Origin of the sequence: Kitasatospora sp. NPDC058190, from assembly GCF_042883685.1 — a bacterium.
GTDB lineage: Bacteria > Actinomycetota > Actinomycetes > Streptomycetales > Streptomycetaceae > Kitasatospora.
Genome location: NZ_JBHVVI010000029.1, coordinates 26,852 through 78,353 on the forward strand (window position 1 = coordinate 26,852; position 51,502 = coordinate 78,353).

Below are 51,502 nucleotides of genomic sequence, written 5' to 3' on the forward strand. Positions count from 1 at the left end.
CCCCGGGTGGGTTTGGGGGGTTCGGGGCGGCCCCGCCCCCCGGGCGGGGCCCCCCCCCCCCCCCCGCACCTGGCGACCGCGGCCGCGCCCCCCCCCGACCGGGAGGCGCTGAACCGCCGGTACTACCGGCGCTACGCGGGCGTGCCGCTGGCCGAGCTGGAGGCGGCCGGGCGGAGCTGGTACGAGGAGTACCGCCGCGGCGGTACGGCCTTCGTGCTGCCCGCGCTCGCCGCCGTCGCCGAACACCGGGCCGCGGGCCGCGCGGTGGTGCTGGTCTCGGGCTCGATGCGCCCTCTCCTCGCCGCGCTGGCCGAGGAGTTGGGCGCGGCCCTGGTCTGCACCGAGCTGCTGGTGGACGCCGACGGGGTGTTGACCGGCGAGGTGCTGCGTCCGATGATCGGGCAGGCCAAGGCCGAGGCCGCGGTCCGGCTGATGCGCGAGCACGGCGCGGACCCGGCCGACTGCTTCGCGTACGGGGACCACGAGAGCGATCTCGCCCTGCTGCGCGCGGTGGGGCGGCCGGTGGTGGTGGGGGACTCCCCGCTGCTGAACGAGGAAGCGGAACGCTCCGGCTGGCCGGTGACCCCGGCCCGCCGGGGTCCGTTGGAGGCGGGACGCGCATGATCAGCTCGGCGGACCGGAAGGTTGAGACAACATTCCGTCCCGATGGTATGTATGTGCTCTCGCTCATCATGGAGGGTACGAACGTGGCGAAACAGGAACGGGCGCGACGCACACGGGAGAAGGTTCTGACGGCTGCGGCCGAGGTCTTCGCCGGGCAGGGCTACAGCAGCACCACGCTGAACGCGGTGGCCGAGCGCATCGGGATGACCAAGGGCGCGCTGTACGGGCACTTCCCCTCGAAGAGGTCGCTGGCCGGGGCCCTGATCAACGAGTCCCGGCACACCTGGGCGAGTCTGCGGGCCGAGCACGACGCCCCGGGCGCCGAGCCCGGGGCCGTCCTCGAACGCGTCGTGGTGGGTTTCGCCGGCCGGCTGCAGTCGGACGTGCGACTGCGGGCCGCGCTCCGGCTCGCCGCCGAATGCCCGCACCTGGCGCAGTCGCTCTCCGGCGTCCTCACCGAGATGCACAACGCCCTGACGGAACTGGTCCGCCGAGCCCAGCGCGGCAGCGGCTTCCCCGGCTACTCGCCGCAGCTGGTCGCCGCCCTGCTGATGATCGTGATGTACGGGCTGCTGAACGCTCCCGCCGGGTGCGCCGAGATCGCGGGCGCACCCGGCGGGCAGCCGCTGTGGCGTCTGCTGTTCACGGCGCTGACGGGGAACGGAGGGCCGGACTCCGCCTGCCCGGAGGACGGTTCCGCGACAGGCCCCGCCTCGGGCCCTGTTTCAGGCCCGTAAAAAATACCTTCTGGAACGAATTCTTGTGTCATGCTGCACCGTGGGCCCCGACTCGCACGGGGCCCACCGGGCGCACAACCCCTGCGCGGGGCAGGGGCGACACCGCTTGGTACGACGCTTTGGAGGAGCGGATGAGCGTGCTGGACGAGTGGACGGACCGACGCACCTCGGCACACGTGGGCCCCGACGCGCCCGGACCCGATCCGGCCGACGACGTCCTGCTCCGCGCGATGGCCGACGCCCGGGACGTCGACGATTTCGACATGCGACACCTCCGGTATTTCCTGACCGTGGTCCGCGCCGGCACCGTCTCGGCCGCCGCCCAGGAACTCCGGATTTCCCAGCCGAGCCTCAGCCAGCAAATTCGGCGGCTGGAACAGAGAATCGGTGCGGCGCTGTTCATCCGAAGTTCCCGCGGTGTTGAACTGACCGCTGGCGGCCGGGCATTCCTCCGGGAAATCCAGGGAATTCCCGGCCAGCTCCGCTCGGCCATCGCCGCCGTCGCCCCGGCGCCGCAGGTATGGCCCGTCGGGGTGTGCGGCGGAGTGCCGGCCGAGGTCCTGATCGAGGTCCAGAACGGACTTTCCGGGCGCCGCGTCCACAACGGCCACCAGGCCGCCCACCAGCCCGGCGCGAAACTGCGGATGCGCTCGGTGGACGCGGCCGACCAGGGCGAGCTGCTGCGGCACGGCGAGATCTCCTTCGGCATCGTGCGCCTGCCCATCCCGGTGCCGCACGTGGTCTGCGCCGTGGTCCGGGACGAGCCGCTCGGCGTCGTCATGGCCCGCGAGCACCCACTCGCGACCCGGCCCGAGCTGACCCTGCGGGACCTCTCCCGGCAGCGCCTGCTCTGGTACGACGAGGGCTGCGCGCCCGGGTTCGCCGAGTCCGTACCCGCACACCTGGCCCGGCTCGGCTGGAACACCGTGCTGCACCCGGCCGACCAGGACCAGCCCGCGCTGTTCCTGCACGCCCTGCGCACCACCACGGACCTGGTCGCCCTGCGCCCGCGGCGCGCCGTGGAGCGCGAGCCGCACCTGGTGTGGCGGCCGCTGCCGACCCCCAGACCGCCGCGCGAGCGCCTCGCCGTCACCGCGGTGCGCGGCAGCCACACCGCCCGCGTCCTGCAGGAGGTGTCCGCCGAGCGCGGCTGGCTGTTCCTCGCCGAGTAATCCCCCCCCCGCTGGTCCGGCGCGCGCACCGCGCCGGACCGGCCCCTGGCCGGCGTGTGATCCGGGTCTCCCCCTACCCGGATCACACGCCTTTTCGCGTTTCCGTCAACCCCCCGGTGTCCAGCCGGTATAGCACCGCCTTATGGCGGTCACACGGTTTACGTCTTGGACGCCGTTCGAATCCCCTGGCTAATGTCTTCACCAGAGCGCAGCACCGAGCAGCACCGGGCAATGAAGCTCAGTACGAAGCAGCTCAGTACAGCTCAGTACAACGCGGGCCCCCTTCCGAAACGGTTCGATCCGTGGAATACCCCGCCCCCACCGCGCGAAATTCAGCGTCGAATTCGCCGCGCCACCCGTCCTCCTCGGCCCGTCGGGCCGGGCCAGACGAACGAACCGGACCAAGGGAGCATCGTGATCTCGACCAAGCTGACGGAACTGCTCGGCATCGACCACCCGGTCGTCTGCGCCCCGATGGGCGGAGTGACCGGCGGCCGACTCGCCGGCGCCGTGACGGCGGCGGGCGGCCTCGGCCTCGTCGGCGTCAGCTACGGCGACCCGGCGTTCATCGACGAGCACCTGCCGCAGGCCGCCGAGACCGGCGGCGTCTGGGGCGTCGGGTGCGTCATGTTCACCTTCGACGAGCGGCCCGGCCTGTGGGACAAGGTGCTCGGCTACGCCCCGCCGGTCGTCGAGCTCTCCTTCGGCAGCGCCACCCAGGTGCAGAAGTACGTGGCCTCCGCGACCGAGGCCGGCTCCAAGGTCGTCGTCCAGGTGCACGACCCCGCCCAGGCCGCCATCGCCCTGCGGGCCGGGGCCCATGTGATCGTCGCCCAGGGCGCCGAGGCCGGCGGCCACCACGCCTCCCGCGCCACCCTGCCCCTGATCCCGGCCGTCCTGGACGTCACCCGGGGCCGGGTGCCGGTGGTCGCGGCGGGCGGCTTCGCGGACGGCCGCGGCCTCGCGGCGGCCCTCGCTCTCGGCGCCGACGGCGTGATGATGGGCACCCGCTTCGCCGCGACCGAGGAGTCGATGGCCTCCCCCGGCTTCAGGTCCCACCTGGTCTCCGCGAGCACCGCGGACACCGTCAACACCCGTTCCTTCGACGTCGTGCGCGGCATCCCGTGGGACCAGGTCTACACCGCCCGCGCCGTCGTCAACGACTTCACCCGCACCTGGACCGGCCGGGACACCGAACTGGCCTCCCGCCGAGGCGAGATCGAGCCCGCGTGGAACGCCGCCGTCGCCCGCGACGACACCACCCAGCGCGCCATGCTCGTCGGCGAGAACCTCGACCAGATCCAGGACATCCAGCCCGCCGCCCAGGTCGTCCACAGCGTCGTGGCCGACGCGGAGCGGATCCTCTCCGGGCTCTCCCGGCACCTCGGCGCCCCCACCGCCTGAGCCCGCCACCCCTCCCCGTACCCCCGCCGGGCCCGCACCCGGCACCTCCCCCACACCCCCCGACCACCGGATCCATCCACACAACCCGGAGAACCCGTTGATCCACGTACTGACCCTCACGTACCTGACCCCGCGTGAGACCGTCCTCGCCCACATGGCCGAGCACAAGGCCTGGCTGCGCGAGCACGGCGACCAGGGCCGCATCCTGCTCAGCGGCCCCCGCCCCGACGGCGGCGCCGTCATCATCACCGCCGACCTCGACGACATCCAGGTGCGCGAGCTCATCGAGAGCGACCCCTGGCACAAGCTGGGCATCGCCTCCTACGCCCAGCTCTCCTTCGAGGGCCGCAACGCGAGCCCCGGCGTGATCACCTCCCCGGTCCAGGACGACGGCGTCCTGCTGATCAACGTGGCCACCACCGACGACGCGGCCGCCAGCGTGGACGCCCTCGCCTCGGCCGTCGACCACGTCGCCGCCACCGCCGACGGCTTCCGCGGCTCCCGCCTGCTGACCAGCGTCGACGGCGACGCCATGGTCAACTTCGCGGCCTGGTCGAGCCAGGCGGAGTTCGACGCGATCTTCCAGGACCCGGAGTTCATGCGCCGCTACCAGGCCTTCGCCGAGACCACCACCGGCGCCAAGTTCCGGCTCTACCGCACCAGTCGGGTCATCACGCCCAACCGCTGACCCGCGAGAACCCCCTCAGCGAATCACGAACCTTCCACCCCACTTGGAGGAGAAGCACATGTCCGAAGCGAACACCCAGGCCCAGTACGACCTCATCGTCATCGGCTTCGGCGCCGCCGGCCTGTCCGCCGCGCTGTCCTACGCCGAGGCCACCGAGGGCCGCGAGACCCCGGCGAAGATCGCGATCCTGGAGCGCTCCAGCGAGGAGGAGCGCGGCGGCGCCACCCGCTGGACCGGCGCGTTCCTGCGGATCAACGAGGACAAGCAGCTGGACACCGACTGGGCCGAGCACGTCAGCCGGGTCTCCGGCGGCCTCGCCGACATCGAGTACTGCCGCACCGTCGAGCGCGAGACCAAGCAGACCCTGGAGTTCGTCGAGAAGCACGGCGTCGAGATCGCCTTCGAGCACTTCCCGCTGCCGCACACCTTCGCCGCCGGCCAGCCGTCCATGGCCAAGCCGGCCAGCCCCCGCGGCGGTGGCGCCTCGATCGTCGAACACCTGGGCTCCGCCCTGGAGAACGACCCGCGCGTCCACATCCGTTACCGGACCGAGGCGCTGCGCCTGACCACCACCGAGGACGGCACCGTCGACGGCGTCCTGGTCCGCGGCGCCGACGGCCGCACCCAGCGGCTCACCGGCCGCGCCGTCGTGCTGGCCTGCGGCGGCTTCCAGGGCAACCCGGAGATGCTCACCCGCTACGTCGGCGAGAAGGCCTGCGACCTGCCGCTGATCGCCCCCGGCATCACCAACAACCGCGGCGACGCGCTGCGGATGGCCCTGGAGCTGGGCGCCGACACCGCCGGCCAGTTCGACGGCATCCACGCCGAGCCCGTCGACACCCGTACCAACAAGGCCGACTCGGTCCTGTACGGCTTCGCCACCGGCATCTTCGTCAACCGCAAGATGGAGCGCTTCTTCGACGAGGGCCGCGACACCTGGGACAACACCTTCGAGCACGTCGGCTACGAGATCTGGAAGAACCAGGACCAGGAGGCGTACTGGATCGCCGACGCCAAGACGCTGGCCATCCCCGGCATCATGACCTCGCTGCTCAGCGACGTGCCGCCGGAGCAGGCCGACAGCCTGGAGGAGCTGGCCGGCAAGCTCGGCATCGACGCCGAGGCGCTGGAGAAGACCGTCGCCGAGTTCAACGCGGCCGTCGGCCCCGGCGAGTTCGACCCGACCCGGATGGACGGCAAGGCCACCGTCGGCATCGAGCCGAAGAAGTCCAACTGGGCCACCCCGCTGGACACCGCGCCGTTCATCGGCGTCCCGGTGACCTCCGCCATCTGCTTCACCTACGGCGGCATCCGCACCGACATGGACGGCCGGGTCGTCACCCCCTCCGGCACCGCCATCCCCGGCCTGTACGCGGCGGGCGAGGCCACCGGCCTCTTCTACCACGCCTACCCGCCGGCGACCTCGGTCCTGCGCTCGCTGATCTTCGGCCGGCTCGCCGCGCACCACGCCGCCGCCCAGCAGGCCTGATCCACCCCCAATCCACTGCACCTGGAGGAACCGTGAGCATCGTCAACATCGACGTCACCCTCCGTGACGGCGGCTACCGCAACGGCTTCAACTTCCCCCTGGAATACGCGCTGAGGCACGCCAAGCTCAGCGTCGAGGCGGGCTTCGACTGGGTCGAGATCGCCTACCGCAAGGGCTCGCTGGTGCCGATCCCGAACCTCGGGCTCACCGGCCGCGGCGACGACGAGTTCATCGCCGCCGTCGCCCAGGAGGTCGGCCCGGACCGGGTCGCGATGATCCTGCACCCGAAGAACATCACCGAGCAGGACCTGCCCGCGATGTACGCCGCCGGCGCCCGCCTGGTCCGCATCATCCTGCCCTCCAAGGGCTACGGGAAGGGCCTGGAGTACATACGCCAGGCCAAGGAGATCGGGTACACCGTCGGCGTCAACTTCGCCCGAATAAGCCAGTGGTCGGGCCGCGGCATCGTCGAGGTGGCCACCGCCGCCACCGACGCCGGCGCGGAGTTCGTCTACCTGGCCGACTCCAACGGCAGCCTCTCCCCGGTGGACACCACCGACCTCACCACCCTGACCAAGTCGGTCACCGGCGGCCCGGTCGGCCTGCACGCCCACAACAACCTGGGCCTCGCCCTGTCCAACGCGATCAGCGCGGTCGCCGCCGGTGCCACCTGGATGGACTCCTCGATCCAGGGCATGGGCAAGGGCCCGGGCAACCTGATCGCCGAGCAGTGGCTGGCGCACCTCGACCGCACCGACGCCGAGGCCTCCGCCCGCCTGCACCTGGGCCACGCCCTGGAGTTGGCGGAGCTGCTGCTCGCCACCGTCCCGGAGGGCACCCCCTCCCTCCCGCTGCCGGACCTGGTCCTGGGCCGCTACGACCTCCCGGTCGAGCACCGCAAGGACGTGGTGGGCGGCAGCCACCACGAGGGCATCGCCACCGCGCGCACCCTCGCCACCGTCCGGTGACCACCACCGGACGCACTGTGCCGGCGGCGGTCTTCGGACCGGAGACCGCCGCCGGCGCGGCACACGCCCTCGTCCTCGCCCCCGTCACCCCCCGCTGGGACGGCGGAGCCTTCTTCACCCCCGTCACCCGGGCGCTGGCCGAGGCCGGCCTGCGGGTGACGGTGGTGGACACCCTCTCCGCCTGGGACGAGGAGATCGACTCGCTGGCCGCGCTCGCCGCCCGCTGGCGTCAGCTCCTCACCCAGTACGGCCCGGTGGACCTGCTCTGCGGGAACGCCCTCGGCGGAGCGGTGGCCCAGGCCCTGCTCCCCCACCTCGCCCCGCACACCGCGGCGCTGCTCGTCTCGGGCCCGGCCCGCAGCGACACCGTCCTGGAGGCCAGGCTCACCGAGATCGCCGACCTGGCCGCCACCGGCCGCTCCGGCGAGGCCCTGGCCCTGCTCAACCGGCGCGTCCAGCCGCACGACCGCCGTTACGAACCGGGGGCCGACACCCCCGAACCGCACGACCCGGAGGCCGGGCGCCGCCTCGCCGCCGGGATGCGGATGCTGTGCGGCATCGACCTGACCGACGCGGTGCGCGCCCACCCCGGCCCGCTGCTGCAGATCGTCGGCGGTCACTCCCAGCTGGTCGGCCACCGCCACACCGCGGCGGCCGACCACCACCGGGTGCACGTCATCCCGGGGGCCGGCATGCGCCCCCACTTCGAACGCACCGCAGAGGTGTCCGCCCTGGTCGGCACCTTCCTGCGGGAGAAGGGACTCAGCACTTGACGTCCCCCTCCGGTTGGCACCGGAGGATTCCAACCCTCGCGGGTCGGGCTTTCTGCTTCACAGCCGGTTGCCGACCTGGGGCTACCAGCGGAGGGACGGTGTGCCGCCCATCGGTCGTACATCAGCTCCACAGACCTGACTTCCCGCCAGCCCGGCGGTAGGCCCGGCCGGAACTTGGATATCGCCCGACCAGGCGACAGACACACTACCACCCGTACTGAAACATGTGCGGGCCGTCACTGGGTGACGGCCCGCCTGGACGGCGAATCGTCGTCACTTGTCCTGCTCCGCAGGAGATCCGTTTCTCCCCCGCAAGCGGGGACCCCCACCCCCGGCTGAAGCCGGGGATATCCACGGAGGTATCAGATGAAGAGCGTCGCGGTACTCCCCGGCGACGGCATCGGCCCCGAAGTCACCTCTGCGGCCCTCGACGTCGTGGACAAGCTCGGCCTCCCACTCGACCTGCGCTTCGGCGAGATCGGCTGGGAGTGCTGGCGCCAGGAGGGCAACCCGGTCCCCCAGCGGACCTGGAAGCTGCTGGAGGAGACCGACACCTGCCTGCTCGGCGCCATCACCAGCAAACCGCTGCGCGAGGCCGAGGCCGAACTGCCCGCCGAACTGCGCGGCACCGGGCTCACCTTCGTCTCCCCGGTCATCCAGCTGCGCCAGCGACTGAGCCTGTACGCCAACATCCGCCCGGTCATCGACCTGGTCGACGGCCGCTTCGACTTCACGGTGATCCGCGAGAACACCGAGGGCCTGTACGCCGGCTACGACTTCCACGGCCTGGACGACGCGCTCTGGAACGTGGTCCGCGACCACCCCAACGCCCAGGCCTCCGGCCCGGATTCGAGCAGCGTCACACTGCGGCTGCAGACCCGGTTCGGTATGGACCGGCTGCTGCGCTACGGCTTCGAGTACGCCCGCTCGCACGGCTACGACCGGCTCACCCTGGTCGACAAGCCCAACGTGCTGCGCCACAGCAGCAACCACCTGCGCGAGCGCCTGGAACTGATCGCCGACGAGTACCCGGAGATCGAGACCGAGATCCTCAACGTCGACGCGATCGCCCTGTGGCTGGTCCGCCGGCCCGAGCGCTTCGGCGTGCTGGTCGCCGAGAACATGTTCGGCGACATCCTCTCCGACCTCGGTGCCGGCGTCATGGGCGGCCTCGGCCTCGCCCCCAGCGGCAACATCGGCGACCACGGCAGCTACTTCGAGCCGGTGCACGGCAGCGCCCCCGGCATGGCCGGGCAGAACCGCGCCAACCCGATGGCGATGGTGCTCACCGTGGCCCAGATGCTCGACCACCTGGGCCTGCCCGTCCCCGGCGGCGAACTCCGGGCCGCCGTCCGGGAGGTCGCCAAGCGGCGCACCACCGTCACGTACGACATGGGCGGCACCAGCGGCACCCGCGAGGTCGCCCTGGCGGTCGCCGAGGAGCTCACCGCGGACGAGTCCCCCGAGTCCCCCGAGGGCGTGGTGGACCGGCTCGCCCGCCTCGACACCGCCTCCGTCTCCGACGCGCTGGACAGCCTCGGCGTCGGCGGCGTGCTGGCCGGCATCGCCCCCCGGGTGCCCGGCGCCCGCGCCGCCGGCCGCGCCTTCACCGTCACCTATCAGCCCGTCGACAGCACCGCGGAGGGCTTCCGCAACGCCGCCAACTACCTGGACGACGTGCCCGAGGGCTCCTTCGTGGTGGTCGACAACGCCGGCGACACCAGCTGCACCAACTGGGGCTCGCTGCTGACCAAGCTGGCCCAGCGCCGCGGCGTGCGCGGCACCGCCCTGCACGGCTCGGCCCGCGACATCGCCGAGATCCGCGCCGCCGGGTACCCGCTGTTCAGCACCGGCGCCACCATGGTCAGCGGCAAGAACCGGGTGGAACTCGCCGCCACCGGCCGGGACGTCGTCATCGGCGCGGTCACCGTACGGCCCGGCGACATCGTCGTCGCCGACGACAACGGCGCCCTGGTGGTCCCCGCCGAACACGCCGCCGAGGTCGCCGAGCGGGCCGAGCGCGTCGAGCGGACCGAGAGCGCCATCGCCGAGGCCGTCGACGCCGGCCTGCGGCTCGACGAGGCCCGCCGCCGGTACGGCTACGCCAAGCCCTGGGACGACGGCGGCGCCCAGCAGTCCCATGCGTGACCCGGCGGGGAGCGTGGTGGTCGACCTCCACTACCACGCCGGCCCCGACCTCTACCGCCGCCGCCTCACCTCCCTCGGCGCGGGCCGGGCCTACCAGGACGTCGGCGGGTGGGTGGTGCTCAAGAGCCACCTCAGCTCCACCGCCGCCCGCGCCTGGGAGGCCCGCCAGGAGGGGCTGCCGGTCTCCGGCACCCTCGTCCTCAACGAGCTGGCCGGCGGCGTCCGGCCCCGGGCCGTGGAGCAGGCGGTCTACGCCCACGGCCCGGACAGCCCGGCCCGCCTGGTCGTCCACCTGCCCACCCTGGTCGGCCACACCCACTGCTCACCGCTGCGCCGCACCCCGTTCCACCCCCTGCTCGACCCCGAACGGTGGCGGACCCGCCCGGTCCTCGACGACGACGGCCGGCTGCGCCGGGACGTGCGCGAGGTGCTCCGGGCGGCCCGCGACCTGCCGGTCGCGGTGGCCACCGGGCACAGCGACCGGGAGGCGGCGCTGCGCATCGTGGACGAGGCGGTCCGGCTCGACCTGCCGCGACTGCTCCTCACCCACGCGACCCACCCCATGTCGGGCTTCACCCCCGACAACCTGACCGACCTGTCGCAGGTGCCCGGCCTGTACGTCGAGATCACCGCGCTGACCCTGTTGCTGGGCCACCGCGACGCCGGGCACCTGAGCGAGCTGGTGCACGCCCACCCCCGGGTGCTGTTCAGCTCCGACCTCGGACAGCCCGACCAGCCGGACGTGAAGGAATGGCTGGACCTGAGCGCGCAGTGGTTCCGGGACGCCGGCCTGACGAACCGGGAGATCCGGGCCATCACCTGGGCCAACCCGGTGAACCTGCTGACGCCGTGAACGGACCTTCAACACTCCCCGATCAGGAGCAGCCATGAACGCCCGTACCGACCATGCCGCGCTGCACGCGGACCTCCGACACCTCGCGGACCTGCTCGACGAGACCCTGGCCCGTCAGGAGGGCCCCGAGCTGCTCGGCCTGGTCGAGCAGGTCCGCCTGCTCAGCCGCACCGACGGAGAGGCCACCGCCGAACTGCTGCGCGGCATCGGGCCGGCGACCGCGGCCAACCTGGTCCGCGCCCTCGCCACCTATTTCCACCTGGCCAACGTCGCCGAACAGGTGCACCGCGGCCGCGAACTGCGCGCCGTCCGGGAACGGGCCGGCGCCGCCCTCGCCCGCGTCGTCCAGCAGGCGGCGAGGGAGGCGCCGGACGCCCTGACCCGGGCGGTCGAGCACCTGAACGTCCGCCCGGTCTTCACCGCCCACCCCACGGAGGCGGCCCGCCGCTCGGTCCTCACCAAGCTGCGCCGGATCGCCGAACTGCTGGAGACCCCGGTCCCCGAGGCGGACCGCCGCCGTCACGACGCGCGGCTCGCCGAGACCATCGACCTGATGTGGCAGACCGACGAGCTGCGGGTGGTCCGCCCCGAGCCCACCGACGAGGCCCGCAACGCCGTCTACTACCTGGACGAGCTGCACGGCAACGCGGTCGGCGACGTCCTGGAGGACCTCGCCGCCGAGCTGGAGCGGGTCGGCGTCCGGCTGCCCGACGGCACCCGGCCGTTGACCTTCGGCACCTGGATCGGCGGCGACCGCGACGGCAACCCCAACGTCACCCCGGAGGTCACCTGGGACGTCCTGATCCTCCAGCACGAGCACGGCATCAACGACGCCCTGGCGATGGTCGACGAGCTGCGCGGCCTCCTCTCCAACTCCATCCGCTACACCGGCGCCACCGACGAGCTGCTCGGCTCGCTGGAGCACGACCTGGCCCGCCTGCCCGAGATCAGCCCCCGCTACAAGCGGCTCAACTCCGAGGAGCCGTACCGCCTCAAGGTCACCGCGATCCGCCAGAAGCTGGTGAACACCAAGCACCGGCTCGCCGAGGGCGGCCGGCACGAGGAGGGCCGCGACTACCTCGGCACCGCCGAACTGCTGCGCGACCTCACCCTGGTGCAGACCTCACTGCGCGAACACCGCGGCGGCCTGTTCGCCGAGGGCCGGCTGGACCGTACGATCCGCACGCTCGCCGCCTTCGGCCTGCAACTGGCCACCATGGACGTGCGCGAGCACGCCGACGCCCACCACCACGCCCTCGGCCAGCTCTTCGACCGGCTCGACGAGGAGTCCTGGCGCTACTCCGACATGCCCCGCGACTACCGGCAGCGGCTGCTCGCCAAGGAGCTCACCTCCCGCCGGCTGCTCGGCCCGGCGCAGCTGGACCGGGCCGGGGAGAAGACCCTCGGGGTCTTCCACACCGTCCGCCGGGCCCTGGACTCCTTCGGGCCCGAGGTCATCGAGTCGTACATCATCTCGATGTGCCAGGGTGCCGACGACGTCTTCGCCGCGACCGTGCTGGCCCGCGAGGCCGGCCTGGTCGACCTGCACGCCGGTATCGCCAAGATCGGCATCGTGCCGCTGCTGGAGACCACCGACGAGCTGAAGGCCGCCGACACGATCCTGGAGGACATGCTCTCCGATCCGTCCTACCGGGCCCTGGTCGCCCTGCGCGGGGACGTCCAGGAGGTCATGCTCGGCTACTCCGACTCCTCCAAGTTCGGCGGCATCACCACCTCCCAGTGGGAGATCCACCGCGCCCAGCGCCGGCTGCGCGACGTCGCCCACCGCTACGGGGTGCGGCTGCGCCTCTTCCACGGCCGCGGCGGCACCGTCGGCCGCGGCGGCGGTCCCTCGCACGACGCGATCCTCGCCCAGCCCTGGGGCACCCTGGAGGGCGAGATCAAGGTCACCGAGCAGGGCGAGGTGATCAGCGACAAGTACCTGGTGCCGTCGCTGGCCCGGGAGAACCTGGAGCTGACGGTCGCCGCCACGCTGCAGGCCTCCGCGCTGCACACCGCCCCGCGCCAGGCCCCCGAGGAACTGGCCCGCTGGGACGCCGCGATGGACGTGGTCTCCGACGCCGCGCACGCGGCCTACCGCGTGCTGGTGGACGACCCGGACCTGCCCGCCTACTTCCTGGCCTCCACCCCGGTCGACCAGCTCGCCGACCTGCACCTGGGTTCGCGGCCCTCACGCCGCCCGGACTCCGGCGCCGGCCTGGACGGCCTGCGGGCCATCCCCTGGGTGTTCGGCTGGACGCAGTCCCGCCAGATCGTGCCGGGCTGGTACGGCGTCGGCTCCGGTCTGAAGGCGCTGCGCGAGGCGGGTCTCGGCGGCGTCCTGGAGGAGATGCACGAACAGTGGCACTTCTTCCGCAACTTCGTCTCCAACGTGGAGATGACGCTGGCCAAGACGGACCTGCGGATCGCCCGGCACTACGTGGAGACGCTGGTGCCCGCCGAGCTCCAGCACGTCTTCGCGGCGATCGAGGCCGAGCACGACCTGACCGTCAGCGAGCTGCTGCGGATCACCGGCGAGCGCGAACTCCTGGACGCCCAACCGGTGTTGAAGCAGACCTTCGAGATCCGCGACGCCTACCTCGACCCGATCTCCTACCTCCAGGTCGCCCTGCTCAAGCGCCAACGGGACGCGGCCGCCGCGGGCGAGGAGCCGGACCGCACGCTCTGCCGGGCCCTGCTGCTGACCGTCAACGGGGTCGCCGCCGGCCTGCGCAACACCGGCTGATCCCCACCCCCACGAACCCGCCCCCCACACGAGAAGGCCCAGCCATGACAGAACCACGCGAGCACCAGGGCGTCCCCTCCCGGCGCGGCGTGCTGCGCACCGCCGTCGTCGCCGGCGCGGCCCTGGCCGTCCCGCTCGCCGGCGGACTCCCCCAAGCCGAAGCCCGGGAGCGGACACCGGCCCGAAACGCGTCACAGCCCGCGGACCACCGGATCGGCTCGCTCGGCGACCAGTCCGCCGTCCGCACCTTCACCCTGGGCGACGTCCGGCTCACCTATGTCGTCGACGCCGCCATGGAGTTGGACCGCACCGGCTTCCTGCCCGCCGTCCCCTCCTCCTACTGGGCGGAGCACCCCGAGGAGGTGGCGCCCTCCGGCCGGATCGCCACCTCGGCGGGCGGCGTCCTGGTCGAGCGGGGCCACCGCCGGCTGCTGATCGACGTGGGCCTCGGCGCCAACACGCTCCCGCCGTCGCTCGGTGTCTCCCGCGGCGGAGCGCTGCTGCGCACCCTCCGGGCGCTGCGGGTGCGGCCGGAGACCATCGACACCGTGGCCTTCACCCACCTGCACACCGACCACACCGGCATGGGCTTCGTCACCGCGCCGGGCCGGGCGCCGCGCAAGGCGTTCCCGCGCGCCGGCTACCTGGTGGCCGGGGCCGAGTGGGAGCCGTTCTGGGAGCACCAGGTCAAGGTCGGGGCGCCGTCCTGGGACAGCTTCATGGTGCCGATGTCGAAGGTGCTGCGCCGCTTCGACGACGGTGCCCAGGTGTGGCCCGGCGTCACCGCGCTGATCACCCCCGGCCACAGCCCCGGCCACACCACCTTCGTCATCTCGGCCGGCGGCGGGCGGCGGATCCTGGTGTTCGGCGACGCCTTCCACACCCCGGCACAGGTGGCCCACCCCGAGTGGCCGTCCGGACCGGACACCAACGTCGACAAGGTGCTGAAGGCCCGCCGGACCCTGCTGGCCGAGCTGCGCAAGCCACACACCTACGGCTTCGCGTTCCACTTCGGCGACCAGGCCTTCGGCCGGGTCGGGGAGGACGGCCGCTGGCACCCGGTGCCCGCCCGGGCCCTGCTGCCCACCCCGATCCAGTTGCCGTAGTCGGCGTTACGACACCACGTCCTTGCGCGCGAACCCGCGGAACGCCAGCGCCAGCAGCACCACCGCGTACGAGAGCGACAGCGAGACGCCCTGCAGCATGCCGCCCCACTCCAACTGCGGCTGCAGGGCGTCCGCCCACGCGTACTGCCAGTGCGCCGGCAGCCACTCCCGCAGGTCGCCGAGCGCGGTGACGGCGTCCAGCACCCCGGTGATGATCGAGATGAACACCGCCCCGCCGACCGCCCCCAGCGGCGCGTCCGTCGCCGTCGACAGCCAGAAGGCCAGCGCGGCGATCACCAGCTCGCTCAGGAACACGAACGCCACCGCGAGCGCGATCCGGGGCAGCGCCTGCCCGGCCGGCAGACTCGCCCCGGCGGGCAGCTTCAGGTCGCCCCAGCCGTACGCGGCGGTGCCGACGGCCAGCCCGATCGCGGGCAGCATCACCACCGCCGCCGCCGAGAACGCCAGCCCGACCGCGAACTTGCGGGCCAGCAGCCGGGCCCTGGGCACCGGCGCGGCCAGCAGGTAGCGCAGCGAGGACCAGCTGGCCTCCGAGGCCACCGTGTCCCCGCAGAACAGCGCGACCGGGATCACCAGCATGAAGCCGGTGCCCACGAACAGCATGGTGACGGCGAAGTTGGCCCCGGAGGCGGTGGCCAGATCGATGAAGGTGGTCCGGTCCGGACGCCCCGGGGTGCCGCCGATCTGGAACGCGGCCAGGATGACGAACGGCATCGCCGCCAGCACCCCGCCGATCACCAGCGTGCGGCGCCGGCGCAGCTGCCGCATCGCCTCCACCCGCAGCGGCAGGGTCCGGCTCGCCCGGTACCCCTCGGCATGGTCCGTCGAGACGACGCTCACGCCGCACCTCCGATCAACGACAGGAACGCGTCCTCCAGGCGCCGCTGCGGTCCGGCGCTCTCCACCGGCACCCCCAGCCGCACCAGCTCCGCCAGCAGCTCGCTCGCCGCGAGCCCGTCCAGCCGGACCAGCAGCCCGCCCTCGACGGCCTCCGCCGAACCGACCCCGGCCAGCGCGCCGACCTTGGCGACCACCGACTCCGGGTCGCAGGAGTCGGCGACACCGATCATCAGCAGCTCACCGGCGCCGACGATCTCCCCGACCGGCCCGGCCGTCACCAGCCGCCCGCGGTCCATCACCACCAGGTCCGTGCAGCTCTGCTCGACCTCGGCCAGCAGGTGGCTGGACACGATGACGGTCCGTCCGCCGGCCGCGTACCGGATCATCACCTCGCGCATCTCGCGGATCTGCGGCGGGTCCAGCCCGTTGGTCGGCTCGTCCAGGATCAGCAGGTCCGGCATCCCGAGCATCGCCTGCGCGATGGCCAGGCGCTGCCGCATGCCCTGCGAGTACGTCCGCACCGCGCGGTCCAGTGCCTCGCCGAGCCCGGCGATCGCCAACGCCTCGCCGAAGCGGGCGTCCTCCTCCGGCCGTCCGGTGGCCTGCCAGTACAGGCGCAGGTTGGCCCGGCCGGTCAGGTGCGGCAGGAAGCCCGCGCCCTCGACGAAGGCCCCGACCCGCGAGAGCACCGGCGCCCCGGGCCGCACCAGGTGCCCGAAGATCCGGATCTCCCCGGCGTCCGGCCGGATCAGGCCCATCAGCATCCGCAGCGTGGTGGTCTTGCCCGCGCCGTTCGGTCCGAGCAGGCCGAGCACCTGGCCCTGCTCCACCCGGAAGCTCAGGTCCCGTACGGCGTACCGGTCCTGCGCGCCCTTGTAGCGCTTGCTCAGCCCGCTGATCTGCAACGGCACCCCGGCCAGCTCCGGATCGAACCCGGGCCCGGCGGCCGCCGAACGCCGTCGGCGCAGCACGGGCACCAGCACCAGCGCGGCGGCCACCACCACGGCCACCACTGGCAGCAGCCAGGTCCGCGCGGGCAGCGGCGCCGCCTCGGTGACCAGCTCCTCGTCGGTCGGCGCGGTGAGCGCCCCGGCCGGCGCGACCCGGTAGGTGGCCGGCTCGGCCGGCGAGGCGTACGCCAGGTCGGTGGACGCCAGCACCAGTCGCACCCGGTGCCCGGCCGGGAAGGTGTGGTCCACGGCGGGCAGCTGGACGGTCACGGTCTTGCCCGCGTCGGCGCCGGTCACCCTCAGCGGGGCCGCGAGCTGCTGCGGCAGCACCGACTTGCCGTCCGGCCCGACGTCGTACAGCTTCGCGAACAGCACCGCGTCCGGCCGGTCCGCCGTCACCGTCACCGGCACGTTCGGCTGCCCGGTCAGGTGCAGCGGCGTGTCCAGCGGCGCCGAGTCGAAGGCGGCGTTCTGGCCCGGGAAGTCCAGAGACAGCCCGGCCCCGAGCGAGGCCGCCTGGCTCAGCGCGCCGATCCCCGGCAGGGTCGAGATCCCCGGTGGCGCCCCGCCGGGCGGGTTGGCGAGCGACTTCTCCCCGCCCGCCAGCTCGATCGAGCGGGTACCGGTCCCGCCCAGCCCCGGGTACCGGTCGGCGGAGGCCCCGCGCAGCACGGCCTGGAAGCCGGTGGAGTCCACGCCCCCGGTCCTGGTCACCCGGAAGGCCGGGCCGGTGTCGTTGCCACGCCCCCGCAAGTAGTGGTCGAACCAGGCGGTCACCCGGTCGTCCACCCGGGCGCTGGTGTCCGTCCCGCCGTCGTGCCCGCCCGCGAACCAGTCCACCGAGACCGGCGCGCCGTTGGCCGCCACGGCCTTCGCGATCTTGTCCCCCTGGTCCAGCGGGAACAGCGAGTCCTGCTGCCCCTGCACCACCAGGGTGGGCGCCTTGAGCTGCGTCGCCACCGAGGACGGGCTCGACTTCTCCAGCAGCGCGACGGCCTCCGGATCGGCGTGCCCGGCGGTGGCGACCCGGTCGTACATCTGACAGAGCGAGTCCAGGAACCGCCCGCAGCCCACCTGTCCGTCCGCCTGCGGCTTGGCCCCGGCCCCGCCGCGCGGTGCCCCGCCGGAGGGCCCGAGGTCCCCCGCCGCGCCGGTGGTGAAGAAGATCCCGGCCCACAGCTTCTTGAACACGCCGTCCGCCGCGTCCGAGCCCTGCACGCCCTGCGGGAACAGCGCGTCGGCCAGGTTCCACCAGGTGATCTGGGTGGCGACGGCGTCGATCCGGTGGTCGTACGCGGAGGCCAGCAGCGCGATCGCCCCGCCGTACGAGGCGCCGGTGATGCCGACCCGGGGGTCACCGGGCCCGTCGAGCTTCACCTCGGGCCGCTGGGCCAGCCAGTCCACCAGGTGCTTGACGTCCTCGACCTCGCGGTCGGGCGCGTTCAGCCCGATCTTCCCGCCCGAGTTCCCGAAGCCGCGCGCCGACCAGGTCAGCACCGCGTACCCCTGCCGGGCCAGCTGCTGGGCGCGCTCCCGCTCACCGTCCTTGGAGCCGCCGAAGCCGTGCGCCAGCAGGACCGCCGGCCGCGGGCTGCTGCCGGTGGTGAAGAACGAGGTGTCCAGCTGGACCTGCTGAGCGCTGCCGGGAGTCTCCGGCATGCTGAGGAAACGATCCTCCTGGTGGACCGCCTGCTCGCCGCCCGACGCCACCGCCACCGTACCGACCCCGGCGACCGCCACCAGGGCCACCGCCCCGGCCAGCACCCTGCGCCGCACCGACCTGCCGCGGCCGCGCCAGCGACGCCATGCCCCACCGAACTCCATGGGGGCAGATCGTATCCGCCGCCCGGGTAGGCGTCCGATAAAGCCACCACCCCCTTTCGCCCGGTTCAGTCCGGTTCGCGACGGTATCGTACGGCTCACCCGGCTCTCCCCACTCCGAGAAGGTCCCGTGTTCTGGCCGCTGATCACCCTGCTCGCCACCGTCGCCGCCACCCTGGCGATCGGCTGGATCGTCGACCAGGCCCTCCAACGGATCAGCGCGGGCCACCCCGACGCCCCGCTCTGGTCACTGCTCCGCCGCTGCCGGATCCCGCTCCAGCTCACCGTCGTCACGGCGCTGCTGCTCGCCGCCGACCCGCTCAAGCGGATCCTCCACCTCAAGGACGACGAGGGCGCGCACCACCTGGTCCTGCTGCTCCTGCTCGCCTCGCTCGGCTGGCTCACCGTCCGGGTGGTGGCCGCCGTCCTGGAGGCCGTGCTCAGCCGCTACGAGACGGTCACCGGCGACCCGGCCCGGGTGCAGCGGGTGCACACCCAGATCAGCATGCTGCGCCGGGTGGTCAGCGCGGTGATCGTCGTGGTCACCGCCGCCGTGATGCTGCTGACCTTCTCCGCCATGCGCACCGTCGGCGCCAGCCTGCTCGCCTCGGCCGGCATCATCGGCATCGTGGCCGGCATCGCCGCCCAGAGCACCCTGGGCAACTTCTTCGCGGGCCTGCAGATCGCCTTCGGCGACACCGTCCGGATCGGCGACACCGTGGTGGTGGACGGCCAGCAGGGCACCGTCGAGGAGATCACCCTCTCCTACCTGGTGGTCCGGCTCTGGGACCACCGCCGGCTGATCGTCCCGGTCTCCTACTTCGTCAACAAGCCCTTCGAGAACTGGACCCGCCGCGATCCCGGCCTGCTCGCCGCCGTGCTGCTCCACCTCGACCACACCACCCCGGTCGACGAGCTGCGCACCGCCCTGCACACCCAGCTGGAGCAGCACCCCCTCTGGGACGGCACCGAGTGGGCCCTCAACGTCACCGACACCACCCCCAGCACCATCGTCGTCCGCGCCACCATGACCGCCCGCACTCCCGACGACGCCGCCCAACTCCGCTTCGACATCCGCGAACACCTCATCGCCCACCTACGCGACCACCACCCCCACGCCCTCCCCCGCCTCCGCACCACCGACAGCTGACACCCCTCTCACCCTCCCCCTCCCCGAAAACAAAGTTCCCCGCGCCCCGACAGGGGCGCGGGGAACCGCGCGAAGCGTGAGGCCGGGCCCGCACGAGCCTCCCGGCCGCCTACAGGATCCGCGTCATCGTCCGATGCGGAATCCCCGCGTCGTCGTACACCGGCCCCTCCGCCACGTAGCCCAGCCGCTCGTAGAACCCGAGCGCCTGCACCTGAGCGTGCAGCTCGACCTCGACGGCCCCGCGCTCAAGCCCCGCCGCCTCGATCGCCCGGACCAGCTCGGCCCCGAGCCCGGTCCCCCGCGCGGCGGCGAGCACCGCGAGCCGCCCGAGCAGCACCCGCCCCTCGACGCCCCCGGTCAGCTTCAGCGCGTGCTCACCGAAGATCAGCCGCCCGGTCCCCAGCGCGGCCCCGTCGGCCCCGACGGCCAGCAGGTGTACCGAGGTCCCGTCGTACTCGTCGTACTCCAGCTCCTCCGGCACGTTCTGCTCGACGATGAACACCTCACGCCGAACCTCCCGCACCAGCGCCAGGTCCGCCTCCCCCTCGGCGACCCGGATCGAGACCGGCACGTCAGCTCTCCGCCGCGATGATGTCCAGCGCCTTCTGCAGGTCCGCCGGGTACTCGCTGCCGAACTCGACCCACTGTCCGTCCGCCGGGTGCTCGAAGCCGAGCGAGACGGCGTGCAGCCACTGCCGGGTCAGCCCGAGCCGCTTCGCCAGCGTCGGGTCGGCGCCGTACGTCAGGTCACCGACGCACGGGTGCCGCAGCGCGGACATGTGGACGCGGATCTGGTGGGTGCGGCCGGTCTCCAGCTTGATGGCGAGCAGCGAGGCCGCCCGGTACGCCTCGATCAGGTCGTAGTGGGTGATCGACGCCTTGCCGTCACGCGTCACGGCCCACTTCCAGTCCGAGCTGGGGTGCCGCCCGATCGGCGCGTCCACCGTGCCGCTCATCGGGTCCGGGTGCCCCTGGACCAGGGTGTGGTACCGCTTCTCGGTGATCCGGTCGTGGAACTGCCGCTTGAGGTCGGTGTACGCCCGCTCGGACTTGGCGACCACCATCAGCCCCGAGGTGCCGACGTCGAGCCGGTGCACGATGCCCTGCCGCTCGGCGGCACCCGAGGTGGAGATCCGGTAGCCGGCCGCGGCGAGCCCACCGATGACGGTGGGCCCGGACCAGCCGGGGCTCGGGTGCGCGGCGACGCCGACCGGCTTGTCGACCAGCACGATGTCCTCGTCGTCGTGGACGATCCGCATGCCCTCGACCGGCTCGGCCACGATCTGCACCGGGGCGGCGGGGGCGGGGATCTCGACCTCCAGCCAGGAACCGGCGGTCACCCGGTCCGACTTTCCGGCCACGGCGCCGTCGAGCGTCACCTTGCCCTCGGCGGCCAACTCGGCGGCCTTGGTCCGGGAGAAGCCGAACATCCGGGCGAGGGCGGCGTCGAGGCGCTCGCCCTCCAGGCCGTCGGGTACGGGGAGGCTGCGGATCTGCGCTGCGGTACTCACCCGTACGAGTATGCCGGAAACGCGGCCCTGCCCCTCCCGCCGCCGGTTCCGGCCGGGAGGGGCAGGTCCCTACTTGTCGCCCTTGTCCGTCTGCTGGTGGACGGTCCCGTCCGGGTTGCTGCCCTTGAAGGAGAGCAGCACCACGAGGATCCCGCCGCAGACGATCGCCGAGTCGGCGAGGTTGAACACCGCGAAGTGCTGGACGGAGATGAAGTCCACGACGTGCCCGCGGAAGACGCCCGGCGCGCGGAACAGCCGGTCGGTGAGGTTCCCGAGCGCCCCGCCGAGCAGCAGCCCGAGCGCGATCGCCCACGGGAGGCTGTACAGCCGGCGGGCGATCCGCCAGATCACCACGATGACGGCCGAGGCGATCATCGTGAAGACGACGGTCAGCGCCTGCCCCATGCCGAAGGCCGCGCCGGAGTTGCGGATCACCTGGAGGGTGACGACGTCGCCGATCACCTTGATCGCGGCGTGGTTCTCCAGCCTGGCGACGACCAGCAGCTTGCTGCCGAGGTCGATCAGGAAGGCGAGCACCGCGACGACCAGCAGCACGCCGACCCGCCGCCGGCCCTTGGGCTTCTCCACCGCTGTCCCGCCGTCCGTCGAAGCCGCCTCCGCGGGGTCGGTGGGATCGGCCACGGCCACCTCCACGGCATCGGCGGGGTACGGGACGGCGTCGTCCCGGGTCTGGGGGGAACCTTGCGTACTGATGATCCGCTCCGCTGCCGATGGAGCTCCCCCGGGCAGGAGGCGGGGGAGGGTGGTGGGCCGATGCCGCCCTGGAATCCGTCGAGGAACCGCTCCGGACACGTCAGGCGACGTTACGGGGTCGAGCGTACGGCAAGCCCGACCCCAAGCGTCGCCCCGACGGCCCGGTTCAGCGGCGTTCCTGCTTGGCCTTGCACTGGACGCAGAGCGTCGCCCGGGGGAAGGCCTGCATCCGGGCCTTGCCGATGGCCTGGCCGCAGGATTCGCAGATGCCGAAGCCGACGCCTTCGAGTCGCTCCAGGGCGCGCTCCGTCTGGGCGAGGCTGTCCCGGGCGTTGTTGGCGAGCGCCAGCTCGCTCTCCCGAGAGATGTTCTTCGTACCGGCGTCCACCTGGTCGTCGCCGGCTCCGTCGTTGGAGTCACGCATCAGGCCCGCGATGGCGGCGTCGGCGGCGTCGATCTCGCCGCGCAGCCGCTCCAGGTCGCTGATCAGCTCGTCGTGGAGCTCGTGGACCTCCGCCGAGGTCCACGGGTCCTCGCCGGGTCGGACCGGCAGGGTGGCCGGGTCGACGGATTCGGCTCCGCGCGGCGCGGTGACGATGTCGGTGCTGTTCTGAGGTGCGGTAGTGGTCACGGTCCCCTCCCCTGGATCGGCCGCCACGGCCTTGCGTGCCCGCTTGGTGGCGGTACCCGCGCCGGATGCCTTCTCAGCCATGGCTTCGACCCCATCTACGAACGAATCGAGCCGCCGGTTCCCGGCGGCTTCCAGTGCCGGAACGATAATCCCGATCAAAACCGGTCACAACATGACATACCGGCGCCTCGCGATGATCCCACCCAGGCAGCCGCCCCAACCGCCACGCCCCGCGCGCTGACAGACTTGTGCCCACCTCACCCCCGCCTAACCACCCCGCCGACCAGCCCGTCCATGCCCGAAACCACCCCCGCGGAAACGGTTTGGACAAACCGACTCGCCCGGCCGATACACTGGGCCTGCAAGGCGCAGATGGGACGAGTACCGACGTACGCAGCCACCAGCGACCCGGGGACGGTGCGAGCCCGGGGGTGTGCACGACGGGAAGATCACCCCGGAGCCGCCGGAAGAACGGCCACCGCGCAGCCCGCGGCGGCCCACTAGACCCGGCAGCAAGCCCAAACAAGAGGGCCGCAACGCAGCACCGCGGCCAAGGAGGGTGGTACCGCGGGGCGGCCAGGCCGTCTCGTCCCTCCGGAGGATCCAGTCCCAGCATCCGCCGGAGGTAGACGCCCGCGATGAGCAGCTCCTACAACCCCGTCCCGGCGCAGGTGGACCTGCCTGCCCTGGAGCACCAGATCCTGTCGTTCTGGCAGGACAACAAGATCTTCCAGCGCAGCCTGGAGCAGTCCGAGGGCCGCCCCGAGTGGGTGTTCTACGAGGGCCCGCCGACCGCCAACGGCATGCCCGGCGCCCACCACATCGAGGCGCGCGTCTTCAAGGACGTCTTCCCGCGCTACCGGACGATGAAGGGCTACCACGTCGCCCGCAAGGCCGGTTGGGACTGCCACGGCCTGCCGGTCGAGCTGGCCGTCGAGAAGGAGCTGGGCTTCTCCGGCAAGCAGGACATCGAGAAGTACGGCATCGCCGAGTTCAACGCCAAGTGCCGCGAGTCGGTGACCCGCCACACCGACGAGTTCTCCAGGCTCACCACCCGCATGGGGTACTGGGTCGACCTCGACGAGGCCTACCGGACGATGGACCCGTCCTACGTCCAGTCCGTCTGGTGGTCGCTCAAGCAGATCTTCGACAAGGGCCTGCTGGTCCAGGACCACCGCGTCGCCCCCTGGTGCCCGCGCTGCGGCACCGGCCTGTCCGACCACGAGCTGGCCCAGGGCTACGAGACCGTGGTCGACCCCTCGGTCTACGTCCGCTTCCCGCTCACCGGCGGCCCGCTGGCCGGCCAGGCGGCCCTGCTCGCCTGGACCACCACCCCGTGGACCCTGGTCTCCAACACCGCCCTCGCGGTCAACCCGACGGTCACCTACGTGGTGGCCACCGACGGCAACGAGAAGCTGGTCGTCGCCGAGCCGCTGCTCGCCAAGGCCCTCGGCGAGGGCTGGGAGCCCACCGGCGAGTCCTTCACCGGCATCGAGATGGAGCACTGGAACTACCAGCGCCCGTTCGAGCTGGTCGAGATGGAGAACGCCCACTTCGTCCTCAACGCCGACTACGTCACCACCGAGGACGGCACCGGTGTCGTCCACCAGTCCCCGGCCTTCGGTGCGGACGACCTCGCGACCTGCCGCAAGTACGGCCTGCCGGTGGTCAACCCGGTGCTCGCCGACGGCACCTTCGCCCCCGAGGTCCCGCTGGTCGGCGGCCAGTTCTTCAAGAAGGCCGACGAGGCCCTGGTCGCGGACCTGAAGGAGCGCGGCCTGCTCTTCCGCCACGTGCCGTACGAGCACAGCTACCCGCACTGCTGGCGCTGCCACACCGCGCTGCTCTACTACGCGCAGCCGTCCTGGTACATCCGGACCACCGCCGTCAAGGACGCGCTGATCCGCGAGAACGAGGCCACCAACTGGTTCCCGGAGACGGTCAAGCACGGCCGCTTCGGCGACTGGCTGAACAACAACATCGACTGGGCGCTCAGCCGCAACCGCTACTGGGGCACCCCGCTGCCGATCTGGCGCTGCGAGGAGGGCCACCTGACCTGCGTCGGCTCGCTGGCCGAGCTGACCGAGCTCACCGGCACCGACCAGAGCGGCCTCGACCCGCACCGCCCGTTCATCGACGAGGTGACCTTCGCCTGCCGCGACTGCGGCGGCACCGCCACCCGCGTGCCCGAGGTCATCGACGCCTGGTACGACTCGGGCTCGATGCCCTTCGCCCAGTACGGCTACCCGTACCAGAACAAGGAGCTGTTCGAGAAGCGCTACCCGGCGCAGTTCATCTCCGAGGCGATCGACCAGACCCGCGGCTGGTTCTACACGCTGATGGCGGTCGGCACCCTGGTGTTCGACAAGAACAGCTACGAGAACGTCGTCTGCCTGGGCCACATCCTGGCCGAGGACGGCCGCAAGATGTCCAAGCACCTGGGCAACACCCTGGAGCCGATCCCGTTGATGGACCAGCACGGCGCCGACGCCGTGCGCTGGTTCATGGCGGCCGGCGGCTCGCCCTGGTCGGCCCGCCGGGTCGGCCACGGCACCATCCAGGAGGTGGTCCGCAAGACCCTCCTCACCTACTGGAACACCGTCGCCTTCCAGGCCCTGTACGCCCGCACCTCGAACTGGGCCCCCTCGGCGAGCGACCCGGCCCCGGCCGACCGCCCGCAGCTGGACCGCTGGGTGCTCTCCGAGCTGAACACCCTGGTCCGCGAGGTCGACGCGGCCCTCGAGGCGTACGACACCCAGCGCGCCGGCAAGCTGCTCTCCGGCTTCGTCGACGACCTCTCCAACTGGTACGTCCGCCGCGGCCGCCGCCGCTTCTGGCAGGGCGACGCCGCCGCGCTCGCCACCCTGCACGAGGCGCTGGAGACGGTCACCCGCCTGATGGCCCCGCTCACCCCGTTCATCACCGAGCGGGTCTGGCAGGACCTGGTCGTCCCGGTCACCCCGGCCGCCCCGGCCTCGATCCACCTGGCCACCTGGCCGGTGGCCGACGAGAGCCTGATCGACACCGAGCTCTCCCGGCACATGGCGCTGGTCCGCCGCCTGGTCGAGCTGGGCCGCGCCACCCGCGCCGAGTCCGGCGTGAAGACCCGTCAGCCGCTGTCCCGCGCGCTGGTCGCCGCCCAGGGCTGGGAGGAGCTGCCCGCCGACCTGCGCGCGCAGATCGCCGAGGAGCTCAACGTCACCACCCTGGAGTCGTTGGCGGAGGTCGGCGGCTCGCTGGTCGACACCACCGCCAAGGCCAACTTCCGCGCGCTGGGCAAGCGCTTCGGCAAGGGCGTGCAGGACGTCGCCAAGGCGGTCGCCGCCACCGACGCCGCCCGCCTGGCCGCCGAACTGCGCGCCGACGGCGCGACCAGCGTCGAACTCGACGGCGAGACGATCACCCTGTCGCCCGATGAGGTGATCATCACCGAGACCCCGCGCGAGGGCTGGGCCGTCGCCAACGAGTCCGGCGCCACCGTCGCCCTCGACCTGGCCATCACCCCGGAGCTCAAGCGCCTCGGCATCGCCCGCGACGCCATCCGCCAGATCCAGGAGGCCCGCAAGAACTCCGGCCTGGACGTCGCCGACCGCATCGTCCTCCGCTGGCGCGCCACCTCCGAGGAGACCGCCGAGGCCATCGCCGAACACGGCCCCCTCGTCGCCGAAGAGGTTCTCGCCACCGACTTCGCCGCCGGCACGGCCGACTGGACCTCCGAGACCTTCACCGACGAATCCCTCGGCCTCGCCTTCCAACTCCGCAAGGCCTGACCACCCCACCCGAACCGCCGCCCGGCTCCCGAGCCGGGCGGCGGTTCCGCTTTGTCCGCCCTCGACACTTCCCGGCACCCTCCCCGCACCCCACGCCTCCCCCGCACCCCCGCACGCCCGCGCGCCCTCTCCGTCCCCGTCCTCCCGCGCGCCCTCCCCATCCCGTGCCCCTGCGCCCCGACACGGGCGCGGGGAACCACGCACAACGGAAGCCCCCCTCCCGCGATCCGGCCCTCCCCCGTCCCCCTCCCAGCCCCGACGCAAAAAGAGCGCCCCCTCCCCGACCCGAAGGTCAGAAAGGGGACGCCCTCAAAGAGCCCTGCTACGACAACCTCAGTTGTCGCCGTCCTCGTCGATCAGGAAGCCCCGCATCGGCGCCGGAGCCTGCTGCATCGGCTGCGGCGGCTGCGGCCGGACCGCCGCCATCGGCTGGGTCATCCCGGCCGGCTGCATCTGCGGAGCCCCGCTGTTGCCACCGGCGGGCTGCCCGCCGAAGCTCGGCGCCGGCGGGTTACCGCCGAAGGAGCTCTGCCCACCGAACGACGGCGAGCTGCCACCGAAGGACGGCTGGTTGCCACCGAACGACGGTGCACCGGAGGTCATCGCACCGGCACCGGCCGGAGCCATCGACGAGGCCGCCGGCGGCAGCGACGCGGTGGCGGGGATCCGCGGCGGGGCGAGCGAGTCGTCGGCCTGCGACTCCAGCTGACGCAGCTGGGTCTCCAGGTACGACTTCAGACGCGTCCGGTACTCACGCTCGAACGCCCGCAGGTCCTCGACCTTGCGCTCCAGCGTGGCCCGCGCGGACTCCAGCGAGCCCATCGCGACGCGGTGCTTCTCCTGCGCGTCCCGCTCCAGGGCGTCGGCCTTGGCACGGGCGTCGCGCTCCAGGCCCTCGGCCCGGCTGCGCGCCTCGCCGACGATCTTGTTGGCCTCGGAGCGGGCCTCGGAGATCGCCTGGTCGGCGGTCTGCTGGGCGAGCGCCAGCACGCGGGCGGCGCTGTCGCCGCCGGGGCCCTGCTGCTGCATCGGGCCGCCCATCGGGCCACCCATCTGCTGCGGCGGACCGCCCATGGGGCCGCCCATCGGCTGCATCTGCTGCTGGCCCATGCCCTGGCCCATCGGGTTGCCCATCTGCTGCGGGCCACCGGGACCGCCCATGGGCTGGAGCATCTGACCGCCCATCGGCTGGACCAGCTGCTGCTGGCCGCCCATGGTCTGGTTCATCTGCTGCTGCGGGCCGCCCATCTGCTGGGGGCCACCCGGACCGGCCGGGAGCTGCGGGGCGCCGGAGGGCAGGCCGAGGGGCTGGTTGCCCATCTGCTGCTGCTGGGGACCACCAGGGCCCATCTGCTGCGGGCCACCGGGGCCCATCTGCTGCGGACCGCCCGGGCCCTGCTGGCCGGGGATCGGCGGGCCGGATATGGCGGCCGGGACGGGAGCGGCGGGACGCTGCGCGTCCTGCGGCGGTTCCTTCCGCATGTTGGCCTGGTTCTGCGCGGCGGCGCGAGTCGCGGCGGCCAGCTTGGCCCGCAGGTCCTCGTTCTCCCGGAGGAGGCGGGTCAGCTCCGCCTCGACCTCGTCGAGGAAGGCATCGACCTCGTCCTCGTCATAGCCTTCACGCAGGCGGACGGTCGTGAACTGCTTGTTCCGAACGTCCTCGGGGGTCAATGGCATCTCTTCACCTCAACGTGATCGTCGGCACACCGGCATCCTGTCGCATCGCTCACCTACGACTAGGGGTGCACAAGCGAGATCAGGACATACACAATGATCATCAGTACGAAGAAGGACAGGTCGAGCGCCACGCCCCCGAAACGCAACGGCGGAATGAACCGCCGAAGAAGCTTGAGCGGCGGATCCGTGACAGTGTACGTGGCCTCCAGGACCAGGACCATGGCCTTGCCGGGCCGCCACGAACGCGCGAACTGGAAGACCCAGTCCATGACCAGTCGCACGAGCAGGAACACCAGGAAGACGGTCAGGGCGTAGTAGAGCACCGCCCACACGATGTCCATCGCGTTTCCCTCTCCCCGGTCCAGGGCCCTAGGGCCTGCCGCTCGTCACCTGTCGCCAACCACTGTCGATCAGATCCACACGTAAAGTCGTGGCCGGGTCAGCTCTGGTTGAAGAACCCACCCTCGGCGATCCGAGCCTTGTCCTCCGCCGTGACATCGACGTTAGCAGGCGACAGCAGGAACACCTTCTGTGTCACGCGCTCGATACTGCCGTGCAGACCGAAGACGAGTCCAGCGGCGAAGTCTACGAGCCGCTTCGCGTCGGTGTCGTCCATCTCGGTCAGATTCATGATCACGGGGGTACCGCCACGGAACTGTTCCCCGATGGTACGGGCCTCGTTGTAGGTCCGAGGGTGCAGCGTGGTGATGCGGTAGGGCTCTCGTTCGTTCACTACCTTGGGCATGATCACCGGGGCGCTCTTCTCCAGATTGTGGCGGCGTTCGGGTGTGATGGACGACACGGGAGCCATCCTCGGGGTCTCCTGCCGGATCGGCACCGCCGCCGGGACCGGTTGCGGGGTGATCGAGGAGACCGGGGCGGGTGCTGCTGCGGGGGCGGCCGGTCGGGGAATGTCCTCGGTCCGCTGCCCGGTACGGATCGGCTCGGGGTCCGCGTCGTAGTCGTCGTCGGGGTCGTACCCCTGGCCGTCGTACGTCTCGTCCTCCACGAGGCCGAGGTAGACCGCCATCTTGCGCATCGCGCCGGCCATGCTCCTGTCTCCTCCGCTCATGGCCACCTCGCTGACGCTCGGTGGCTGCTTCGCGAAACGCGCACCTTCCGATGGTCGCTCGCTTCGCTCGCTCCGTGCGGACCACCGGCTCCGACTCGACGGCCGGGCCACGGCCCCGCCTGCGGATCCCGCAGTCCGCCCACGACGGCCCGTCAAGGCGACGCGCCGTCAGGGTTCGTGGGTAGGGGCCGCGGAGCTGCGATCCACGGTTCGCTAGCGCTCCGGAGAGCTGCTAGATTCTGTCCTATTTTGTCCTGCAGTCTGATCTACTTACCCGGTGACGTTACCCGAGGGGTGACCTCACTCCGAGTACCGCCGTTCCGACGCGCACATGTGTCGCCCCGGCGGCAATCGCCTGCTCAAGGTCGCCGCTCATCCCTGCGGAGACCATGGTGGCAGCCGGATGGGCCGCCCGTACGGCGGTTGCGATTTCCGCCAGCCGGTCGAAGGCGCGCACCGGGTCGCCGGCCAGTGGACCGGCCAGCGGAGCGACGGTCATCACACCGTCCAGTCGCAGCCCGGGCGTGTCGGCGATCGCGTCGGTGAGTTCCGCGACGTCCTCCGGGGCGACCCCGGCGCGGTGCGCGCCCTCACCGTGCTCCTTGTCCAGCGCCACCTGCACCAGGCAACCCAGCTCCGGGCGCTCGGACTTCAGTACCGCCGCCGAGAGCGACTCGACCAGCCGCAGCCGGTCCACCGAGTGCACGTGGTTCGCGTACCCGACGACCGAGCGGACCTTGTTGGTCTGCAGCTGTCCGACGAAGTGCCAGTCAAGAGGAAGGTTTCTGCACTGCTCCGCCTTGGGCGCGGCGTCCTGATCGCGGTTCTCCGCGACGTCCGTCACCCCCAGTCCGGCCAGCAGCGCGGTGTCCTCGGCCGGGTACGTCTTGGTGACGACGATCAGGGTGATGTCCTCGCGCGGGCGCCCGGCGGCCGCACAGGCGTCCACGATCCGGCGCTCGACCACGTCGAGGTTGGTCCCCAGTTCCTCGAACCGGGCCCGCTGACCGTCCGTCAGCGCCTCCAGCCAGCTCTTGTCCGGGAAGAAGGGGCCCGGGCCCCCCGGGAACGGTCCGTAGATGTCGTTCGTCATCAGTGATCAGAGCCCAACCAGACGTAGCTCGCGAGCCGGCCCGTGCGCTGCTCACGACGATAGGAGAAGTGATCGGCGGATTCGAGGGTGCAGACCGATGATCGCACCAGCTCGGTGACCCCCACCGCGGACAGCTGGGCCGCGACCCCCTCCGGCACGTCCAGGGCCGGGGTGCCCCACGAGGTCTCGGCGAAGGCCGCCGGGACCGCCTCGGCGACTTCGGCGCGCAGCCGGGCCGGCACCTCGTAGCAGCGGCCGCAGACCGCGGGGCCGGTGGCGGCGGTGATCCGCGCCGGCTCGGCCCCCAGTTCGACCATCGCCTTGACGACCGCGGGCACCACCCCTGCCGCCAGCCCGGGCCGGCCCGCGTGGGCCGCGCCCACCACACCCGCCACCGGGTCGGCCAACAGCACCGGAGTGCAGTCCGCGGTCAGCACCGCGAGCGCGAGCGGCCGGTCGGTGACCACCGCGTCCACCGTGGGGGCCTCCCCCAGCGGCTGGCGCTCCGTCACCACGACGACCTCGGCGCCGTGCACCTGGTTCATCCACACCACGTCGGCCGGGTCCAACCCCAGCTCCCGGGCGGCGATCGCCCGGTTCTCCCGGACGACCTCCGGGTCGTCCCCCACGGCGCCGCCGAGGTTGAGCTCCCCGTACGGCGAAGTGCTCACCCCGCCCCACCTGTCGGTGAAGGCGAAGTGAGCACCCGCGTGTACCGCGTGATCGATCACTTAAGGAAGTCCGGGACGTCGAGCTCCTCGGCCGGGCTCTCCACGAACGGCTGCCGGGCCGGCTGCACCTGCGGCGGCACCGGGGCGGACGCGGTCGTGGTGGCCTGGGTCTCGGCCGGACGGGACGGGGCGGCCGGGGCCTCCCCCTCCGAACGGGACGTCACCGAGCCGATGCTCCCGTAGGACGGACGGCCGGCCGGGCGCTCCGGGGCGGCCGGCGGGGTGGCCGGGGAGGCGGGGGTGGTGGACTTGACCACCGGGTCGCGGACGATCGCCGGCGGCTGGCCGCCGTCGAAGCCGGCCGCGATGACGGTGACCCGCACCTCGTCGCCGAGCGCGTCGTCGATGACCGCACCGAAGATGATGTTGGCCTCGGGGTGGGCGGCCTCGCTGACCAGCTGGGCCGACTCGTTGATCTCGAACAGGCCGAGGTCGGAGCCGCCCGAGATGGACAGCAGCACGCCGCGGGCGCCGTCGATCGAGGCCTCCAGCAGCGGCGAGGAGATCGCCATCACGGCGGCCGCCTTGGCGCGGTCCTCACCGCGGGCCGAGCCGATGCCCATGAGCGCCGAACCGGCGTCCGACATGACGGACTTGACGTCGGCGAAGTCGAGGTTGATCAGACCCGGGGTGGTGATCAGGTCGGTGATGCCCTGGACACCCGAGAGCAGGACCTGGTCCGCGGACCGGAACGCGTCGAGCACGCTGACCTGGCGGTCCGAGATGGACAGCAGTCGGTCGTTGGGGATCACGATGAGGGTGTCGACCTCTTCGCGCAGGGCGGCGATGCCGTCCTCGGCCTGGTTGGCCCGGCGACGTCCCTCGAAGGTGAAGGGCCGGGTGACCACGCCGATGGTCAGGGCGCCCAGCGAGCGGGCGATGTTGGCGACGACGGGCGCGCCGCCCGTGCCCGTGCCACCACCCTCACCGGCGGTCACGAAGACCATGTCGGCCCCCTTGAGGACCTCCTCGATCTCCTCGCGGTGGTCCTCGGCGGCCTTGCGGCCGACCTCGGGGTTGGCGCCGGCGCCGAGGCCCCGGGTGAGTTCACGGCCCACATCGAGCTTGACGTCGGCGTCGCTCATGAGGAGGGCCTGCGCATCGGTGTTGATCGCGATGAACTCGACGCCCTTGAGACCGACCTCGATCATCCGGTTGATGGCGTTGACACCACCGCCGCCGATACCGACGACCTTGATGACTGCGAGGTAGTTCTGCGGTGCTGCCACGTCGAAGGCCTCTCGCCTCGAGATTCCGGGTCGGCCCGGCCCGGGCGAGGGGCCGTACCGACGGATGTCGATGGGTAGGGAGCCTGGTTTCTGACTGAATGTCCGAAATGCCGACCGCCGACCCCAACCCTAAACTTGACCTTTAGGGTTAGTCCTGTGCCTCCGTCACATCGCCAGGGGACACAGTCTGGTGACACAGGACACTAGGTGGCTCCGGGCACGCGTTTCAACGAACACGCCGAGCTTCCCTTTTTCTTTTGAGCCTATGTGATCATCGGCCGGCAATGGAAACCGGGGTGACCACCAAGAGTCGGGCCGACACTTCGAGGCGTCAACCCCTCCCTCGGGCACAGAATCTAGCGGATCACCCGGACACCGCCGGCGCCTCCGGCGCACTCACGTCGAAGTTGGCGCCCTTCTGAGCCATCAGCGCCTGCAGCACCCGGGCCTTGCGGTCGTTCTGCTCCGGGCTGCCCCAACGCACCGTCGCACCCCCGCTGAGCTGCAGTTCGATGTCGTCGTAGGAGTGCACGAGGACCGATCCGGCCCGCTTGGCGATCTCCGGCGGAAGGCCCGCGGCCACCGCCACCGCACCCTGCACCAGCTGAGCGCGGGAGATCACCCCGGCCACGTCTTTTGCCTGCTGGCTGAGCCGCAGCTCCACCACCGGCACGCCCTCCGGCGGGGCCGCCTCGGTGGCGAAGCTCACGCCGGTGGCATCCACCTGGGTGAACTGGCCGTCTTCCCCCTTGACGGCGGCCGCGGCGGTCCGCTGCACCACCTTGACCTGCAGGGTGTGCGGCCAGCCCCGCCACACCTCGGCCTTGGCCACCCGGGGGATCGCCTCCACCCGGTGCCTGACCTCGTCCAGGTCCACCCGGGCCAGCGGGCCGCCGGCCAGCCCGCCGACCGCGTCGCGGACCTGGTCCGACGTCAGCTTCTCGTCCTTCGTGCCCTGGACGGCGACATCGCGCACGTCCAGCGCCGGGGAGTAGAACACCAGCCAGGCCAGCCCGCCCAGCACCGCGGCGACGAGCACGCTCAGCACCACGATGCCCCGCCGGGAGAGCCGGAGGCGGGGAGCGGACTCCTCCCCCTCCAGCTCCTCGTCCAGAGGGTCGGCGAGCCGACCGTCAGCCACGGCGCCGGCCGCCCCGGTGGGCCTGGATCGCCTCGTACACCATGCCGACCAGCAGGTCGTCGGCGTCCCGGCGGCCGAACTCGGCCGCGGCCCGGCTCATGTCCCACAGCCGCTGGGGGTCGGTGAGCACCGGCAGCACGTTCTGCAGCACCCAGTCCGCGGTCAGCTCGGCGTCGTCCACCAGCAGACCGCCGCCGGCCTTGACCATCGGCTGGGCGTTCAGCCGCTGCTCGCCGTTGCCGATCGGCAGCGGCACGAAGGCGGCGGGCAGGCCGACCGCGGCCAGCTCGGCCACCGTCATGGCGCCGGCCCGGCAGAGCATCAGGTCGGCGGCCGCGTAGGCGAGGTCCATCCGGTCGATGTACGGCACCGGACGGTACGGCGGCATCCCGGGGACGTCCGCGACCTGCGGCAGCTCGTTCTTCGGGCCGACCGCGTGCAGGATCTGCACGCCGTACTGCTGGAGCCGCGGGGCGATCGCGGTGACCGTCTCGTTCAGCCGGCGCGCGCCCTGGGAGCCGCCGGAGACCAGCAGGGTGGGCAGCCGCTGGTCGAGGCCGAAGTACTGGCGGGCCTCCGGCCGGGTGACGTTGCGGTCCAGGGTGGCGATGGTCCGGCGCAGCGGGATGCCGATGTACCGGGAGTCGCGCAGCTTGCTGTCCGGGGTGGAGACGGCCACGAAGTCGGTGTAGCGGGCACCGATCTTGTTGGCCAGGCCCGGGCGGGCGTTGGCCTCGTGCACCACGATCGGCACGCCGGCCCGCTTGGCGGCCAGGTAGGCGGGCATCGCGACGTAACCGCCGAAGCCGACCACGGCGTCGGCGTTGACCCGCTCGATGATCTCCTGGGCGGCCCGGACGGTGCCGCGCAGCCGGCCGGGGACCGTGATCAGCTCGGGGGTGGGCTTGCGGGGCAGCGGGACGGCCGGGATGAGCTCCAGCTGGTAGCCGCGCTCGGGCACCAGCCGGGTCTCCAGACCCTTCTCGGTGCCCAGGGCGGTGATCCCGATGGACGGGTCGTGCCTGCGGAGGGCGTCCGCGAGGGCCATGGCCGGCTCGATGTGACCGGCGGTCCCCCCGCCGGCGAGTACGACATGCACCGAAATTCACCGCTCCCTGCGTGCCGGCCCGGGGGCCGGGCGCGCTGTGGTTCGTCGTCGTGGCAGCACCCGGGCCAGTCGCTTCCTGATCCGGGAGTTCTTGCTCCGGGCGGCCAGGGCCGCCTTCGCGCCCGAGGAGCTGCGTGCCAGGCACAGCAGCACTCCGATCGCGGACATGGCCGACAGCATGGCGGAACCGCCGTAGGAGAACAGCGGGAGCGGGACGCCCGCGATGGGCAGCAGTCCCAGTGCCGACCCCAGGTTGATCATGGCCTGCGCCATGATCCAGGTGGTGGCGGCTCCCGCGGCGTACCTGACGAAGGTGTCCTTCGTACCGATGGCCACACGGATACCCGCGTAGCCTAGTGCCGCGAAGAGACCGATCACCGACAGCGTCCCCACCAGGCCCAGTTCCTCGCCGGTCGCGGCGAAGATGAAGTCGGTGTGCGCCTCGGGCAGCTGGCCCCACTTCTCCATGCCCGCTCCGAGGCCGGTGCCGAAGCCGCCGCCGAGCGCGAACGAGTACACGCCGTGCAGGGCCTGGAAGCAGGCGCCATCCGGGTCGAGCTTGGTGACGCCGATGCAGCCCAGGCGCTCGGCCCGGTGCGGGACGGTGATCACCAGGGCGGTGCAGACCACGACCGCCACCCCGAGGGTGGCCACGAACAGCCGCAGCGGCGCGCCGACCATCCAGAGCAGCGCGAACACCATGGCCACCAGGATCATCGAGGTGCCCATGTCGCCGCCGATCATGATCAGCGCGAGCAGCAGCAGGGCACCCGGCACCAGCGGCACCAGCAGGTGCTTCCACGAGCTGAGGGTGCCGGCCTTCTGCTTGCGGGCGAGCAGGTCTGCGCCCCAGAGCACCAGCGCGAGCTTGGCGAACTCGGAGGGCTGGAACTGGAAGAACCCGAAGTCCAGCCAGTTCTGGTTGCCGTTGATCCGCACCCCGATGCCGGGCACGGCGACCAGCGCGAGCGCGCCGATCACCCCGAACATCACGGGATAGACGATCACCCGCAGCACCGCCACCGGGACGGAGGCGAAGCCGACCAGCAGGACCAGGCCGAGGATGGCCGCGATCAGCTGCTTGAGGAAGTAGTACTGCGCCGTGTGGTGCTGGTTCAGGGCCAGGATCTGCGAGGCCGAGAAGACCATCATCAGGCCCAGCACCACCAGCAACAGCGTGGTGCCGACGACCAGCAGGTACGGCGTGAGCGGCCGGTCCAGCCAGTACCGCACGCGGGCCCGGAAGGCCTGCAGGCGGCCCAGCGGACCGGCCGACTTGTACTTGGTCGTGGTGGCGGAGATCACTCGCCACGGCTCGGCGGCATCCTGCTTGGAAACGCCGGAATCCGCCCTGCCCTGCCCCGCCACCGCTCCCCGCTCCCTTTCATTTGCGGCTCGTTCGCCTCCGGGCCGCTCCGACCCGACGCCGACGGTCGTCGCTCCGATGCCCCTCGTTCCTCGGAGCCTCCTCGCTTCTCCCTTTCGGCGTCGGCGCGGCCCTTTGGCTCACTCGCGGCGGCCCTTCGGCTCACTCCCCGAGGTTCGCCCGTCCCGGACGGCCGGCGCGGCCCTTCGGCTCACTCCCGGCGGCCCTTCGGCTCACTCGCCGGAGGGGTTCGCCAGCTCTCGGACGGCCGCCGCGAACAGGTCGCCGCGCTCGCCGTAGTTGGTGAACATGTCCATCGAGGCGCAGGCCGGGGCCAGCAGCACCGTGTCACCCGATCGGGCGAGCGACGCGGCCGTGCGAACCACCTCGGTCATCGCCACCGCGCCAGTCTGGCCCTCGGCCGCCTCGATCACCGGGACATCCGGAGCGTGTCGCTCCAGCGCCTCGCGGATCAGCGCCCGGTCCTGGCCGATCAGCACGACCGCGCGCAGCCGCTCGGCCGCGCCCTGGACCAGGTCGTCGAAGGTCGCGCCCTTGGCCAGGCCACCGGCGATCCAGACGATCGGCCGGTAGGCGGCCAGCGAGGCCGCCGCGGCGTGGGTGTTGGTGGCCTTGGAGTCGTCGATGTACGTGACCTCGCGGACCACGCCGACCTCGGCGATCCGGTGGGCGTCCGGGCGGAAGGCCCGCAGGCCCTCCCGGACGGCCTTCGGCTCGACCCCGTAGGCCCGGGCCAGCGCCGCCGCGGCGAGCGCGTTGGCGATGTTGTGCGGGGCCGGCGGGTTGACGTCCTCGACGGAGCCCAGCTCGGCCGCGTTCTTGGTCCGGTCCTCGACGAAGGCGCGGTCCACCAGCAGGCCGTCCACCACGCCGAAGTTCGACGGGCTCGGCGCGCCGAGACCGAAGCCGATCGCCCGGCAGCCCTCCTCGACGTCGGCCTCCATGACCAGCGCCTCGGTGGCCGGGTCGGCCAGGTTGTACACGCAGGCGACCACGTTGCCCTCGTAGATCCGGCCCTTGTCGGCGGCGTACGCCTCCATGGAGCCGTGCCAGTCGAGGTGGTCGGGTGCCAGGTTGAGCACCGCCGCCGAGTACGGGCGCAGCGAGGGCGCCCAGTGCAGCTGGTAGCTGGAGAGCTCGACGGCGAGCACGTCGTACGGCTCCTCGGCGAGCACCGCGTCCAGTACCGAGACCCCGACGTTGCCGACGGCGGCGGTGCGCTTGCCGGCCGCCGTGAGGATCGAGGCGAGCATCTGGACGGTGGTGGTCTTGCCGTTGGTGCCGGTGACGGCCAGCCAGGGGGCGGGCTCGCCGGTGCCCGGCAGCGGCTTGCGCAGCCGCCAGGCCAGCTCGACGTCGCCCCAGACCGGGACGCCGGCTGCCTCGGCGGCGGCGAACAGCGGGCTGTCGGGGGCCCAGCCGGGCGAGGTGACGATCAGCCGGGTGCCCTCGGGCAGGCTCGCGCCGTCGCCCAGGCGCACCGTGACGCCCAGCGCCTCCAGCTCGGCGGCGCGGGCCTTGAGGCCCTCGCCGCTGCCGCCGTCCACCACGGTGACGCTCGCGCCGAGCCCGTTCAGGACGCGCGCGGCGCTGATGCCCGAGACGCCGAGGCCGGCGACCACCACGGGCAGGTCATTGAACTGCGACTCGATCATCTGGGGATTCATCATCCGGTCCGGTATCCCGCGTAGAAGAGGCCGAGGCCGACGGCCACGCACAGACCCTGGATGATCCAGAAGCGGACCACGACCAGGACCTCGCTCCAGCCCTTGAGTTCGAAGTGGTGTTGCAGTGGTGCCATCTTGAAGACGCGCTTGCCGGTCATCCGGAAGGAGCCGACCTGGATGATCACCGACAGGGTGATGATCATGAAGAGGCCGCCGAGCAGGATCAGCAGCAGCTCGGTGCGGGAGCAGATCGCCAGACCGGCCAGGGCGCCGCCGAGGGCCAGCGAGCCGGTGTCACCCATGAAGATCTTGGCGGGCGAGGTGTTCCACCACAGGAAGCCGAAGCAGGAGCCCATCAGGGCGGCGGCCACCACCGCGAGGTCCAGCGGGTCGCGGACGTCGTAGCAGACGTTGGTGGCGGAGATGAAGTAGGCGCAGCTCTGGGTGTACTCCCAGACGCCGATGAAGGTGTAGGCGCCGAAGGCCATCACCGAGGCGCCGGTGGCGAGGCCGTCCAGGCCGTCCGTCAGGTTCACGCCGTTGGAGGTCGCCGCGATCATGAAGTACGCGAAGATGACGAACAGCACCGGGCCGATCGCCCACTGGAAGTCGCGTACGAAGGACAGCTTCTCGGAGGCCGGGCTGAGCCCGCGGTCGTCGTGGAACTGCAGCGCCAGGATGGCGAACACCAGGCCGACGATCGACTGGCCGGCCAGCTTCGCCTTGGCCCGCAGGCCCAGCGAGCGGCGCTTGACCACCTTGATGTAGTCGTCCAGGAAGCCGACCAGGCCGAGGCCCGTGGTCAGGAAGAGCACCAGCAGCCCGGAGGCGGTCGGGCTGTCGCCCGTTATCGCCTTCGTGGCGAAGTACGCGATCAGGGTCGCCAGGATGAAGGCGATGCCGCCCATGGTGGGCGTGCCCTTCTTGCTGTGGTGCGCCTTGGGGCCGTCGTCGCGGATGTACTGGCCGTAGCCCTGCCGGGCGAGCAGCTTGATCAGGGCGGGCGTGCCGACCAGCGAGAGGATCAGGCCGATCATCCCGGAGAAGAGGATCTGCTTCATCATCGGGCAGCACCGTCCGCAAGGAGGGCCTCGGCCACCTTCTCCAGCCCCACCGAACGGGACGCCTTCACCAGGACCACATCCCCCGGCCGCAGCTGACTGCGCAGCAGCTCGACCGCCGCGTCCGCGTCGGACACCAGCACCGACTCCTCACCCCACGAACCTTCGTTCCTCGCGCCGAGTTCCATGCAGGCCGCCTCGCGTCCGCCGACCGCCACCAGCTTGGTGACGTCCAGCCGGACGGCGAGCCGCCCGATGGCGTCGTGCTCGGCCAGGCTGTCCTCGCCGAGCTCCCGCATCTCGCCGAGCACCGCCCAGGTGCGGCGGCGCTCCGGACCGCGGCCACCCATCGAGACCAGCGCCCGCAGCGCGGCCCGCATCGAGTCGGGGTTCGCGTTGTAGGCGTCGTTGACGACGGTGACACCATCGGCCCGGTCGACGACCTCCATGCGCCAGCGGGACAGCGCACCCGCCTCGCCCAGGGCTGCCGCGGTGTCGTCGACGGTCATCCCGAGCTCCATCGCCACCGCGGCGGCGGCGAGGGCGTTCGAGACGTGGTGCTCACCGTACAGGCGCAGCTGCACGGGAGCGGAACCGGCCGGGGTGGTGAGCGTGAACGATGGCCGTCCGGTGGCGTCCAGGCGAACGTCGGTCGCCCGGACGTCGGCCTCCGGGGACTCCCCGAAGAAGACCACCTTCGCCCTGGTCCGGGAGGCCATCGCGCGCACCAGCCGGTCGTCCGCGTTGAGGATCGCGGCGCCCTCGGCGGGCAGCGCCTCGACCAGCTCGCCCTTGGCCTCGGCGATCGCCTCCTGGGAGCCGAACTCGCCGACGTGGGCGGTGCCGACGTTGAGCACCAGGCCGATCCGGGGCGGGGTGATCGAGGTGAGGTACTCGATGTCGCCCTTGTGCCGGGCGCCCATCTCCATGACCAGGTGCCGGGTGCCGGCCTCGACCCGCAGCGCGGTCATCGGGTGACCGATCTCGTTGTTGAGCGAGCCGGGCGGGAAGACGGTCTCGCCGTGGCGCTGGAGCAGCTGGGCGATCAGGTCCTTGGTGCTGGTCTTGCCGGCCGAGCCGGTCAGTGCGACCACGGCGGTGCCCTCGGCGCGGGCGACCACGGTGCGGGCCAGCTTGCCGAGCGCCTCCACCACACTGTCGACCAGGACGGCGGGCACGCCGACCGGGCGGGAGGCCAGCACCGCGACGGCGCCGGCCTCGACCGCCGTGACGGCGTAGTCGTGGCCGTCCACGCGCTCGCCGACGAAGGCCGCGAACAGGCCGCCGGGGCACACCTTCCGCGAGTCGACCTCGACCGGGCCGGTGACCAGGACGTCCGGGTCCGCGCCGTCCAGGGTGCCGCCGACCGCGGCGGCCACCTCGGCGAGGGTCAGTGCGATCACTGCTGCTCTACTCCTCGGTCGCCCCCGGCGGCCGTGGTCCGCGCGATGGATTCGCGCAGCACCTCCCGGTCGTCGAAGGGGCGGATCTCGTCTCGTACGTACTGGCCGAGCTCGTGGCCCTTGCCGGCCACCAGCACGGTGTCCCCCGCCCGGGCGCGGGCGACGGCGAGCTGGATCGCCTCGGCCCGGTCGGGGACGACCAGGACGGCCCCGCGCTCGGCCTCGGGCACCGCGGCGGCGCCGGTCAGCATGCTGGCGAGGATCGCCAGCGGGTCCTCGCTGCGCGGGTTGTCGCTGGTCAGCAGGGCGGTGTCGGCGAGGCGGGCGGCGATGGCGCCCATCGGGCCGCGCTTGTGCGGGTCGCGGTCGCCGCCGCAGCCGACGACCACGTGCAGGCGGCCCTTGGTGACCTCGCGCAGCGAGGCGAGGACGGCCTGCAGGGCGTCCGGCTTGTGGGCGTAGTCCACGACGGCGACGAACGGCTGTCCGGCGTCCACCCGCTCCAGCCGGCCCGGCACGCCGGGGACGGCGGCGACGCCGGCCACGGCAAGCTCCAGCGGCAGCCCGGCGGCGACCAGCACGGTGATCGCGGCGACCGCGTTGGAGACGTTGAACGGGCCGGGCAGCGGCGCGACCGCGTCGGCCTCGGCACCGTCCGGGCCGAGCAGCCGGAAGGTGGAGCTCACCGGGCCGAGCTGGACGTCCACGGCCCGCCAGTCGGCCTCGGCGGCGCCGGCGGCCGAGAAGGTGGTCACCGGGATCTTGGCCTCGGCGGCCAGCCGGCGGCCGTACTCGTCGTCCAGGTTGATCACGCCGTGGCGGGACTTGCCGGGCTGGAAGAGCCGGGCCTTCGCCTGGAAGTAGTCCTCCATGTCCGGGTGGAAGTCGAGGTGCTCGGGGGTGAGGTTGTTGAACAGCGCGACGTCGTACGCCACCCCGTCGGTGCGGCCGAAGACCAGGGCGTGGCTGGAGACCTCCATGGTCACCGCGTCCGCGCCGCGCTCGGCCATCACGCCGAGGATCGCGTGCAGGTCGGTGGCCTCGGGGGTGGTGCGCTCGCTCTTGATCCGCTCCTCGCCGACCCGCATCTCCACGGTGCCGATCACGCCGGGGCTGCGCCCGGCGCCGCGCAGACCGCCCTCGACCAGGTACGAGGTGGTGGTCTTGCCGTTGGTGCCGGTCAGCCCGATCATCAGCAGCCGCTCGGACGGGCGGCCGTAGACGATCGCGGCCAGCTCGCCCATCCGGGCCCGCGGCCGGTCGACGACCAGCAGCGGCAGACCGGTGGGGGCGGCCAGCTCGGCGCCCGCGGGGTCGGTGAGCACGGCCACCGCGCCGGCGTCCGCGGCCTTGGCCGCGAAGGCCGCGCCGTGGTGGTTGGCGCCCGGGAAGGCCACGTACACGTCGCCCGGGCGCACCGCGCGGGAGTCGTGGGTGACGCCGGTGACGGCGCCGCCCTCGACGGGCGGCAGGCCCAGCTGAGCGGCCAGCTCGGCGAGCGGCAGGGCGGCGCTCCCGGTCGGGCGGGGCGGACTCACGGTGGTTTGATCGGGTTTCGGCACGGCGGGAAGGCTATCCGCCGAAGGGTGCCCAGGGCCAAACCGGGCCTTCTCGGCGTCGCCGGCCGCACCGGCCCGCTGGTTGCTCATCCGCGCTCACGGCTTCCACTCGACGGGCAGGTTGGGCGCCTGGCTGCCGCTCGGCGGGACCTGCATGGTCTTCAAGGTGAACTCCATCACCTGCTTGAACACCGGCCCGCACAGCTGGCCGCCGAAGTGGCCGTTGACCGGGCCCTGGAGGGTACAGGAGACGGTGTACCGGGGGGCGTCGGCCGGGGCGAAGCCGATGAAGGAGGCGGTGTAGCCGTCGTAGCCGACCCCGTTGGCGGCCCCCCGGTTGGCGGTACCGGTCTTGCCGGCGACCCGGTAGCCGGGGATGGCGGCCTTGCCGCCCGTGCCCTGCTCGTCGTCGACGACCGACTCCAGCATCGAGGTGAGGGTCTTGGCGGTCTGCTCGCCGACCACCCGGGTCTGCTCCCCCGGCGGGGTCGGGGTGAACTTGCCGTCCGGCCCGGTGGTGCCCTGGACGATGCTGGGAGCGACCCGCACCCCGCCGTTGGCGATCGTCGAGTACACCGAGGTGGCCTGCAGCGCGTTCATCTGCAGCGGGCCCTGGCCGAAGGAGATGTTGTACTTCTCCGAGGCGACCAGGTCCTCCGGCTTCTTGAGCATCCCGGGGGTCTCCCCGGGGAAGTTCAGGCCGGTCGGCTGGGCCACGCCGAACTTGCGCATGTAGCCGTCCAGCACCTGGTTGGCCTTCAGCTGGTCGCCGTCGCCGAGGGTCTCGACCGCCTCGATGGTGCCGATGTTGGAGGACTTGGCGAGCACCCCGGCCAGGGTCAGGTACCAGTCGCCGTGCTCGACGTCGTCCTTGAACTGCTGGCCCGCCCGGACCAGCCGGTTCGGCACGGTGACCTTGGTGTCCCAGTTGGCCTTGCCGGAGTCCAGGACGGCCGCCAGGCTCATCAGCTTGGCCGTGCTGCCCGGCTCGTAGGCGTCGACCAGGGCCGGGTTGCCCATCTGGGACTGCTTGGAGAGGCTCAGGTCGTTCGGGTTGAAGCCGGGAGCGGTGGCCATCGCGAGGACCTGACCGGTCTTCACGTCCTGGACCACCACGTAGCCCTTCTCCGCGCCTGAGTTGGCCACCTGGTCGGTGATCGCCCGCTGGGCGGCCCACTGGATGTCCCGGTTGATGGTCAGCTTGACGTCGCTGCCGGGCACGGCCTCGTCCATCGAGCCCCCGGCGGTGGGCACCAGCCGCCCGCCCGCCTGGGCGTAGCTGCTGTGGCCGTCCTTGCCGGCCAGCAGCTTCTGGTACTGCAGTTCCAGGCCGCCCGCGCCCGCGCCGTCGCCGTTGACGAAGCCGATCAGGTTGGCGGCCAGGCCGTCCGCCGGGTAGACCCGCTTCTGGGTCTCCTGGTTGAACACCCCGGCCAGCGGGTTGGCGCACTCGTTGTCCACCCGGGTCCGCCCGCCCTGGTCGGCGGGCTTGCCGAGCAGCTTCTTCTGGGCCAGGCAGGTGCGCGAGCCGGCCTGCTTCTCCAGGGTCGACTTCAGGTCGCTGATCTGGTTCTTGGCAGCCGGGGTCTGCTGGGCGGCGAGCCGCTTGTAGCGGGTCTTGGGGGTGTGCAGGTCGGTGGCGAGCTTCTCCTTGGGCACGCCGAGGATCGGCGACAGCAGGGCGGCCGCCTGCTCCGGCGCGTCCGGGATGCCGGTCGCCTCCGGGGTGAACATCGCCGGGTCGGCGGTGATGTCGTACGCGTCGACGGTGGCCGCCAGCGCGACCCCGTCGGAGGACGTTATCGAGCCGCGCTCGGCGGTGATCGGGATGTTCAGGTAGCGGTTGGTGTTGGCGTCGGCGGCCAGCGCGTCGGCGTCCACCAGCTGGAGCTGCACCAGACGCCCGGCGAAGACCGAGAACACCAGGGACAGCACCACGGTGATCACCCGCAGCCGACGCTTCGGCTCGGCCAGCTTCAGCGCCTTGGGGCGCTGCGGCGGGCGGGTCTTCGGACGCGGCCGCACCGCCGCCTGGCTGCGGGCCGGCGGACGGCCCTCGGGGCGGCGCTGCTGCGGCGCGCGCGGGGTACGGGCGGCGGTGGCCTTGGCGGGCTGGGCCTTGGCCGACTGGCCGCGCGCGGGCTGGCCCTTGGCGGCCTGCGGCTTGGCGGGCTGAGGCTTGACGGGCTGTGGCTTCGCGGCCTGCGGCTTCGCGGCCTGGCCCTTCGCCGGCTGGCTGCGGCCCGCGGCGGGCCGGGGCGCACCGGTGCGCGGCGGCTGACGACGGCCCGAACCGGAGCCCGAGCCCGACGGCTGACGGGGAGTGGTCACCGGTTGCCACCCCCGTGCGGCGCGGGCGAGACCGGGTTGAGCTGGATCACCGAGTCACCGGCCGAGGCCGCCGGGGTCGGCGTCGACGGGGCCGCGGCCGGGGTGGTCGGCTGCGCGGTGGGCCGCGCCGAAGGCGCCGGGGCGCCCTGCGCAGCCGGGGAGGCCTTCATCGGCCACGGATCGACCGTCGACTTCTTCACCGGCGGGCTGTCCTGCGCCGGTCCGGGTGTGCCGATCACCTTGCCTCCGTTCGGCACGTCCAGGAAGGCCATCCCCCCGGCCGGGACCATGCCCAGCTCGCCGGCCCGCTTGGCCAGCGCGTCCGGGGCCGAGCTCTGGTCGATCTCGTGCTGGAGACTCTGCTGCTCGTCGGTCGCCTTGGTGGTCTGCTTCTGCAGCCGGGACAGCTCGAAGGAACCCTCGTTGAGCGCGGTGTTCAGCGCCAGCAGCCCGAACAGACCGCCGGCCAGCAGCATCACCACGAGCACCGCGAACGGCGTGCGCCCCCGCACGGGGCGCCGCCCCGGCCGGACCGTGATGCGCGCCCTGCCCTGTCCGGGGAGTCCTCCCCGCCCCGCCCGGACCTCACCGGCCACCGGCCCCACCGCTTTCCTCCGCCCTTCGGACCCCGCCGAGCCTCAGCCCCGCTTGCTTCGGTCCCTGATCCTCTCCGCCACCCGCAGTCGGACGGGCGCGGCGCGCCGGTTCTCCTCGATCTCCTGCTCGGTGGCCAGCTCGGCACCTCGGGTGATCAGTTTGAGCCAGGGCTGGTGCTCCTCCGGGATGAACGGGAGCCCCGGCGGGGCGGTGCTGGTCGCCCCGGCGGCGAAGTACTGCTTCACCAGCCGGTCCTCCAGCGACTGGTACGACATCACGACCATCCGGCCGCCGAGCGCCAGGACGTCCAGCGCCCCCGGGATCGCCCGGTCCAGGACCTCCAGCTCGCCGTTGACCTCGATCCGCAGTGCCTGGAACGTCCGCTTGGCCGGGTTCCCGCCGGTCCGACGGGTCGCCGCCGGAATGGCGTTGCGCACCAACTCGACCAGACGCGCGCTGTTGGTGAACGGTTCCTTGGCCCGCTCCCGCAGGATGACCGAGGCGATCTTCCCGGCGAACCGCTCCTCGCCGTACACCTTGAGGATCCGGGCCAGGTCACCGTGGCTGTAGGTGTTCAGCACCTCCGCCGCGCTGATCCCCCGGGTCTGGTCCATCCGCATGTCCAGCGGCGCGTCCTGGGCGTACGCGAAACCGCGGTCGGCCTCGTCCAGCTGCATCGAGGAGACGCCGAGGTCGAACAGGATGCCGTCCACCTCGTCGATGCCCAGGCGCTCCAGCACCTCGGGGATCTCGTCGTACACCGCGTGCACCAGGGTGGCCCGGTCGCCGAACGGGGCCAGCCGCTCGCCGGACAGCTTCAGCGCCTGCGGGTCGCGGTCCACCGCGACCAGCCGGACCTCCGGGAACTGGGTGAGCAGCGCCTCGCTGTGCCCGCCGAGTCCGAGGGTGGCGTCCACCACCACGGCACCGGGGCGCGAGATCGCGGGGGCGAGGGCGTCCATGCACCGCTGCAGCATCACCGGAACGTGCTTGGGACCCGGTTCGTTGGTGGTCATGCGCGGTGGCGCCCTTCCTCGGTGCGGAGCAGCCCGATCTCCGGGAGCTCCGACCATTCTCGCCCACCGTCCCCCGACACGACGACGCGGCCCGTGGTCCCCGCCCGCTCAGGGGGAAGGTCGTGACCGCCCGGCGCCGGGGAAGGTGCGCCAGGTGGGCACGGAGCGGGTGGAGGCCATGAGCCGCATCGACCGGTCCACACCGGCCGACAAGGCCCGGTTGACGGGCTCCGGCGGGTGTGCTCCAGTGCGGCGCAACTCTATCGCGCGGCCCCCGGCAGTCAATGGTCCGCTCCGGCGCACCACCCGGGCGGCGGTACGGATCACCGCAGGTCGCGGCCGTCGGAGCGGCCCGGTGGAGGACCCGGCCGGCGAGCCCCGACGAGCGCCGCGCGCCCCGGTCGAGCGACCGGGTACGAACCCACTCCGGGACCAGCTCGGACAAACCCTCCCGTTGTCGCTATGCACTCGATCACAGCGGCCGGTTCTGTAGCTCCCGACCCCACCGCGGGGCCCGGAATCGCACTAACGTCGCCACCATGACAGTGACCCCCGACCGGCCCACGCCGAACGCCGCTGCCGACACCACCCGACCCGTCATCATCGACCGTTTCGTGACGGCCAACCGCGAGTACGCGGTGACCTTCCGGGACGGCGGCATGGACGCCCGCCCGGTGCAGAAGATCGCCGTGGTGGCCTGTATGGACGCCCGCCTCGACCTGTTCGCGGCGCTCGGCCTCGAACTGGGCGACGCGCACGTCATCCGCAACGCGGGCGGCGTCGTCACCGACGACACCATCCGCTCCCTGACCATCAGCCAGCGCGCCCTCGGCACCCGCTCGATCGCGCTGATCCACCACACCGGCTGCGGCCTGCTCGGACTCACCGAGGACTTCCGCCGCGAGCTGGAGCTGGAGGTCGGCCAGCGCCCGCAGTGGGCGGTGGAGTCCTTCGTCGACCTGGACGGCGACGTGCGCCAGTCCATGCAGCGGGTGCGCACCTCCCCGTTCCTGCTGCACACCGACGACGTCCGCGGCTTCGTCTTCGACGTCCACACCGGGCTGCTGCGCGAGATCGTCTGACACGCGCGCTCTCTCGGGCCCCCACCCCGAGCCGCGCCCCGGAGGCGAGCGGGCGAGTCCCCGCCCCGAGCCGCCCCCCGGAGGCGAGCGGGCGAGTCCCCGCCCCGAGCCGCCCCCCGGAGGCGAGCGGTCGAGTCACAGCGCATTCGGGGACAGCCGAATGGTGACTTCGGGCCACCGCCCGGGGGAGAATGCGCCTGCCGGTCGGACCCCGAACCACCTGGGGCGGCCGGGCCGCGGGCCGCCACCCCGGCGCCGGATCCGCCGTCGGAACCGCCCCCGGGACGGCCGCGTCAAGCATGGGGTGGGGGTCCGGCCTCGGGTGAGGCCGGCACAGGGCGCCAGGGAGCGTAAACGGGTGACGAGCTACAACGACCAGGCCGATCTCGGCAGTCCTGCGGGGGGAGAACAGAGGGCGAACGGGTACCGCCAGGTCGGACTCCCCGAGCTCGCCGCGGTCGTGGACCGCGTCCGCGCCAACATCGAGAGCGTGATCGAGGGCAAGCCGGAGGCCGTCCGGATCGCCCTGACCGTCCTGCTCGCCGAGGGCCACCTGCTGCTGGAGGACGTGCCCGGCGTCGGCAAGACCATGCTGGCCAAGGCGCTCGCCCGCTCGGTCGACTGCACCGTGCGCCGCATCCAGTTCACGCCCGACCTGCTGCCCTCGGACGTCACCGGCACCAACATCTACGACCAGCAGCGGCACGACTTCGAGTTCCGTCCGGGCGCGATCTTCGCCCAGATCGTGGTCGGCGACGAGATCAACCGCGCCTCGCCCAAGACCCAGTCCGCGCTGCTGGAGTCCATGGAGGAGCGCCAGGTCACCATCGACGGCACCAGCTACGAGCTGCCCTCGCCGTTCATGGTCGTGGCCACCCAGAACCCGGTCGAGATGGAGGGCACCTACCCCCTCCCGGAGGCCCAGCGGGACCGCTTCATGGCCCGGATCTCGATCGGCTACCCCAGCCCCGAGGCCGAGTTCGCGATGCTCGACGTGCACGCCGGTGCCAGCCCGCTGGCCGACCTCCAGCCCGTCGCGCACGCCACCGACATCCTCAAGCTGGTCGACCTGGTCCGCACCGTGCACATCGCCGACCCGGTGCGCCGCTACGCCGTCGACCTGGTCGCCGCCACCCGCACCAGCCCCGAGCTGCGCCTGGGCGCCTCGCCGCGCGCCACCCTGCACCTGGTCCGGGCCGCCCGCGCCGCCGCCGCGCTGGACGGACGCGACTACGTCACCCCGGACGACATCCAGCGCCTGGCCGTCCCGGTCCTCGCGCACCGCCTGATGCCGACCGCCGAGACCCAGCTCAGCCGCCGTACCTCCGAGCAGATCGTGACCGACCTGGTCGCCCGGCTGCCGCTGCCGCGTCCGCAGGGCGGCCCGGCCGTCCGGAGGGGCTGAGGTGGCCTCATCCGATCAGACGGGTGGACTGCGGGCCGGACTGCACGGCCTCACCACCCGCGGCCGCTCCTTCCTCGCGGCCGGACTGACCGCGGTGGTCTGCGCCTACCTGCTCAACCAGGACGCCCTGCTGCGGGTCGGCGTGCTGCTCGCCGCGCTGCCGCTGGTCGCCGCCCTGGTGGTCGCCAACACCCGCTACCGGGTGGCCAGCGGCCGCCGGCTCAACCCGCACCGGGCGATCGCCGGCCAGGAGGCCCGGGTCCACCTGCGGGTCGACAACGTCTCCCGGGTGCCCACCGGCCTGCTGCTCCTGGAGGACAAGGTCCCGTACGTGCTCGGGCCGCGCCCGCGGTTCGTGCTGGACCGGGTCGAGCCGCGCGGCTTCCGCGAGGTCTCCTACCGGGTCCGCTCCGACCTGCGCGGCCGCTACCCGCTCGGGCCGCTGCAGCTGCGGCTGTCCGACCCGTTCGGGATGTGCGAGGTCAACCGCGCCTTCACCGCCTCCGACGTACTCACCGTCGTCCCACAGGTCCAGGTGCTGCCGCAGGTGCGGCTCAGCGGCGAGTGGATCGGCCAGGGCGAGAGCCACACCCACACCCTCGCGCTGGCCGGCGACGACGACGTGATCCTGCGCGAGTACCGGCCCGGCGACGACCTGCGCCGGGTGCACTGGCGCTCCACCGCCCGGTACGGCGAGCTGATGGTGCGCCGCGAGGAACAGCCCCAGAAGGCCCGGGCCACCGTCCTGCTGGACACCCGCGAGGTGGGCCACCGCGGCAGCGGCCCGGCCTCCTCCTTCGAGTGGGCGGTCAGCTGCGCCGCCTCCGTCGCCGTGCACCTGCTGGAGCGCGGCTACCAGACCCACCTGCTGACCGACACCGGCCAGTGGGTGCCCGGCCCCGGCACCGGCGGCAACAACGTCGCCGCCGACACCTCCGGGCTGATCCTGGACGCCCTCGCGGTCGCCGACCTCTCCGACGGCGGCGGGCTGTCCCGCGCCGAGGAGCCGCTGCGGGCCGGCGGCGAGGGCCTGTTGGTCGCCGTCATCGGCGCGCTGGACGAGGCGCAGACCGCCCGACTGGCGCGACTGCGGAGCCGTACCGGCGGGGCGATCGCCTTCCTGCTCGACACCGACACCTGGGCCGGCCTGCGGATGGTCGCCCCGAACACCGGCGGCGACGAGTTCCGCAAGCGGGTCCGGCAGCTGCGCGAGGCCGGCTGGACGGTCCTGCCGGTGCGTGCCGGGGACTCCGTACCGGACCTGTGGCGGGCCGCCGAGGGCGCTAAGACCACCGCCCCCTACCGAGAAGAGGCCGGCGCGTGACCACCCGGGCCAAACTGACCGTGTACTCGGTGCTGGCCACCACCCTCGCCGCGCTGTGCATGCTCCCGCTGCTCACCACCCGGAGCTGGCTCACCCACGCCGTCCTGGTGATCGCCGTGATCGCGGCGGTCGGAGCGGGCCTGCGCCGCTCCCCGCTGTTCCGCTGGACGGTGCCGGTGGCGCAGCTGCTGGTGCTGCTCCTGCTGATGCTGATCGGCTTCGCCGGCTCCGGGATGACCGGCGGCGTGCTGCCCGGCCCGAACGCGATGCGGGTGCTGAGCCGGGTCTTCTCCTCCGGCATCGACGACATCACCCAGTACGCCATCCCGGCGCCTCCGACCGCCGGACTGCGGCTGATCCTGGTCTCCTCGGTCGGCCTGATCGCCGTCCTGGTGGACACCGTCGCGGTGACCTACCGGCGCTCCGCGCTGGCCGGGCTGCCGCTGCTGGCGCTGTACTCGACCGGCAACGCCCTGGCCGGGGACCACGGCAGCTGGGTCTGGTTCGGCCTGGCCGCGGCCGGCTACCTGATGCTGCTGTTCGCCGAGGGCCAGGACCGGGTCTCCCGCTGGGGCCGGGTCTTCCGCGGCGGCGCGCGCGGCACGGTCGGCTCCAGCCGGGTCAGCCCGGGCGGCCAACAGGTCGGCGTCCTGGCGCTGGCCCTGGCGATGCTGCTGCCGGTCTTCCTGCCGCGCTGGGACCTGGGGCTGCTGGACTCCGGCTCCGGCGGGTCCTCCGGCAAGGGCACCTCGGGCAGCGTGACGACCAGCCTCGACCCGCTGGTCAGCCTGGAGGCCGCGGTCACCAAACCGACCGACACCGAGCTGCTCAGCTACACCCTGGACAGCGACCTGGCCGGCCAGATCTACCTGCGCACCGGCTCCCTGGACCAGTTCGACGGCACCAGCTGGAAGCTCAGCAGCTCCGTCGTCAACGACCTCCCGGCCACCCTGCCTTCCCCCGAGGGCCTGCGCAGCACCGACGTCCCCCGGATCGAGGGCGACTTCCAGGTCAGCGACCGGTTGGAGAAGAGCTGGCTGCCGATGCCGTACCCGGCCGCCTCCGTCCAGCTCCCCAACCGCGGCGACTGGAAGCTCGACCCGCTGACCCGCACCGTGGTGCCGACCAACGACAAGGCCATCCGCGGCCTGCACTACCAGGTCACCTCGCTGGACCTGCGGCCCACCGCCGGCGAGCTGCGCGCCGCGCCGCTCGCCCCGCAGGACATCCGGGACCACTACACCGCCCTGCCCGCCGACCTGCCACCGGTGGTCGCCGAGCAGGCCAAGGCCGTCACCGCCAAGGCGCAGAACGACTACGACCGGGCGACGGCACTGGTGAACTGGTTCACCGGCCCGCAGTTCAAGTACGACACCAACGTCGCGGGCGGCACCGGCAGCGACGCGATCGCGGTCTTCCTGCGCGACCGCCGGGGCTTCTGCGTGCACTTCGCCTCCACCATGGCGGCGATGGCCCGGGTGCTGAAGATCCCGTCCCGGGTCGCGGTCGGCTTCACCCCCGGCGACAGCAAGGGCGGCGACGTCTACTCGGTCACCGGCCGGATGTACCACGCCTGGCCCGAGTTGTACTTCTCCGGCTACGGCTGGATGCGCTTCGAGCCGACCCCGAGCCGCGGTGTCCCGGCCCACTACCAGGAGGCGTCCAGCGCCCCGACCACGGCGCCCACCCAGCAGCCGACCGCCGCCGCGTCGAGCGCGGCCGCCGTCCCGGCGCCGACCAGCAGCTCGAACTGCACCGCCAAGCAGCGCCAGCTGGGTGACTGCGGCGCCAAGAACAAGGCCGTCGACCAGGCCGGCGAGCAGTCCTGGCCGCTCTCCTCGCAGGTGCTCGGCGCCCTGGCCGCGGTACTGGTGGTGATCGCACTGCTGCTCGCGCCGATGCTCTGGCGCACGGCCCTGCGCCGCCGCCGGCTCGGCGGCGGACGGCGCCGCCCCGGCGGGGACGGCCCGCTCGAACTGACCGACGCCCAGGTGCTGGCCGCCTGGGACGAGCTGATCGACTCCGCCTGGGACCTCGGAATTCCCCCGGACGAGTCACGCACCCCGCGCTCGGCCGCCAGGAGGATCACCGAGAAGGCGGAGCTGGACGCGGACGCGGCGGCGGCGGCCGGGCGCCTGGCGCTGGCCACCGAGCGGGTGCTCTACGCCCCGGCCGGGCAGGTCACCACGGCTGCGCTGGCCGCCGACGTCCGCACCGCCCGGCACGGTCTGTGGAGCGGCGCCGGGCGGATGGACCGGGCCCGGGCGTTGCTGCTGCCGCCGTCCTCGGCGCAGCTGTGGTGGCGGACCTCCGACGCGGTGCGGGCGGCCCGTACAGCCGTCGGCACCCGGGTCGGCCGGGCCGTCGAGGCGGTCACCGGGCCGGTGCGGCGGGTGTTCACCCGGCGCGAGCGGTCCACCCCTCCGTCCTGAGCCGTCCTGAACCGGCAAGAAGCCGGGGCGGGCAGTCGATAGACAGCCCCCCCCCGCGTCTTGTTTACAAA

Annotated in this window: 40 protein-coding genes; 18 read left to right on the forward strand and 22 right to left on the reverse strand. The window is 72.5% G+C overall.

All coding sequences use genetic code 11. The annotated features are described in order from the left end of the window. The first annotated feature begins 6 nt into the window (after nt 1–6). The 12 genes from ACFVWU_RS16020 (at nt 7) to ACFVWU_RS16075 (ending at nt 14,708) form a co-directional block, all read left to right on the forward strand. Complete coding sequence (locus ACFVWU_RS16020) at nt 7–624, forward strand: HAD family hydrolase (RefSeq protein ID WP_387620633.1); 618 nt, start codon at nt 7–9, stop codon at nt 622–624. An 83-nt stretch (nt 625–707) separates the two neighbouring features. After that, nucleotides 708–1,361 carry a TetR family transcriptional regulator gene (locus ACFVWU_RS16025; protein ID WP_387620531.1) on the forward strand — a complete coding sequence of 218 codons (654 nt, stop codon included), beginning with the start codon at nt 708–710 and terminating at the stop codon, nt 1,359–1,361. 131 nt (nt 1,362–1,492) lie between these two features. Further along, complete coding sequence (locus tag ACFVWU_RS16030) at nt 1,493–2,533, forward strand: LysR family transcriptional regulator (RefSeq protein ID WP_387620534.1); 1,041 nt, start codon at nt 1,493–1,495, stop codon at nt 2,531–2,533. 414 nt (nt 2,534–2,947) lie between these two features. Further along, nucleotides 2,948–3,937 (forward strand): NAD(P)H-dependent flavin oxidoreductase, encoded by a 990-nt coding sequence (locus ACFVWU_RS16035; protein WP_387620537.1) that lies wholly within the window; start codon nt 2,948–2,950, stop codon nt 3,935–3,937. Between the two features lie 97 nt (nt 3,938–4,034). Further along, on the forward strand, nt 4,035–4,625 hold the full coding sequence (locus tag ACFVWU_RS16040) for a YciI family protein (RefSeq protein WP_387620540.1): 591 nt from the start codon (nt 4,035–4,037) through the stop codon (nt 4,623–4,625). Between the two features lie 58 nt (nt 4,626–4,683). Continuing rightward, a complete protein-coding gene (locus tag ACFVWU_RS16045; RefSeq protein ID WP_387620543.1) occupies nt 4,684–6,114 on the forward strand; it encodes an FAD-binding protein in 1,431 nt (476 codons plus the stop codon). A gap of 32 nt (nt 6,115–6,146) precedes the next feature. After that, entirely contained in the window at nt 6,147–7,082 is a 936-nt protein-coding gene (locus tag ACFVWU_RS16050) for a hypothetical protein (RefSeq protein ID WP_387620546.1), read from the forward strand. Further along, on the forward strand, nt 7,079–7,855 hold the full coding sequence (locus tag ACFVWU_RS16055; protein ID WP_387620549.1) for an alpha/beta fold hydrolase: 777 nt from the start codon (nt 7,079–7,081) through the stop codon (nt 7,853–7,855). The genes ACFVWU_RS16050 and ACFVWU_RS16055 overlap by 4 nt, the downstream gene beginning before the upstream one ends. 366 nt (nt 7,856–8,221) lie before the next feature. Continuing rightward, entirely contained in the window at nt 8,222–10,003 is a 1,782-nt protein-coding gene (locus ACFVWU_RS16060) for an isocitrate/isopropylmalate family dehydrogenase (protein WP_387620552.1), read from the forward strand. Then, complete coding sequence (locus ACFVWU_RS16065; protein ID WP_387620555.1) at nt 9,996–10,856, forward strand: DUF6282 family protein; 861 nt, start codon at nt 9,996–9,998, stop codon at nt 10,854–10,856. Before ACFVWU_RS16060 ends, ACFVWU_RS16065 begins: the two co-directional genes overlap by 8 nt. Before the next feature lie 34 nt (nt 10,857–10,890). After that, nucleotides 10,891–13,602, forward strand: coding sequence for a phosphoenolpyruvate carboxylase (ppc, locus tag ACFVWU_RS16070; protein WP_387620558.1), 2,712 nt, complete (start codon nt 10,891–10,893; stop codon nt 13,600–13,602). Nucleotides 13,603–13,646: 44 nt separating this feature from the next. Beyond that, nucleotides 13,647–14,708: an MBL fold metallo-hydrolase gene (locus ACFVWU_RS16075; protein ID WP_387620561.1), complete on the forward strand. Its 1,062-nt coding sequence runs from the start codon at nt 13,647–13,649 to the stop codon at nt 14,706–14,708. A gap of 6 nt (nt 14,709–14,714) precedes the next feature. Here ACFVWU_RS16075 and ACFVWU_RS16080 read toward each other — a convergent pair whose 3' ends face one another. Both ACFVWU_RS16080 and ACFVWU_RS16085 read right to left on the reverse strand, forming a co-directional pair. Further along, on the reverse strand, nt 14,715–15,569 hold the full coding sequence (locus ACFVWU_RS16080; protein WP_387620564.1) for an ABC transporter permease: 855 nt from the start codon (nt 15,567–15,569) through the stop codon (nt 14,715–14,717). Next, complete coding sequence (locus ACFVWU_RS16085; protein ID WP_387620567.1) at nt 15,566–18,343, reverse strand: alpha/beta fold hydrolase; 2,778 nt, start codon at nt 18,341–18,343, stop codon at nt 15,566–15,568. Before ACFVWU_RS16085 ends, ACFVWU_RS16080 begins: the two co-directional genes overlap by 4 nt. Before the next feature lie 127 nt (nt 18,344–18,470). Between ACFVWU_RS16085 and ACFVWU_RS16090 the strand changes: the two genes are divergently transcribed. Then, entirely contained in the window at nt 18,471–19,490 is a 1,020-nt protein-coding gene (locus ACFVWU_RS16090) for a mechanosensitive ion channel family protein (protein WP_387620570.1), read from the forward strand. Between the two features lie 109 nt (nt 19,491–19,599). Here ACFVWU_RS16090 and ACFVWU_RS16095 read toward each other — a convergent pair whose 3' ends face one another. From ACFVWU_RS16095 to ACFVWU_RS16110, 4 genes are all read right to left on the reverse strand, one after another. Then, nucleotides 19,600–20,061, reverse strand: coding sequence for a GNAT family N-acetyltransferase (locus tag ACFVWU_RS16095; protein ID WP_387620573.1), 462 nt, complete (start codon nt 20,059–20,061; stop codon nt 19,600–19,602). Nucleotide 20,062: 1 nt separating this feature from the next. Next, complete coding sequence (locus ACFVWU_RS16100; RefSeq protein WP_387620576.1) at nt 20,063–21,001, reverse strand: RluA family pseudouridine synthase; 939 nt, start codon at nt 20,999–21,001, stop codon at nt 20,063–20,065. 69 nt (nt 21,002–21,070) lie between these two features. Further along, nucleotides 21,071–21,718, reverse strand: coding sequence for a signal peptidase II (lspA, locus tag ACFVWU_RS16105; RefSeq protein WP_387620636.1), 648 nt, complete (start codon nt 21,716–21,718; stop codon nt 21,071–21,073). A 163-nt stretch (nt 21,719–21,881) separates the two neighbouring features. Next, nucleotides 21,882–22,346, reverse strand: coding sequence for a TraR/DksA family transcriptional regulator (locus ACFVWU_RS16110; protein WP_387620579.1), 465 nt, complete (start codon nt 22,344–22,346; stop codon nt 21,882–21,884). Nucleotides 22,347–22,984: 638 nt separating this feature from the next. Here ACFVWU_RS16110 and ileS point away from each other — a divergent pair. Further along, nucleotides 22,985–26,116 carry an isoleucine--tRNA ligase gene (gene ileS, locus ACFVWU_RS16115; RefSeq protein WP_387620582.1) on the forward strand — a complete coding sequence of 1,044 codons (3,132 nt, stop codon included), beginning with the start codon at nt 22,985–22,987 and terminating at the stop codon, nt 26,114–26,116. A gap of 333 nt (nt 26,117–26,449) precedes the next feature. Here ileS and ACFVWU_RS16120 read toward each other — a convergent pair whose 3' ends face one another. The 16 genes from ACFVWU_RS16120 to rsmH form a co-directional block, all read right to left on the reverse strand. Next, on the reverse strand, nt 26,450–27,793 hold the full coding sequence (locus tag ACFVWU_RS16120; RefSeq protein WP_387620586.1) for a DivIVA domain-containing protein: 1,344 nt from the start codon (nt 27,791–27,793) through the stop codon (nt 26,450–26,452). 59 nt (nt 27,794–27,852) lie between these two features. After that, nucleotides 27,853–28,134, reverse strand: a complete 282-nt coding sequence (locus ACFVWU_RS16125) for a YggT family protein (protein WP_030282903.1) — start codon at nt 28,132–28,134, stop codon at nt 27,853–27,855. A 98-nt stretch (nt 28,135–28,232) separates the two neighbouring features. Further along, complete coding sequence (locus ACFVWU_RS16130) at nt 28,233–28,844, reverse strand: cell division protein SepF (RefSeq protein ID WP_387620590.1); 612 nt, start codon at nt 28,842–28,844, stop codon at nt 28,233–28,235. Nucleotides 28,845–29,148: 304 nt separating this feature from the next. Continuing rightward, entirely contained in the window at nt 29,149–29,958 is an 810-nt protein-coding gene (locus tag ACFVWU_RS16135) for a YggS family pyridoxal phosphate-dependent enzyme (RefSeq protein WP_387620593.1), read from the reverse strand. After that, a complete protein-coding gene (gene pgeF / locus ACFVWU_RS16140; protein WP_387620595.1) occupies nt 29,958–30,689 on the reverse strand; it encodes a peptidoglycan editing factor PgeF in 732 nt (243 codons plus the stop codon). Before pgeF ends, ACFVWU_RS16135 begins: the two co-directional genes overlap by 1 nt. Beyond that, entirely contained in the window at nt 30,686–31,918 is a 1,233-nt protein-coding gene (gene ftsZ, locus ACFVWU_RS16145; RefSeq protein ID WP_387620598.1) for a cell division protein FtsZ, read from the reverse strand. The genes pgeF and ftsZ overlap by 4 nt, the downstream gene beginning before the upstream one ends. A gap of 364 nt (nt 31,919–32,282) precedes the next feature. After that, a complete protein-coding gene (locus ACFVWU_RS16150; RefSeq protein WP_387620600.1) occupies nt 32,283–33,059 on the reverse strand; it encodes a cell division protein FtsQ/DivIB in 777 nt (258 codons plus the stop codon). Beyond that, nucleotides 33,052–34,158 carry an undecaprenyldiphospho-muramoylpentapeptide beta-N-acetylglucosaminyltransferase gene (gene murG / locus ACFVWU_RS16155; RefSeq protein WP_387620603.1) on the reverse strand — a complete coding sequence of 369 codons (1,107 nt, stop codon included), beginning with the start codon at nt 34,156–34,158 and terminating at the stop codon, nt 33,052–33,054. The genes ACFVWU_RS16150 and murG overlap by 8 nt, the downstream gene beginning before the upstream one ends. Before the next feature lie 6 nt (nt 34,159–34,164). After that, nucleotides 34,165–35,472 carry a putative lipid II flippase FtsW gene (ftsW, locus tag ACFVWU_RS16160; protein WP_387620606.1) on the reverse strand — a complete coding sequence of 436 codons (1,308 nt, stop codon included), beginning with the start codon at nt 35,470–35,472 and terminating at the stop codon, nt 34,165–34,167. Between the two features lie 294 nt (nt 35,473–35,766). Beyond that, complete coding sequence (gene murD / locus ACFVWU_RS16165; RefSeq protein WP_387620610.1) at nt 35,767–37,209, reverse strand: UDP-N-acetylmuramoyl-L-alanine--D-glutamate ligase; 1,443 nt, start codon at nt 37,207–37,209, stop codon at nt 35,767–35,769. A gap of 11 nt (nt 37,210–37,220) precedes the next feature. Beyond that, nucleotides 37,221–38,282 carry a phospho-N-acetylmuramoyl-pentapeptide-transferase gene (gene mraY / locus ACFVWU_RS16170; RefSeq protein ID WP_387620639.1) on the reverse strand — a complete coding sequence of 354 codons (1,062 nt, stop codon included), beginning with the start codon at nt 38,280–38,282 and terminating at the stop codon, nt 37,221–37,223. Then, a complete protein-coding gene (gene murF, locus ACFVWU_RS16175) occupies nt 38,282–39,685 on the reverse strand; it encodes a UDP-N-acetylmuramoyl-tripeptide--D-alanyl-D-alanine ligase (RefSeq protein ID WP_387620613.1) in 1,404 nt (467 codons plus the stop codon). The genes mraY and murF overlap by 1 nt, the downstream gene beginning before the upstream one ends. Further along, nucleotides 39,682–41,334 (reverse strand): UDP-N-acetylmuramoyl-L-alanyl-D-glutamate--2,6-diaminopimelate ligase, encoded by a 1,653-nt coding sequence (locus ACFVWU_RS16180; RefSeq protein WP_387620615.1) that lies wholly within the window; start codon nt 41,332–41,334, stop codon nt 39,682–39,684. Before ACFVWU_RS16180 ends, murF begins: the two co-directional genes overlap by 4 nt. 6 nt (nt 41,335–41,340) lie before the next feature. After that, entirely contained in the window at nt 41,341–43,575 is a 2,235-nt protein-coding gene (locus ACFVWU_RS16185) for a penicillin-binding transpeptidase domain-containing protein (protein ID WP_387620618.1), read from the reverse strand. Then, a complete protein-coding gene (locus tag ACFVWU_RS16190) occupies nt 43,572–44,087 on the reverse strand; it encodes a cell division protein FtsL (RefSeq protein WP_387620621.1) in 516 nt (171 codons plus the stop codon). The genes ACFVWU_RS16185 and ACFVWU_RS16190 overlap by 4 nt, the downstream gene beginning before the upstream one ends. A gap of 126 nt (nt 44,088–44,213) precedes the next feature. Next, nucleotides 44,214–45,188, reverse strand: coding sequence for a 16S rRNA (cytosine(1402)-N(4))-methyltransferase RsmH (gene rsmH / locus ACFVWU_RS16195; RefSeq protein WP_387620623.1), 975 nt, complete (start codon nt 45,186–45,188; stop codon nt 44,214–44,216). 539 nt (nt 45,189–45,727) lie between these two features. Here rsmH and ACFVWU_RS16200 point away from each other — a divergent pair. The 4 genes from ACFVWU_RS16200 to ACFVWU_RS16215 all read left to right on the forward strand — a co-directional run bounded on the left by ACFVWU_RS16200 (nt 45,728) and on the right by ACFVWU_RS16215 (nt 51,431). Next, nucleotides 45,728–46,270, forward strand: a complete 543-nt coding sequence (locus ACFVWU_RS16200) for a beta-class carbonic anhydrase (RefSeq protein ID WP_380609288.1) — start codon at nt 45,728–45,730, stop codon at nt 46,268–46,270. Nucleotides 46,271–46,730: 460 nt separating this feature from the next. Beyond that, the gene (locus tag ACFVWU_RS16205) at nt 46,731–47,675 is read left to right on the forward strand and encodes an AAA family ATPase (RefSeq protein ID WP_387620642.1); all 945 of its coding nucleotides are present in this window, start codon (nt 46,731–46,733) and stop codon (nt 47,673–47,675) included. 1 nt (nt 47,676) lies between these two features. Continuing rightward, nucleotides 47,677–48,999, forward strand: a complete 1,323-nt coding sequence (locus ACFVWU_RS16210; RefSeq protein WP_387620627.1) for a DUF58 domain-containing protein — start codon at nt 47,677–47,679, stop codon at nt 48,997–48,999. Then, complete coding sequence (locus ACFVWU_RS16215; protein WP_387620630.1) at nt 48,996–51,431, forward strand: transglutaminaseTgpA domain-containing protein; 2,436 nt, start codon at nt 48,996–48,998, stop codon at nt 51,429–51,431. The genes ACFVWU_RS16210 and ACFVWU_RS16215 overlap by 4 nt, the downstream gene beginning before the upstream one ends. Nucleotides 51,432–51,502: the final 71 nt, after the last annotated feature.

Excerpts from the sequence above, each read along its gene's own strand:
- ileS (WP_387620582.1), top strand. The coding sequence starts at position 22,985 with ATGAGCAGCTCCTACAACCCCGTCCCGGCGCAGGTGGACCTGCCTGCC.
- mraY (WP_387620639.1), bottom strand. The coding sequence starts at position 38,282 with ATGAAGCAGATCCTCTTCTCCGGGATGATCGGCCTGATCCTCTCGCTG.
- ACFVWU_RS16180 (WP_387620615.1), bottom strand. The coding sequence starts at position 41,334 with ATGAGCAACCAGCGGGCCGGTGCGGCCGGCGACGCCGAGAAGGCCCGG.
- rsmH (WP_387620623.1), bottom strand. The coding sequence starts at position 45,188 with ATGACCACCAACGAACCGGGTCCCAAGCACGTTCCGGTGATGCTGCAG.
- ACFVWU_RS16085 (WP_387620567.1), bottom strand. The coding sequence starts at position 18,343 with ATGGAGTTCGGTGGGGCATGGCGTCGCTGGCGCGGCCGCGGCAGGTCG.
- ACFVWU_RS16045 (WP_387620543.1), top strand. The coding sequence starts at position 4,684 with ATGTCCGAAGCGAACACCCAGGCCCAGTACGACCTCATCGTCATCGGC.
- ACFVWU_RS16060 (WP_387620552.1), top strand. The coding sequence starts at position 8,222 with ATGAAGAGCGTCGCGGTACTCCCCGGCGACGGCATCGGCCCCGAAGTC.
- ACFVWU_RS16075 (WP_387620561.1), top strand. The coding sequence starts at position 13,647 with ATGACAGAACCACGCGAGCACCAGGGCGTCCCCTCCCGGCGCGGCGTG.
- ACFVWU_RS16120 (WP_387620586.1), bottom strand. The coding sequence starts at position 27,793 with ATGCCATTGACCCCCGAGGACGTTCGGAACAAGCAGTTCACGACCGTC.
- murD (WP_387620610.1), bottom strand. The coding sequence starts at position 37,209 with ATGATCGAGTCGCAGTTCAATGACCTGCCCGTGGTGGTCGCCGGCCTC.
- ACFVWU_RS16125 (WP_030282903.1), bottom strand. The coding sequence starts at position 28,134 with ATGGACATCGTGTGGGCGGTGCTCTACTACGCCCTGACCGTCTTCCTG.
- ppc (WP_387620558.1), top strand. The coding sequence starts at position 10,891 with ATGAACGCCCGTACCGACCATGCCGCGCTGCACGCGGACCTCCGACAC.
- ACFVWU_RS16130 (WP_387620590.1), bottom strand. The coding sequence starts at position 28,844 with ATGGCCGGCGCGATGCGCAAGATGGCGGTCTACCTCGGCCTCGTGGAG.
- ACFVWU_RS16135 (WP_387620593.1), bottom strand. The coding sequence starts at position 29,958 with ATGACGAACGACATCTACGGACCGTTCCCGGGGGGCCCGGGCCCCTTC.
- ACFVWU_RS16065 (WP_387620555.1), top strand. The coding sequence starts at position 9,996 with ATGCGTGACCCGGCGGGGAGCGTGGTGGTCGACCTCCACTACCACGCC.
- ACFVWU_RS16030 (WP_387620534.1), top strand. The coding sequence starts at position 1,493 with ATGAGCGTGCTGGACGAGTGGACGGACCGACGCACCTCGGCACACGTG.
- ACFVWU_RS16200 (WP_380609288.1), top strand. The coding sequence starts at position 45,728 with ATGACAGTGACCCCCGACCGGCCCACGCCGAACGCCGCTGCCGACACC.